This window comes from Streptomyces sp. NPDC101194 (assembly GCF_044767885.1).
In the GTDB taxonomy this organism is placed as follows: domain Bacteria; phylum Actinomycetota; class Actinomycetes; order Streptomycetales; family Streptomycetaceae; genus Streptomyces.
The window spans coordinates 1-57,671 of the sequence record NZ_JBIWOS010000013.1 but is presented as its reverse complement, the minus strand read 5'-3'; the positions used below and the strand labels follow the sequence as shown (position 1 = coordinate 57,671).

The following is a 57,671-nucleotide window of genomic DNA, read 5'->3' as shown; positions in this document are numbered from 1 at the left end:
GGCCCGGGACTGCCTCTCCCGGGCGCGGCCCGACGACAGGAACGACGAACATGGGCATCATCGGCTGGATCATCCTCGGGCTCGTAGCCGGAGTCATCGCCAAGATCCTGCTCCCCGGGCGCGATCCCGGAGGTCTGATCGGGACCACCCTCATCGGTATCGCGGGCGCCTTCGTCGGTGGCTGGCTCTCGGCACGCTTTCTCGACCGGCCCGTGGAGAACCACTTCTTCGACCTGACCACGTGGGGTGCGGCGATCGGCGGTTCCCTCGTCCTGCTCGTCGGCTACCGCATCCTCTTCGGCAACTCGCGGGACTGACGAGGATCCGCGGCCGTCGGAACTTCCTCGCCCCCTGCCGCTCTCCGCATCTCCGCGGAATGCCGGAGCGGCCCCGAGGGGGCGCGGGGACGGGTCGCCCATGGCGCGCGGAGGCTGCCGCGTCCGGGCCCTGCGGGCATGACGGAAACCCGGTTGTCCGACACGAACGCCGCTGACAGGCTCCCGCCATGCCTACCTTCTCCGCCCATGACGGAACGACACTCGCCCACCACGTGTACGGGCACGGTGTTCCTGCGATCTGCCTGCCCGGCGGGCCCATGCAGGCGTCCCAGTACCTCGGGGAACTCGGCGGCCTCTCCGCGCACCGGCAATTGGTCGTGCCGGACCTCCGGGGCACCGGCGAGTCGGCGATCCCGCAGGACGCCGCCTCCTATCGTTGCGACCGACTCGTCGATGACGTGGACGCCCTGCGGGAGCACCTCGGGCTCGAAACGATGGATCTGATCGGGCACTCCGCGGGTGCGAATCTGGCGGCGTTGTACGTCGGCCGCCACCCGGAGCGCGTCAGCAGGCTCGCATTGATCACGCCGAGTACCCGGGCCGTCGGCATCGCGATCACCGCAGACGCCCGCCGCGAGACCGCGCGGCTCAGACAGGACCAGCCGTGGTTCGGGCCGGCGTTCGAAGCCCTGGAGGCGATCATCGCCGGTCGGGCGACGGAGGACCGCTGGCAGGCCGTCGCACCCTTCTTCTACGGACGGTGGGACGAGACGTCCCGCGCCCATCAGGCCGCCGAGGCGGAACAGACGAACGCGGAAGCCGCGGGCGTCTTCGGCGCCGAAGGAGCTTTCGACCCGGAGGCCACGCGCGCCGCTCTCGCACGGTACGCGGCGCCGGTGCTGCTGCTCGCCGGTGAAGTGGACCTGGGCGCTCCTGTGCGTGCGATGGCCGAATTCGCCGGGCTCTTCCCGAACGCGGAGTTCGTCGTCCAGCCCGGAGCCGGCCATTTTCCGTGGCTCGACGATCCCGACCGGTTCGTGGCCACCACCGCGGCGTTCCTGGGGTAGACGACCACTGGTCTCCGGTGTGCGGGCCGTGGGCGTGCCGCTTCGCGCCACTTCCGGACCGGGGCGGGTGCCCGGACGTGTCCGTGTCGTCGGCCCCGTTCGCAGCGGACAGTCCGTCGGCCGGTCCGCGACGCACGGGCGGTGGGCCCGAATGTCCTGCGGGACCGAGTCGTCAAGGGGACGACGGGTGCGGTGGCGGAGTGTCGATGCCGGGCGGCGCTCCGGGCCAGACCAGCAGGACGGGGCAGGAGGCGTGGTCGACGACGAAGCGTGTCGCGGGTCCCAGACTGCGAGGCCCCGGGCGTCGGTCGCCGTCGCGGGCGCAGATCAGCAAATCGGCGTCCTCGGCGGCGCGGACGACTTCCCTTTCGACACGGCCGTGGGCCCGGAGCCGCTCCGCGGGCCGGCCGAGACGCTCGGCGGCCGCGTCCAGGAGTGCCGCGGCGGCGCTCGCCGAAAGGGCCGCCACCCGGTCGCCGGGGTCGCGCTCGGCGTGGCCCCGGCCGAGCAGACCGACGAATGCGCCGTGCGCCGCTTCGGCGACGTCATCGCCGGTGACGTGCAGCAGGGTGATCGCGTCTCCGGCTCGGACGTGGGCGCGGGCGGCGTCCACCGAGGCCCGCCACGTGCCCTCGTCGATCCAGACGAGCACGGTCACGTCGGCCTCCGATGGTCGGCAGCGTCATTCACAGTGCCACAGAGGTGGCCATCGGGACGGCAGGCGCGGTCGGCGGGCAACGGCATCGACCTGCTTGCTGCGGGGGCCCGGTCGGGCCGTACATGGACAGCAGCCACACATCTGTGCGCGCACCCAATGGTCGACGGACCGGCTCGGCGGCGCACGGGTGACCTTCTGGACCTTCGCGGCGATGGCGCTGGACGAGGGTGGTTCGAGCACCGCCTGCCGGGGGTGTGATCCGCCGGCCCTCGGGGCCCGTCGCGTCGCGCCCATCCGTACGGCGCACCGCCTCGCCGCCGCTGTGCGCAGGCACGACCGGACGTCCTGACCCGGGCCCGCCATGGAACGCCATGGCCGTGTTCCCTCTTCCCGGGCGGCACGGCCATCCCCTGTGCCGCCCGTCCGCTGGAACGGACGCCGGAAAAGCTGCCGTCGCGGCCCTGCCGGGATGAGTATCGGGGCGCTTGGTCCTAGGGTGCGAGCCATGGTGGAGAGCGCAGGTCACTGGGGTGCTGCGAGGTGGGACGACGATCCCGCCCAGGGCCCCCGCACCCCGGACCCGCGCCGCTGGCAGGCGCTCGCGGTGTGTCTGATCGCCGGCTTCATGACCCTGCTCGACGTATCCATCGTCAATGTCGCCCTGCCGTCGATCCGGGAAGGGCTCCACACACCGGAGTCCGACCTGCAATGGGTGCTCTCCGGCTACTCCCTCGCCTTCGGCCTGTTCCTCATCCCGGCGGGACGGCTCGGTGACGCGCGTGGACGACGCGAGGTGTTCATGATCGGGCTGGCCCTGTTCACCCTGGCGTCGGCGGCCTGCGGAGCCGCGCAGTCCAGCCAGTGGCTGGTGGTCGCCCGTCTCGTCCAAGGCCTCGCCGGGGGCATGATCTCGCCCCAGATCTCGGCATTGATCCAGCAGATGTTCTCCGGTGACGAGCGTGGCCGTGCCTTCGGCATGTTCGGCACGGTGGTCGGCATCTCCACCGCCGTCGGCCCGCTGTCGGGAGGGCTGCTGATCCAGGCGGCCGGTGCCGAGGAGGGATGGCGCTGGGTGTTCTACGTCAACCTGCCGCTCGGTGCCGCCTGCCTCCTGCTCGCCCGACGCCTGCTCCCGGACACTCCCTCGGCCGGGCGGGTGCGCCTGCGCGACCTCGACCCGCTCGGTGTGCTCCTGCTCGGCGCGGGAGTGCTCGCTCTGCTGCTGCCCTTCGTCCAGTCGCAGCAGTGGCCCGGAGACCGGAAGTGGCTCCTGCTCGTGGGCGCCGCTCTGCTGCTCGCCACCTTCGTGGGATGGGAGGCCTGGTGCGGCAGGCGCGGCACCCAGCCCGTCGTGGACCTGTCGCTGTTCCGGGTCCGCTCCTACTGGCTGGGCTGTCTGCTGATCCTGCTGTACTTCGCCGGATTCACCTCGATCTTCTTCATCACCACGCTCTACCTGCAGAGCGGCCTGCACTACTCCGCCCTGCAGGCGGGACTCGCCATCACCCCCTTCGCCGTGGGCGCGGCCGTCGCGGCAAGCCCCGGCGGCCGGCTCGTCGGCCGGTTCGGGCGGCCGCTCGTCGTCGCGGGGCTGGCGACGGTGGCCTTCGGGCTGGCGGTCACCGCGCTCGCCGTGCATCTCGTGCCGGGCCGGGGCGTGGGGTGGGCGATGGCGGCGCCGTTGCTGCTGGCCGGGCTCGGCAGCGGCCTGGTCATCGCTCCGAACCAGACACTGACCCTGTCCGAAGTTCCGGTGGCGGGTGCGGGGAGCGCGGGCGGGACCCTCCAGACCGGCCAGCGCGTCGGTTCGGCGATCGGGATCGCCGCGGTCGGCTCGATGTTCTTCGCGCAACTGGGCGAGGACGGGTGGGCCGTCGCGTACTACCACGGACTCGTCGTCGCGGTCGCCTTCGTCGTCGTCGCCCTGATCATCGGGCTGGCGGATGTGCGCGGGGAGCACCGCAGCCGGATGCGCGGCCATCGGTCCGCCCGCAGGCCGTCCGCTGGGAGAACGCCACCATAGGGAGAACGCCATGAAGCAGAGCGAGACCGGCACGACCCCCGGTCCGGGCACCGACGGCAACGCGGCTTACGGCCACAAGGCATTCAAACGGTCCAGGAGCCACTTCGCCGACCGCATCACCGCCGACGGCCGGGACGGCTGGCCCGTCGAGGCCGGCCGCTACCGGCTGGTCGTCAGCCGCGCCTGCCCGTGGGCGAGCCGTTCCCTCGTCTCCCGGCGGCTCCTCGGACTGGAGCATGCCCTGTCGCTGGCCGTCGCCGATCCGATCCAGGACGACCGCAGCTGGCGCTTCACCCTGGACGAGGGCGGCCGCGATCCGGTGCTCGGCATCACCTACCTGAGCGAGGCGTACGACGCCCGGGAGCCGGACCATCCCGGCGGGGTCAGCGTTCCCGCGATCGTCGACGTACCGAGCGGCAGGCTCGTGACCAACGACTACCAGCAGATCACGCTGGACTTCGCGACCGAATGGACCGCGCTGCACCGGGAGGGCGCGCCCGACCTGTATCCCGAACGCCTGCGGGACGAGATCGACGAGGTGATGGAGGGCGTCTACCGCGATGTGAACAACGGCGTGTACCGCGCGGGATTCGCGGCGGAGCAGTCCGAGTACGAGGCCGCCTACCAGGATGTGTTCCGCCGCCTGGACCAGGTGTCCGAACGCCTCGCGGACCGGCGCTACCTCGTGGGCGCATCAGTCACCGAAGCGGACATCAGGCTGTTCACCACTCTGGTGCGGTTCGACGCCGTCTATCATGGACATTTCAAGTGCAATCGTTCGAAGCTGGCGGAGGACCGCGTTCTGTGGGCTTACGCCAGGGACCTGTACCAGACGCCCGGTTTCGGAGACACGGTCGACTTCCACCACATCAAGCAGCACTACTACCGGGTCCACACCGGCATCAACCCCACCGGCATCGTGCCCGTCGGCCCCGACCTGTCGGGCTGGCTCACGCCGCACCATCGGGAGGAGCTGGGCGGACGCCCGTTCGGCGACGGCACCGCGCCGGGTCCGGTGCCGCCCGGGGAGCAGGTCCCGTCGTCGGGGCGTGCCTGAACCCGGAGCCCGTGACGGTGGCCGCCGGACAAGGGGGCAGGGCCCTGTCGAGTCGCCGGCGATCACGAGATATCTTGATGTCAAGCAATGTTGCAGACGTGGAGCGGAGCACAGGGTGACTGACTCGACCATCATCTACACACACACCGACGAGGCTCCGGCCCTGGCGACCTATTCGTTCTTGCCCGTGGTCCAGGCGTACGCCTCGACGGCCGGGGTCAATGTCGAGAGCCGCGACATCTCGCTGGCCGGGCGCATCATCGCCGTCTTCCCCGAGTACCTCCAGGAGAGCCAGCGCATCGACGACGCGCTCGCCGAGCTCGGTGCCCTGGCCAAGACGCCCGAGGCCAACATCATCAAGCTGCCGAACATCTCGGCCTCCATCCCGCAGCTGAAGGCCGCCGTCGCCGAGTTGCAGGCACAGGGCTACGCGCTGCCGGACTATCCGGACGACCCGCGGACCGATGAGGACAAGGACGTCCGCGCGCGCTACGACAAGGTCAAGGGCAGTGCCGTGAACCCGGTGCTGCGCGAGGGCAACTCCGACCGCCGCGCCCCCGCCTCGGTCAAGAACTACGCCAAGACGCACCCGCACCGCATGGGTGCCTGGACGGCCGATTCGAAGACGAACGTCGCCACCATGGGCGTCGACGACTTCCGCTCCACCGAGAAGTCCGCGGTCATCGCCGAGGCCGGTTCGCTGCGGATCGAGCTCGCGGGCGACGACGGCAGCACCACCGTTCTGCGCGAGTCGGTCCCGGTGCTCGCGGGCGAGGTCGTCGACGCGGCGGTCATGCGCGTCGCGGCCCTGCGTGAGTTCTTCACCGCACAGGTCGCCCGCGCCAAGGCCGAGGGCGTGCTGTTCTCCGTCCACCTCAAGGCCACCATGATGAAGGTCTCCGACCCGATCATCTTCGGCCACGTGGTCCGCGCCTTCTTCCCGAACACCTTCGCCAAGTACGGCGAGGTGCTCGCCGCGGCCGGCCTCTCCCCGAACGACGGCCTCGGCGCCATCCTCAAGGGGCTGGACTCCGTGCCGCACCTGGGCGCCGAGGTCAAGGCGTCCTTCGAGGCCGAGCTCGCCGACGGCCCCGCGCTGGCCATGGTCGACTCCGACAAGGGCATCACCAACCTGCACGTGCCGAGCGATGTCATCGTCGACGCCTCCATGCCGGCCATGATCCGCACCTCCGGTCACATGTGGGGCCCGGACGGCAACGAGGCCGACACCCTCGCCGTGCTCCCCGACAGCAGCTACGCGGGTGTCTACCAGGTCGTCATCGACGACTGCCGCGCCAACGGCGCCTTCGACCCGTCGACCATGGGCTCGGTGCCGAACGTCGGCCTGATGGCGCAGAAGGCCGAGGAGTACGGCAGCCACGACAAGACCTTCGAGATCCCCACCACCGGTACGGTGCGGGTCCTCGACGCCCACGGCGACGTCGTGCTGGAGCAGGTCGTGGGCGCGGGCGACATCTTCCGCATGTGCCAGACCAAGGACCTGCCGATCCAGGACTGGGTCAAGCTCGCCGTCACCCGCGCCCGCGCCACCGGCGCCCCGGCCGTGTTCTGGCTCGACGAGGACCGGGCCCACGACGCGCAGCTGATCGCCAAGGTCAAGGCGTACCTCGCCGACCACGACACCGCCGGCCTGCAGATCGAGATCATGTCGCCGGTGAAGGCGACCGCGTTCTCGCTGGAGCGCATCCGCCGGGGCGAGGACACCATCTCGGTGACCGGCAACGTGCTGCGTGACTACCTGACCGACCTGTTCCCGATCCTCGAACTCGGCACGAGCGCGAAGATGCTCTCCGTCGTCCCGCTCATGAACGGCGGCGGACTGTTCGAGACCGGTGCCGGCGGCTCCGCGCCCAAGCACGTCCAGCAGCTCGTCAAGGAGAACTACCTCCGCTGGGACAGCCTGGGCGAGTTCTTCGCGCTCGCGGCCAGCTTCGAGCACCTGGCCGCGACCACGGGCAACGCGCGTGCCCAGGTCCTCGCGGACACCCTCGACCGCGCGACCGGCACCTTCCTCAACGAGGACAAGTCGCCGAGCCGCAAGCTGGGTGGCATCGACAACCGCGGCAGCCACTTCTACCTGTCCCTCTACTGGGCGCAGGAACTGGCGCAGCAGACCGACGACGCGCAGCTCGCGCAGGCGTTCGCCGGGCTCGCGAAGACGCTGGAGGAGCAGGAGCAGACCATCGTCGACGAGCTGATCGCGGTCCAGGGCTCGCCGGCCGAGATCGGCGGCTACTACCAGCCCGACCCGGCCAAGGCCGCGGCCGTCATGCGTCCGTCGGCGACGTTCACGCAGGCCATCGCCGCCATCGGCTGACGCGACCGCTGCGGAGGGGGCGCGTCCAGGCGCGTCCCCTCGGCCCTCCCGCCCCGGCCGGCATCCTGCCCGGCCGGGGCGGTTCCGCGAGGCCGTCGGCCGGCGCCGCGCGCGCTCGGCGGTGCCGGACATTCTCCGCGCACTCCCGTACAAGCAGCCGTTCCGCCGGTAGGTTCGATTGACCCGGATCGACTGTCATCGAGGGAGACGGACTGTGCTGACAGGCAGGAACGCCGTGGTCACCGGAGGATCGCGGGGCATCGGCCGTGCGATCGTCGAGCGCCTGTGCCGCGACGGGGCGCACGTGGTCTTCAACTACGCCACCGACGAAGACGCGGCCGCGGAGGTGGTCCGCGCGGTGCGGGACAAGGGCGGCGAAGCATCGGCAGCCCGTATCGATCTCGCCGATCCCGACGGGCCGGGACAGCTGATGGAGACCGCCGAGGCGAGGCTGGGCGGCTTGGACATCCTGGTGAACAACGCCGCGCTGTGCCTCCCCCCGTCCCTCATCGCGGACACCGATCCGGACGTGTTCGACAGGGTGATGGCGGTGAACACCCGAGCGGTCTTCATGACGGTCCGCCACGCGGCCCGGCGGATGCGCGAAGGCGGCCGCATCGTGAACATCTCCACGGCCAACACCGTGCGACAGGGCCCCGGCATCTGCGCGTATGCCGCCAGCAAGGGGGCGGTCGAGCAGATCACCGCCGTCGCGGCCCGCGAACTCGGAGCCCGGGGGATCACCGTCAACACCGTCTCGCCCGGTGCGACCGACACCGGGATGCTGCGCGGCGTCAACGAGCCGGCGGCGCTCGAAGCAGTCGCCGGAATGACGCCTCTCGGCCGACTGGGCGAACCCGAGGACGTGGCCGACGTGGTCGCCTTCCTGGTCGGACACGACGGCCGGTGGATGACAGGCCAGAACGTACGCGCCACAGGCGGGCTGGCCTGAGCGGCACAGCAGCGATCTCCGGAGCCGTTCTCCGATCCGGGCGTTCGCCGTCCCCCGCGACAACCATGCAGCCCCGTGGGGGAGTTGAAGGCCTCCTGCCGGAATCCGGCGACTCGGTGACATGGAACCGCTTTGCGGACATTGCCGGTTGAGCGGATGAGGGCGCCGCGCCCCGTGCGCCGAGCCACGGCGTCGCCCGTCGCCCGCACGGAAGTCCGCAGCGGCGCCGAGGGTGTGCGGGCGGGCCGGGTCGTCGGCCGAGGACGCCCTGACGAGTGAAAGTCGTGCGACGGCGGGCGCCGGGCCGCGCATAGTGGCCCCGCGGCTGATTTGCTGCACCTGGAATCTGGCGTGACGCGCGCGGGACCGGCCTGCCGGCCGTCCCGCTGGAGTCGGCGCCCCTGCCGGGTGGCCGGTCCACCCGCGAATGAGATCGAAGGAGCGTCCCAGTGACGACGACGGGCACATCAGGGGCAGCCGAGGAAGACGAGGCGTACGCGAACGAGCTCCCGGTACACGCCAAGGAACCGGGCAACGTCGTCGTCAAGTGGCTGACCACCACCGATCACAAGACGATCGGCACGCTCTACCTGGTGACGTCGTTCGCCTTCTTCATCGTCGGTGGTGTGCTGGCCCTGGTCATGCGCGCCGAGCTGGCCCGTCCCGGGATCCAGATCGTTTCGCCGGAGCAGTTCAACCAGGCGTTCACGATTCACGGCACGATCATGCTGCTGATGTTCGCGACGCCGCTGTTCGCAGGCTTCACGAACTGGATCATGCCGCTGCAGATCGGCGCGCCCGACGTGGCGTTCCCACGGCTGAACATGTTCGCGTACTGGCTGTACCTCTTCGGCTCGCTCATCGTGGTGGCCGGCTTCCTCACCCCGCAGGGTGCGGCCGACTTCGGCTGGTTCGCCTACTCCCCACTGACCGACGCAGTCCGCTCACCGGGCATCGGCAGCGACATGTGGATCATGGGTCTGGCCTTCTCCGGCTTCGGCACGATCCTCGGTTCGGTCAACTTCATCACCACGATCATCGGCATGCGTGCCCCGGGCATGACGATGTTCCGCATGCCGATCTTCGTCTGGAACGTCCTGCTGACCGCCGTACTCGTCCTGCTGGCCTTCCCCGTCCTCGCGGCCGCCCTGCTGGTGCTGGAGGCTGATCGGAAGTTCGGCGCGCACGTCTTCGACGCGGCCAACGGCGGCGCGCTGCTCTGGCAGCACCTCTTCTGGTTCTTCGGCCATCCGGAGGTGTACATCATCGCTCTGCCGTTCTTCGGGATCGTCAGTGAGATCATCCCGGTCTTCAGTCGCAAACCGATCTTCGGCTACATCGGTCTGATCAGTGCGACGATCGCCATCACGGGCCTCTCCGTGACCGTGTGGGCGCACCACATGTTCGTCACCGGCGGTGTGCTGTTGCCGTTCTTCTCGTTCATGTCATTCCTCATCGCGGTACCGACCGGTGTGAAGTTCTTCAACTGGATCGGCACGATGTGGAAGGGATCGTTGTCCTTCGAGACACCGATGCTCTGGTCGATCGGCTTCCTGGTCACCTTCCTCTTCGGTGGTCTGACCGGTGTGATCCTGGCGTCGCCGCCGATGGACTTCCACGTCTCGGACTCGTACTTCGTCGTCGCGCACTTCCACTACGTCGTCTTCGGCACCGTGGTCTTCGCGATGTTCGCCGGATTCCACTTCTGGTGGCCGAAGTTCACCGGCAAGATGCTGGACGAGCGGCTCGGCAAGATCACGTTCTGGACGCTGTTCGTGGGCTTCCACGGCACGTTCCTGGTGCAGCACTGGCTGGGTGCCGAGGGCATGCCGCGTCGTTACGCGGACTACCTCGCCGCGGACGGTTTCACCGCGCTGAACACGATCTCGACGATCTCCTCGTTCCTGCTCGGTCTGTCGATGCTGCCGTTCTTCTACAACGTGTGGAAGACCGCCAAGTACGGCAAGAACGTCGGGGTCGACGATCCGTGGGGCTACGGCCGTTCGCTGGAGTGGGTGACCTCCTGCCCGCCGCCGCGGCACAACTTCCTCGCGCTGCCGCGGATCCGCTCCGAATCCCCGGCGTTCGACCTGCACCACCCCTCGGTCCGTGCCCTCGACCAAGCGATCAACCGTCCCGGCACCGGCACGACCGCGGCCCCGGGGGACAGCGAGGCATGAGCAGAACGGTCCCGGGAGAGGAGGAGCGAGTGGACCCGGACAAGGACAGCGCGCGCGGTCTGGCACAGCTGGAGGGCTATCTGCTGTGGAACGCCGAGGTCGAGGAGGCCCGACGGCAGGCGGACCGCTTCGCCGACGAGCTGCCCTGGCTGACCACGGCACAGCGCGAGGAGGTGGAACGGGTCTACATCGCGGACCGTGTCACCACCTCGCGGGCCGTGCTCTGCCGGATCTCCGCGCGTGCCGTCCAGTTGCGCGGCGAATACGACGCGCGCTACCGCGAGCTCAGGGCCCGCTGCGTCGCGGCCGGTGTCGTGCTCGTCGGCGCGGTCGGCGGCACCTGCACGGCGGTCACCCTGCTGGCCCGCTGACCCGGTGGTGTCGTCCGTCCGCCGTCCCCAGCAGGCGAAGTCGGCCGCGGCTCGTGAAGATGAGAGATGACGGGCGCGTGCGACGGGGCAGGCGAACGGACGACCGTGCAGGCCCGAGAAGGGACGAACACCGTGGCACGACCCAGGATCCTCGTTGTCGGCGCCGGATTCGCCGGGGTGGAGTGCGTGCGCCGTCTGGAGCGCGGGCTCGTCCCGGGCGAGGCGGTCATCACGCTCGTCGCCCCGTTCTCGTACCAGCTCTATCTGCCTCTCCTGCCCCAGGTGGCGGCAGGGGTGCTCACCCCGCAGTCGGTAGCGGTGTCGCTGCGACGAAGCCGCAAGCACCGCACCCGGATCATCCCGGGCGGTGCCATCGGGGTGGACCCCAAGGCGAAGGTCTGCGTCATCCGCAAGATCACCGACGAGGTCGTCTACGAGCCCTACGACTACATCGTGCTCAGCCCCGGCAGTGTCACCCGTACCTTCGACATCCCCGGTCTGCTCGACAACGCCCGGGGCATGAAGACACTCGCCGAGGCCGCGTACGTACGGGACCACGTGATCGCTCAGCTCGATCTCGCGGATGCCAGTCACGACGAGCACGAGCGGGCTTCGCGGCTCCAGTTCGTGGTGGTCGGCGGCGGATACGCGGGCACCGAGACGGCCGCCTGCCTGCAGCGCCTCACCACCAACGCGGTCAGGCACTACCCGAGGCTCGACCCCAGGCTGATCAAGTGGCACCTCATCGACATCGCCCCGAAACTCATGCCCGAACTGGGCGACAAACTCGGCCGGAGCGCTCTGGAGGTGCTGCGCGCACGCGGCATCGAGGTGTCGCTCGGGGTCTCCGTCGCCGAGGCCGGGCCGGAACAGGTGACCTTCACCGACGGCCGGGTGCTGCCCTGCCGCACGTTGATCTGGACGGCGGGCGTCACCGCGAGTCCACTGGTCTCCACCTTCGACGCGGAAACGGTACGCGGACGGCTCGCGGTGACGCCCGAGATGAGCCTGCCGGGCTTCGACGGCATGTTCGCGCTCGGTGACGTCGCGGCCGTACCGGATCTGAGCAAGGACGCCGGGGCGGTCTGCCCGCCCACGGCGCAGCACGCCACGCGCCAGGGCCGTACGCTCGCCGACAACCTCATCGCCACGCTCCGCCACCGGCCGCTGAAGCCGTACGTGCACCGGGACCTCGGACTGGTCGTGGACCTCGGTGGTAAGGACGCGGTGTCCAAGCCGGTCGGCCTCGAAATGCACGGAATCCTGGCACAGGCCGTCGCCCGTGGTTACCACTGGACGGCGCTGCGGACCAATGTGGCCAAGGCGCGGGTCATGACCAACTGGATGCTCAACGCCATCGCGGGTGACGACTTCGTACGCACCGGATTCCAGGCCCGCAAGCCGGCCAAGCTGCGTGACTTCGAGTACACGGACTCCTATCTCACACCGGCACAGGTCCGCGAGCACACCGCATCGCTGCACACCGGTGTCTGACCCCGGTCGCGGCCCGGACCGGATGATCCGCGTACGGCTCGGAAGGAGTGCGGTCGAGGGGCAGGGCCCGCCGTCCGGTGGGCCCTGCCCCTCGACCGCGGACGGTCGGCTCAGCTGTTGCTCTCGTGACCGGCCGTCAGACCGGAGTCCAGTTCCGCCACGGGGGACAGGATGTCGTCCATGCTCTTCAGCAACTCCGCGTCGAGTGTCACACCCGCCGCCCCGGCGTTCTCCGTGACCTGCTCGGGCCGGGAGGCGCCGATGATCGCTGCGGAGACATTGGGGTTCTGGAGCACCCAGGCGACCGCGAGCTGGGCGAGGCTCAGACCGGCCTGGTCGGCGAGCGGCCGCAGCTGCTGGACGCGCTCCAGCACCTCGTCGCGCAGCCAGCCGGCGACCATGTTCGCGCCGCCCTTCTCGTCCGTCGCCCGGGAGCCGGCCGGAAGCGGCGCGCCGGGTTTGTACTTGCCGGTGAGGGCGCCCTGAGCGATCGGTGACCAGACGATCTGCCCGATGCCCAGTTCCTCCGACGCGGGTACCACCTCGCTCTCGATGACCCGCCACAGCGCCGAGTACTGCGGCTGGTTGGAGATCAGCGGTACCTGCAGTTCGCGGGCGAGACCGTGTCCGGCACGGAGCTGGTCGGCCGTCCATTCGGAGACGCCGATGTAGAGGGCCTTGCCGGAGCGGACGACGTCGGCGAACGCCTCCATGGTCTCCTCCAGCGGGGTCGAGTGGTCGTAGCGGTGTGCCTGGTAGAGGTCCACGTAATCCGTCTGCAGGCGGCGCAGCGAGTTGTCGATGGACTCCATGATGTGCTTGCGTCCGAGCCCCCGGTCGTTGTGACCGGGGCCGGTCGGGAAGTACACCTTGGTGAACACCTCAAGTCCCGCGCGGCGTTCGTTCTTGAGCGCTCGGCCCAGCACGGCCTCGGCCCGGGTCTCGGCGTAGACGTCCGCGGTGTCGAAGGTGGTGATCCCGGCGTCGAGGGCCGCGCGGATACAGGCGACCGCCGCGTCCTCCTCCACCTGGGAGCCATGGGTGAGCCAATTTCCGTAGGCGATCTCACTGATGGTCAGACCACTGCGGCCGAGTCGGCGGAATTCCATGTGCCTGCTCTCCCTGTGCTCGTTGGTGGCGGATCGTGCAGGAGCGGTCCATGCTATGGCGCCGTCCGGCCCCGAGCGGACAGGCTCAGGCATCGGGAACGGTGAGGTGGACCGTACGGAGGAAGGCCGCGTTGTCCGGGGTGCGGCGGATCCGGTCCAGCAGCGTTTCGAGCGCTGTCTGCGGATCCCTGGAGTGCAGTGCGCGCCGCAGTCCGCGTACCGTACGCAACTCGGCCTCCGGGACCAGGAGTTCGTCACGCCGAGTGCCGGACGCCGGGATGTCGACGGCCGGGTGGATCCGTCTGTCCGCCAGCGCGCGGTCGAGCCGGAGTTCCATGTTGCCGGTGCTCTTCAGCTCTTCGAAGAAGTAGTCGTCGGCGCGGGATCCGGTCTCCACCAGAGCGGTGGCCAGGATGGTGAGGGAGCCGCCCTCCTCGGCGAGGCGAGCGGCCCCGAAGAGCCGCTTCGGACCGAGCAGCGCGGCAGCGTCGACACCGCCGCTGAGGGTGCGTCCACCCGCGCCGGACGCGTTGTTGTGGGCGCGGCACAGCCGGGTGAGGGAGTCCAGCAGGACGACGACGTCCCGGCCCTGTTCGACCAGACGCTTGGCGCGTTCGACTGCGAGTTCGGCAAGCGCGATGTGTTCCTTCGCCGGCCGGTCGAACGTCGAGGCGAGCACCTCGCCCCGCACGGATCGCCGCATGTCCGTGACCTCCTCGGGACGTTCGTCGAGCAGCACCACCATCAGGTGGCACTCGGGGTGGTTGGCGGCGAGGGCTGCCGCGATCTGTTGCAGCAGCACCGTCTTGCCGGTCCTGGGTGGTGCGACCACGAGCCCGCGCTGCCCCTTGCCGATCGGGGACACCAGATCGACGAGGCGCGTCGCCCGACCGCCGGAGGGCGTTTCCAGGCGCAGCCGCTGTCGGGGGTGGAGCGGGGTGAGATCGCGGAAGTGGGGCCGACCGCGCAGCGCCTGCGGGGAGAGGCCGTTGATCCGTACGACGTCGGACAGGGTGCGGGACCTGTCGCAGAGGCCTTCGACGACATCGCCCTTGCGCAGGTCGTGGCGGCGGATCAGGGCGGTGGGGACCTGCACGTCGCCGGGGGAGGGGCGGTCGCCCTGGGTGCGCAGTGTGCCGTGCCCCTGACGGGAGAGGTCGAGGAGGCCGAGCGCCCTGGTGGGCAACTCCTTTTGTTCGATGGGTAGTTCGAGGGTGCTGGTCATGCGGGTGGTCCTTTCGCGGACATGGCGAATGAAAGGGCCCGGACAGTACGGGGGCGGAAGGTGGCACGCCCCGGACGACGGGCGGGAAAGCCCGGACGGGGAAGGCCCGTACCGGACTGGAAGAAGGTGGAGCGGAAAGCCGGATCGCCGGTCGGAGAAGGACGGGCGCAGCAGCTCTGCGAGAAGAAATCGGCACCGGTGTCAAGAGCTGAGACATACATATGTGCCAAAAGCACTGTACCACGGTGAGCGCACCGGGTCGGCGGCGACGGCTGCGATATCCGGTTGCCGTGGCGTGTGCGGGGTGATGTGGTTCTCCGGGCCGCACGCCCGCCCACCCGTCCTGACCGGCGCCCTCGGCGCGAAGGAGTCATCTTGTCGATACGCATCACCGCACTGACCGACCCCGAACGTTCCGATGCGAGCCATCGGTTGGCGTGGCTGGCCTCCGACTCCGCGGGCAGCCCGGTCGGCTCGGCGTTCCTGCGCGTCTTCACCCGCGAGGGCCAGGACCATCTCGCCGAACTGGAAATCCATGTCCACCCGGCGCAGCGCCGCAACGGCATCGGGTCACAGCTGCTGGACACGGCCGTCGCCGCTGCCCGTGAGGAGAGTCGACGCAGCGTCATCACACAGGTCGAGGCAGGCTCCCCCGGTGATCATTTCCTGCGGTCCAAGGGGCTGCGCAAGGTCCTTGCCCTGACCTACGCCCGCCTTGCGCTGGCGAAGGCCGACACCGCGGCGCTCCGCGGCATCGTCGACCAGTCGCATCCGGGCTACCGCCTGGTGTCCTGGGACGGCACCGTCCCGGACCACCTCGCGTCGACGTTCGCCGCATCGCGCCGTGCCATGGACGACATGCCCATGGACGACACCGACTACGGCACGGTCGTCTGGGACGTGGCACGAGTCCGGGCCGCGGCGGCTGCCGTCGCGGCACGTGGCGAGCTGCTCCACACCGTTGCCGCCGTGGACGAGCCCGGCTCCACGATCGCGGGCTTCACCGAACTGGTCGTACCGGCCGACGGAGAGGGCGACGGTCAGCACTACGGCACCGGAGTCCTCCCCGAACACCGGGGGCACGGCCTCGCACGATGGATGAAGGCGCAGTCCATCCTCCAGGCCCGCGAACGTCACCCGGCCCTCGACGGGCTGCTGGCGGACACCGCGGACAGCAACACGTACATGCGGAGCGTCAACGACGCGCTCGGCTACGAGCCGACGCACAAATCGGTCGAGTACCAGTTCGATCTCTAAGGGCTGTCCCGGCGATGCGCCGCACCGGACACCGCGAGCTTCCCGGGAGACCTTCCCTGCCGCGGCATTGGAGTCTCTCGTTCGGATCGGGCCCGGGGTCCGAGAGCCCCCGGGCCCGATCCGCAGGGCGCGACCGGGGCGTCAGGACACCGAGAACTTGGCGACGTACTCGTCGAAGGGCTCGATGCCGACCTCCGCGCGGAGTTCGTCCATGCGATCGGGCTCTTCGCAGGGCCATGGAACCGGTGACCCGTCCTTCACGCCGGCGATCTGTGTGCCGTAGATCTGCTCGCGACCCTCGTTGACCAGCGTGCGGTCACGCAGGAAGGCCAGCTCGCGCGGGCCGGCCGAGCCCGCCGAAACGGCCTGCTGCATCAACTGGAGTGCGCGTCGCTGAACGTCGAGCTGCCGGTCGGCGTGCTGGGCGATCAACCACGCCGCGCGAGCGGCCTCCTCGCCGATCAGTTCTGCCGTCGGCCAGCCGTACTCGTCCATGATCTCACCGAGGCGGTCACCGTGCCGTGCGGTCAGCCGGCGCCACGCCAGCTGTTCGGCGAAGTCCTCGCTGTGCGCGTGGACCGAGGACCGGTGATCGGCCGCAGCCATGGCCGTGAGTTCGTCCACCAGTGCGGCAATGTCGTGCGCCACTCTCAACTCCTGTGCCGGATCGGTGCTTTGTGCTCTTCCCCCGCAACCCTAGGGGCGCATGCCGGACGCAGAGATCGTTCCGGAGAACGGTGACAGGCACCTTCACGGACCGCCATAGTGGACTTACCCCCAATGCCGGATCGTCGCGACGATCGCGGTGCCCGCGCACGCGAGCCCGGCCTAACCCGCCGAGCCACCGGCCTCCGCCGCCGGGAGCGCGCCGCGGAACGCGGCCAGGATCTGCTCGGCCGCCAGCGTGGCCGTCAATTCGCCGTCCCGTACCCGCTGTTCCAGGCCCGGAGCGAGAGAACGCACCCCCGGGTGGCCGCGCAGGCTCTCCAGCAACTCGTCCCGCACCATCGTCCAGGTCCAGTCGACCTGCTGGTCCCGCCGTTTGACGGCGAGCCGACCGGTCGAATCGAGCAGCCCACGATGCTGCTCCAGCCGCTCCCACAGCGTGTCGAGACCGGTCGACTCGCGGGCGCTGCAGGTGAGCACCGGAGGCGTCCAGGCCGCGTCCGCCGGGTGCATCAGCCGCAGCGCGCCGGCCAGTTCGCGCGCGGCCGCGCGCGCGTCGCGCTCGTGCGGGCCGTCCGCCTTGTTGACCGCGATGGCGTCCGCCAGCTCCAGGACCCCCTTCTTGATGCCCTGGAGCTGATCGCCGGTACGGGCCAGCGTCAGCAGCAGGAACGAGTCGACCATATGGGCCACCGCCGTCTCCGACTGGCCGACGCCGACGGTCTCGACCAGCACCACGTCGTATCCCGCCGCCTCCATCACCACGATGGACTCCCGGGTCGCCCTGGCCACCCCGCCGAGCGTTCCGGCGGTGGGGGAGGGGCGGACGAATGCGGCAGGGTCCACCGCGAGGCGCTCCATCCTGGTCTTGTCGCCCAGGATGGAGCCGCCGGTACGGCTGGAGGAGGGATCGACGGCCAGCACCGCCACCCGGTGGCCGAGTCCGGTGAGCATCGTCCCGAGAGCGTCGATGAACGTGGACTTGCCGACTCCCGGCACGCCGCTGATGCCGATGCGCCGGGCGTTGCCGGAGTGCGGGAGCAGGTCACGCAGCAACCGCTGGGCCAGCGCCCGGTGATCGGGGCGGGTGGACTCGACGAGCGTGATGGCGCGGGCGATGTACGCGCGCCTCCCGTCGAGGACCCCCTTCGTATAGCCGTCGATGTCGATCTTCACTGGCATCGGATCAGCTGCTCACAACTCATGGCCGAGCACGGCACCGAGCCGCGTCACCAGGTCGTGCGCGGCATCCGGGATCACCGTGCCGGGCGGGAACACGGCCGTTGCCCCGGCCTCGTGCAGCGCCTCGACGTCCTGCGGCGGAATCACCCCGCCCACCACGATCATGATGTCGTCCCGGCCCTCGGCGGCCAGTTCCTCACGGAGTGCCGGTACGAGCGTGAGGTGTCCGGCGGCCAGCGAGGAGACACCCACGACGTGCACGTCCGCCTCCACCGCCTGCCGGGCCACTTCGGCCGGCGTCTGGAACAACGGGCCGACGTCGACGTCGAAGCCCAGGTCGGCGAAGGCCGTCGAGATGACCTTCTGGCCGCGGTCGTGGCCGTCCTGTCCCATCTTGGCGACGAGAATGCGCGGACGGCGCCCCTCGGCCTCCTCGAACCGGTCCACCAGCTTGCGGGTGCGGTCCACGGAAGGAGACTCACCTGCCTCGTTGCGATACACACCGGAGATCGTACGGATCTGGCCCGCATGTCTCCCGTACACCTTCTCCAGGGCGTCCGAGATCTCGCCCACGGTCGCCATCGCACGTGCCGCGTCGACGGCGAGTGCCAGCAGATTGCCTTCGAGGCCGGGGCCGGGGGCCCGCTCCGCCGCCGCCGTCAGCGCCCGCAGCGCCGCCCGGCAGGCCTGTTCGTCGCGTTCCTGGCGCAGTCGGCGCAGCTTCTCGATCTGCTGGGTGCGCACCGAGGAGTTGTCGACCTTGAGCACATCGATCTGCTCGTCGGTCTCCACCCGGTACTTGTTGACCCCGATCACCGGCTGGCGGCCGGAGTCGATCCGCGCCTGGGTGCGGGCCGCGGCCTCCTCCACGCGGAGCTTCGGGATGCCGGCGTCGATGGCCTGCGCCATGCCGCCCGCCGCCTCGACCTCCTGGATGTGCTGCCAGGCCCGGCGCGCCAGGTCGTACGTCAGCCGCTCCACATAGGCGCTGCCGCCCCACGGGTCGATCACCCGGCCGGTCCCCGATTCCTGCTGGAGCAGCAGTTGGGTGTTCCGGGCGATCCGGGCCGAGAAGTCCGTCGGCAGGGCGAGGGCCTCGTCGAGCGCGTTGGTGTGCAGCGACTGGGTGTGCCCCTGGGTGGCGGCCATCGCCTCCACGCAGGTCCGGGTGACGTTGTTGAACACGTCCTGCGCGGTCAGCGACCATCCCGACGTCTGCGAATGCGTGCGCAGGGAGAGCGACTTGGCGTTCTTCGGCTCGAACTCCCCGACCAATTTGGCCCACAGCAGCCGGGCCGCCCGCAACTTCGCGATCTCCATGAAGAAGTTCATGCCGATCGCCCAGAAGAACGACAGGCGCGGCGCGAAGGCGTCCACGTCCAGCCCGGCGTCCCGCCCGGCCCGCAGATACTCCACCCCGTCCGCGAGGGTGTACGCCAGCTCCAAGTCGGCGGTCGCGCCCGCCTCCTGGATGTGATAACCGGAGATGGAGATCGAGTTGTAGCGCGGCATCTTCTGCGAGGTGTAGGCGAAGATGTCGGAGATGATCCGCATCGAGGGCTTCGGCGGATAGATGTAGGTGTTGCGGACCATGAACTCCTTCAGAATGTCGTTCTGAATGGTTCCGGCCAGTTTCTCGGGCCCGACGCCCTGCTCCTCGGCGGCCACGATGTACAGCGCGAGGACGGGGAGCACCGCGCCGTTCATCGTCATCGACACCGACATCCTGTCCAGCGGGATGCCGTCGAAGAGCTGACGCATGTCGTAGATGGAGTCGATGGCCACCCCCGCCATGCCGACGTCGCCGGTCACCCGCGGGTGGTCGCTGTCGTAGCCGCGGTGGGTCGGCAGGTCGAAGGCGACCGAGAGGCCCTTCTGTCCGGCGGCGAGGTTGCGGCGGTAGAAGGCGTTGGACTCCTCGGCCGTGGAGAAGCCCGCGTACTGCCGGATCGTCCAGGGCTGGTTGACGTACATCGTCGGATACGGGCCCCGCAGATACGGGGCGATACCCGGATACGTGCCGAGGAAGTCCAGCCCCTCCAGGTCGCGCCTGGTGTACAGCGGCTTGACGGTGATGCCTTCCGGGGTCTCCCACAGCAGGTCGTCGTCGGAACGGCCGGAGGACTCCTTCACCGCGGCGCGCCACTGGTCCTCGGACACCTCGACGGCGTCGCCCGGTCCGAGTTCGATGTCGGAGAAGTCAGGGATACGCATTACGCCACACCCATACGGTCGAGGACGGAAGAGAGCACGGCCACCACGTCGGAGCCCGCGAAGACGTACTCGTCGACGCCGGTGTACTCGCCGGGCCGGCCGGCGAGGAACACTCGCTGGGCACCGGCCGAGCGCAGTGCCTCGGCGACCGCCCCGGCCTGCTCGGCGTAGAGCGCGTCGTCGGAGCACAGGCACGCCACGGCGGCCCCGCAGTCCCGGAACGCGGCGGCGGCCGTGGTCGCGTCGACGGAGACCGGGTCGTGGACCGGTTCGATCCCGCCGGCCTGGAACAGGTTGGACGCGAACGACACCCGCGCGGTGTGGACCGCGGCCGGGCCGAGCGCGGCCAGGAACACCCGGGGGCGCTGCCCGGTCGACGCGAGATGCGCGTCCGACCGGGCGCGCAGCACCTCGAACGCCTCGTCGCGACGGACCCTGGGCAGGCCGCCCGGTGCCGCCGCGGACGCCTCGGCCGGGGCGGGCTCGCGCTCCACCGGGCGCTCCGCCAGCTGCGGGAACTCACTGACCCCGGTGATCGGCTCCTTGCGCCGTGCCAGATCCCTTCCGCGTGCCGCCCAGGTCGCCGCGAGGCGCTCGCCGATCATTCCCGAACGCAGAGCGGCCGCGTGGCCACCCGACCGCTCGATCTCCTGGAAGAACGCCCAGGCGGTGTCGGCGAGTTCGGCCGTGAGTCGTTCCACGTACCAGGAACCGCCCGCCGGGTCGATCACCCGGGCCAGATGAGACTCCTCCAGCAGGATGGTCGATGTGTTGCGGGCGATGCGCCGGGCGAACGCGTCCGGCAGACCCAGGGCGTGATCGAACGGCAGCACCGTGACGGAGTCGGCCCCGCCCACCCCCGCTCCCAGACATGCCAGCGTCGTCCGCAGCATGTTCACCCAGGGGTCGCGCCGCGTCATCATCACCGAGGACGTCACCGCGTGCTGGCGCTGCGCCCCCGCTGCGGCGGCCCCGCACACCTCGGCCACCCGGGCCCACAACCGCCGCGCGGCCCGCAGCTTGGCGACGGTCAGGAACTGATCGGCCGTCGCCGCGTACCGGAACTCCAGCTGTGCACAGGCCTCTTCGACCGTGAGGCCGGCCTCCGTGAGCGCGCGCAGATAGGCGACACCGGTCGCCAGCGAAGCGCCCAGTTCCTCGGCGGCCGAACCGCCGGCCTCGTGGTACGGCAGCGCGTCGACGGTCATGGCCCGCATTCCGGGACACTCCCGCGCGCACCGCCCCGCCCAGTGGACGGCGGCCGTCAGGTCCGCCTCGGCACCGTTGCGGGCGGCCAGCCCGAGCGGGTCGGCGCCGAGGTTGCCGCGGGCGTTCCGCACATCGAGGCCCCGCTCGGTGTGGAGCCGCAGCAACTCCGTCGCCGCTGCGTCGAGGTGACCGCCGGCGTCGAGCACCACGGGAGCCAGATCGAGGAGGACACCGTCCAGCGCCCCCGCCAGAGTGGACACCGGTACACCACCGCTACCGCCCACGGTCAGCCACAGCGAGGTGACGCCGTTCTCCAGGTCCGCGAGCACGGCCTCATTGAGGCGTGCGGGATCCGTCAGGGCGTGGCGCTGTCGTACGTCCCAGCCGCCCGCCGCGTTGCCCCCGGCCGTGGCGCCGCGGGTGAAGGGGGCGAAGCCCGGATGTCCGGCATCGGGAGCGCTTTCGCGCGAGGTGTAGAGAGGGCGGGTGATGAGCCCGTCCTCCACCGTGGTGGACAGCGCTTCCTCGGCGGCCGAACCCGCAACGTCCTTGCCCGACTTGCGCAGCACGCCTTCGACGAGGCTCTGCCACTGCTCATGGGCGGGGTGGGGGAATTCGGCGGCCAACGAAAGCCCGTCGGCAGGCAGGACCGTCATGCCCAGATGCTAGGTCAGGTCACAGACGAGCAGCAGAGGCTCCGTCTGTGACCTTTCCCTCTCCGAGAGCGCTCGACCCTTCACGCTCGGTCGCGCAGCCGGCGTGGATCGGCGGCTTGGCGCTTCCTCCAACCGGACTGGCATTTGCTCCACATATCAGCAGGATGGATTGCAGCTGCGAGAACAATCCGAATATCTTGTCGCACATGCAGTCCTACACAATCGGGCAGGCGGCGCGCCTCCTGGGGGTCAGCCCCGACACGGCCCGCCGCTGGGCGGACGCCGGAAGGGTCGCGACCCATCGCGACGAAGGCGGCCGCAGGCTCATCGACGGCCGCGATCTGGCCGCGTTCTCCATCGAGATCGGCCAGGGCGGCGGAGGCGAGGACGAAGCCTCGTACACCTCGGCCCGCAACGCCTTCCCGGGCATCGTCACCGGACTGAAGCTCGGCGACGTCGCGGCCCAGGTCGAGATCCAGGCAGGCCCGCACCGGCTGGTGTCGCTGCTCACCCGCGAGGCCGTCGAAGAGCTCGGACTGGAGGTCGGCATGCGGGCCACCGCCCGTGTGAAGTCCACCAGCGTGTACATCGACCGCGCCTGATCGCGCATCACCTACGACGCGCATCACCCTCAAGGAGCCTTCGGCAACATGACGACCACTTTCACCAGACGCCGTGCCGCCGCCGCGATCGTGACCGCGGCGCTGCTCGTCCCGCTCGCCGCCTGCGGCGGCGGTGACGACAACAAGAAGGACTCCGGCGGCAAGTCCGCCTCGTCCTCCGGCGCGCCCGGGGCCCGGCTCACGGTGCTCGCCGCGGCCTCGCTCACCGATGTGTTCAAGACCGCGGGTGCCGCGTACGAGAAGGAGCACCCGGGTACGAAGGTGACGTTCTCCTTCGCCGGGTCCCAGGAACTCGCCGCGCAGGTGAAGCAGGGCGCCCCCGCCGATGCCCTGGTCACCGCCGACACCAAGACGATGGACGGGCTGAAGTCCGACACCGGCACCCCCACCGTCATCGCCAGGAACCGTCTGGTCATCGCCACCGGGGAGGGCAACCCGGAGAAGATCGCGAACCTGAAGGACCTGACGAACCCCGAGCTGAAGGTCGTCCTGGCCGCGCCCGAGGTCCCGGTCGGCCGCTACAGCCAGCAGGTCCTCGACGCCCAGAAGCTCACCGTCAAGCCGGTCTCCCAGGAACCCAACGTCCGCGCCGTCCTCAGCAAGGTCGAGCTGGGCGAGGCCGATGCGGGCATCGTCTACAAGACGGACGCGGCCACGGCCACCGACAAGGTCGACGCCGTCGACATCCCCGACGCGCAGAATGCGGTGGCCTCCTACCCGGCGGCCACGCTGCGGCAGTCCAAGAACTCCGAGGCCGCCGCGGCGTTCGTGAAGTGGCTCAGTTCCCCCGAGGCGCAGAAGATCCTGCAGGCCGCGGGCTTCCAGCAGCCGTAGGGTCTTTCGTTCGGATCGCGCCCCCGGCGTGATCCGAACGAGAAGCCCCGGCCGACGCGCCGAACGCACCGCACGAGGGCTGCCCGGGACGGGGGGACCGGGCAGCCCTCGTGCGGTCGAACCAGTCCCGCACCCACCGACCGATCCCGGGAACCTCCGATGAGAGCCCTCCGCAGCCGTGTGCCCGGCGCGCGTACCCCTGTCGCCCTGGCGCTTCCGGCGCTGCTCGCCGTCGCGTTCCTGCTGATGCCGTTGATCGGCATCCTCGCACGCACCTCGTGGACCGACCTGGGCGCCCATCTCACCAGCCCGGGTGTCGCACAGGCGTTCAGGCTGTCCCTGCTCGTCTCGTTCTGGGCCCTGGGCCTCTCGCTCCTGCTGGGGGTGCCCCTGGCCTGGTTGCTGGCCCGGGTCGACTTCCCCGGCAAGGCGATCGTGCGTTCGCTGGTCCTCCTGCCGATGGTGCTGCCGCCCACCGTCGGAGGCGTGGCACTCCTGCTCGGCTTCGGCCGCCGGGGCCTGCTCGGCCCCTGGCTGGAGGACACCTTCGGGATCACGCTGCCGTTCCACACCTCGGGCGCGGTGGTCGCGGCGACCTTCGTCGCGATGCCGTTCCTCGTGATCAGTCTCGAAGGGGCGCTGGCCGGGCTGCGCCCCGCGTACGAGGAGACCGCGGCCTCCCTCGGGGCCTCGCCGGCCCGGGTTTTCTTCACCGTGACCCTTCCGATGGTCGCCCCCGGCCTCGCCGCCGGGGCCGCACTCACCTGGGCGCGGGCGCTCGGCGAGTTCGGCGCGACCATCACCTTCGCGGGCAATCTGCCCGGCACCACCCAGACACTGCCCCTCCAGGTCTACCTGCTGCTCCAGGACTCCCCGGAGGCCGCCACCTCCGTCTCGCTCCTGCTGCTCGCCATCGCGATGGCCGTACTCGTCGGGCTGCGCGGACGCTGGACAGGGACCCCGCGCGACCGCCCGCGCGACGTCGGCCCCGCGGCGGACGACCCGGACGGAGCACGCACGCCGACCGCCCGCACGGGCCACGCGACGCCCCCGGTCCCGCAGGAACGCCGCTCGCTGCACGCCGAGGTCACCGGCTTCAACCGGCTGACCCTCGACGCGGCACCCGGCACCACGATCGCCGTCGTCGGACCCAATGGCGCGGGCAAGACGACCCTGCTGCGCGCACTCCTCGGCCTCACCCCTCGCGCCCGCGCCCGGCTGCGCCTCGGCGACACCGATGTCACCGCGTTGCCCCCGCACCGTCGGCAGGTCGCCTGGGTGCCGCAGGACGGCGCGCTCTTTCCGCATCTGAGCGCACTGACGAACACGGCGTACGGTCTGCGGGCGCACGGTGTCCCCCGGGCCGAGGCCCGCCGCGAGGCGCGGCAGTGGCTGGACCGGCTGGGTGTCGGTCATCTCGCCCACCGCAGGCCGGCCCAGCTCTCCGGCGGCCAGGCCCAGCGCGTGGCCCTGGCCCGAGCGCTCGCCGCCCGCCCCTGGCTGCTGCTGCTCGACGAGCCGCTCGCCGCGCTCGACCAGACCACCCGGGCCCATGTCCGGCACACCCTGCGCACCCATCTCGCCGGGTTCGGCGGCGTCTGTCTGATCGTCACCCACGACCCCGTCGAAGCGGTGTCCCTGGCCGACCGGGTCCTCGTGCTCGACGAAGGGCGCACCCTTCAGGACGCCGCACCGGCCGAGGTGACCCGGCATCCGCGCTCGCCCTGGGTCGCCCGGATGCTCGGCCGCAACGCCTGGCCCGGCACCGCCGCCCCCGACGGCACCCTCGCCCTCGCCGACGGCGGCCGGCTGGTCGTCGCGGACTCCCTCGCCGAAGGGACGGCAGCCCTCGCGATCATCGCGCCGGAAGCGGTCTCCGTGCACCACGACAGGCCCGGCGGGAGCCCCCGCAACGTGTGGCCGGGCACGGTCCGTGAGCTCACCGCCGTGGGCAGCCGTCTCCGAGTGGTGATCGTCTCGGACGAGGTCCCGGACCTGGTCGCCGAGATCACCCCCGATGCGGCGACCGAGCTGGGGCTCGGTGAGGGGACGGCCGTCTGGACCAGCGTCAAGGCGACCGAGGTCACCGCCGTCGCCCTGTGAGCCGACCGTCCGTGCGTCCGTCGGTGCTCACCGCGGGGCGGCGCCGAGCAGCCGACGTCATGCCTCCGGCGGTCCGTCCGTCGGGGAAGGGCGCACCCGTGGGAAGGCATCACCCCCTCCGGGCAGCCGGTCCACCGGTCCCCTCGCGCGGGCGTGCGCCGACCGCTCGTCCCGAGTGCGGATCCTTGCGAAGGATTTTGCGGACCGTCCCGTTCGGACGGCGGTGAGGAATCGGGCGGCCGGAAATCCCCTGGCTGTCTGGGCCGTTGCGCACCCACCACCGGTCCGCGCCGAGCGCGATGTCCGCGAACGCGGCGCGTCGTATGCGTCATGTTCCCGGCCTGGTGTTCCTCTGCCCCCGTGGTTCCGGCCGAGAGGGGAGTGGTGGCGATTTCGTATTCTTCCCCGTCCGCCGCGGAGCCCCCGATCGGCGAGCGTGCGGCGTTTTACTTTGTCGAATTCCTGACCGCGTGCGACGTTTGATCGGGTCAGATCGGAACAATTCGCCCATGTGTCGGGAAAAGGGGAAGTTCATCGTGCAGACCGCCAGGGCAGTCCCGGCATCCACCGTCGTCAATCTGCGGGACCTGGGCGGCATCACCCTGGGGGCCGGACGCCGGGTCCGGCCGGGTGCGGTACTGCGCTCCGGTCAGCTCAGCGGGCTGGACGCGGCGCAGGACAGGGCGGTGGCCGCGCTCGGCATCCGCACCGTCGTCGATCTGCGGACCGCCGACGAGCGTGCGGCGGCACCGGACCGACTGCCTCCCGGTGCCCGGCTCTTCGTCGCCGATGTCCTCGGCGACAACCCGGGTGTGGCCCCTGCGAGGCTGCGCGCGCTGCTCGCCGACCCGGTGGCGGCGGAGCAGTTGCTGGGGAGTGGGAAGGCGGAGGAACTGTTCGCCGGGACCTATCGGCAGATGGTGCTCTCACCGGCGGCTGCCGCCGCGTACCGGGCCTTCGTCGAGACCGTCGCCGACGACCGCGCCCGCCCGGTGCTCTTCCACTGCACGACCGGCAAGGACCGCACCGGCTGGGCCACCGCGCTGCTCCTGATGCTGCTCGGTGCGTCACGGGACGTGGTGCGGTCCGAGTTCCTCGCCGTCAATCCGGTCGTGCGGGTCGCCTACGCGCCGTACGTACAGGACTTTCTCGACGCGGGCGGCGACCCGGAGATCGCGTCCGCGATCATCGAGGTCCGTCCCCGCTATCTCGACATGGCGCTCGACGCCATGGACGAGAGGTGGGGCGGCCTCGACGGGTACGTGAGCGACGGCCTGAGGGTTCCGCAGGCCGCGGTGGAGCGCCTGCGCAGCGGGCTCGTGGTGTCGGTCTGAGCCGAGCGCCGGGACTCCGCTCCCCGGCCGATGTCCTCGGCGGTTCTTCGCAAGATCGGTGAGTGGCGGTTTGGCGTGCCACCAGGTTGACTTGATACCCCCAGGGGGTATGTTGGAGTCCATCGGGGGGCGCTGCCTCCCGTGGACCGATGGAGGACACCGTCATGAACAACGCACTGAGGATCACCGCCTTCGCCGCCGCGCTCGCCGCGACCTTCGGGACCGCGTACGGCGTGGGCCGGGGCCTCGACCCGCTGGTGGCGGAGGACCGCCCCGCGCAGCAGCACGCCGGGCACGGTGCGGGGGAGGAGGGCGAGGGGAAGGGGGGCTCGGGTCACGCGGCCGGCGGGCTGCAGATCTCCGACGGCGGCTACACGCTGGCCCTCGAAACGCCCACGATACGAGCCGGGGCCCGCACCGAGATCCGGTTCGCGATCACCGACGACAGTGGCCGCAAGGTCACCGACTACCGGCGCGAGCACGGCAAGGAACTGCACTTCATCCTTGCTTCGAGCGACCTCGCGGAATTCCGTCACCTGCACCCGGTCCGCGCGGCCGACGGAACCTGGACGACCCCCGTCGACCTGCCCGAGGCCGGCGGGTACCGGGCGTTCGCCGACTTCACCCCCGCCGCCGACGGGGCCGAGAACCTCACACTCGGAGCGGACTTGGCCGTCTCCGGCACCTATCGTCCCGCGGCGCTGCCGGCCCCGCGCGCCACTGCCGAGGTGGACGGCTACCGTGTCGCACTCGACGGCGAACTCCGCGCCGGCCGGGACGGTGAACTGAAGCTGACCGTCAGCCGGAACGGCCGGCCCGTCACCGATCTGCAGCCCTATCTCGGGGCGTACGGGCACCTGGTCGCCCTGCGCTCGGGTGACCTGGCCTATCTTCACGTCCATCCGAACGAGGGTGGCCCCGGCCCCGTGGTGTCCTTCGCGGCGACGGCGCCCAGCGCGGGTACGTACCGGCTCTTCCTCGACTTCCGGCACGAAGGGAAGGTCCGCACCGCGGCGTTCACCGTGCGAGTGGCGCCGGAGAAGGCTGCGGTTGACCCCCAGGAGAGCGGAAGCGGAGAGTCCGGAGCGCACGCGCACTGAAACGGTTGGGGGAGTGCACCCGATCTGCGAAGCGACGCCCCGCCGGTGCCCGTTGTGGAGCGACGGCCGCAGTGCGGCGGGTGCTCCCGCGGCCCTGGGTATGGTGAAGGTGCCGGATTGCGCATCTCCGAGAGGAGCGTACGTTGACCGAACGCAAGCCTGCGGGCGTCAGCTTCGAATCATGGGTGGACAAGCAGATCCGCGAATCCGAGCAGCGCGGCGAATTCTCGCAGTTGCCCGGATTCGGCAAGCCGCTCGACGGTCTCGACGCCCCCTATGACGAGACCTGGTGGATCAAGCGGAAGATGCAGCGGGAGGGGGTGTCGGTGCTCCCGCCGACCCTGGCGCTGCGCAAGGAGGCGGAGGACGTGGCCGAAGCCGTGTCCGGGGCGCGGACGGAGGCGGAGGTGCGGCGCATGCTGACCGAGGTCAACGAGAAGATCCGGGCTGCCGTCAGGCGGCCGCCGCCGGGGCCGCTGTTGAATCTCCGGCCGTTCGACGTCGACGCGGTCGTCGAGGAGTGGCGAGCCACCCACCGTCCGTCGTAGCCCGGGGTCGCGGATCGGGAGAAGCGCCCCGAAGCCGGATGCGTAATACTCCCTGCATGACATCGAGCATTACGCATGGCGGGGCGCGCCGCGAGGCCGTAACGATCAGACGGGCGACCGCGCGGGACGCCAAGCGGCTCACCCGGCTGGTCAGGACCTCCCGTGCCTATGAGGGGCCCTACGCCGCCATGGTCGCCGGATATCGGGTGGGACCCGATTACATCGAGACCCATCGGGTCTTCGCGGCCGTCGAGGACGGCACGGACCGACTCCTCGGGTTCTACTCGTTGGTCCTCGCCCCGCCGGAGCTCGACCTCATGTTCGTCGCCGACGCCGCGCAGGGACTCGGCATCGGACGGCGGCTGATCGGGCACCTGCGCGACGAGGCGCGGCGCGCCGGCCTCACCGGCGTCCGGATCGTGTCGCATCCGCCCGCCGAGGGCTTCTACCGGAGCGTCGGTGCCCGGCGCACCGGCACTCTTGCTGCCAGCCCCCCGGCCGTGATGTGGGACCGGCCCGAACTGGTGCTGCCGATCGCCTGATCCGACCGCGAGGGGCCAGGGCGGGACCGCGTCCGGATCCCGCCCCGGCCCCCTTCTCCCGAACGTCGTACTACGGGGTCAGCCCCCGTACGGACGCGTGATGATCTCCATGGCGTGACCGACGGGATCGAGGAAGTACATGCCTCGGCCGCCGTCGTTGTGGTTGATCTCGCCCGGATGCTTCTGATGGGGATCCGCGTAGTACGTGATCCCGAGCTCCTTGATGCGGGCGTACGCCGTGTCGAACTCCGGCTCCGAGACGAGGAAGGCGTAGTGCTGCATGACGATCGACGCTTCGGGAATGGTCGCGAAGTCCAGGGTGACCCCGTTCGCGGTGGCGACCGGTATGAACGGGCCCCATTCCGCGCCGACTTCCAGACCCAGTATGTCCGCCAGGAACTCGGCGGACTCCCGGTTGTCCCGGGCGTGGATGATGGTGTGATTCAACTCGACTGACACTGTGGAATGCCTCCAACGGGCATCTCACGGGCACCTCCACGCCTCACCCGGCCGGTGACCGGCGCGCGATGCCGTACTCAAGATCCTAGGCGGGGCCGTGCCGGTCGTCGAGACCCCGGCGGGTGCCCGTCGTGAGGTCTACGGTGGGGTCAGGGGGAAGGTGGGATGCCCCGCGTATCGGGACGGAGGCATACGGTGACCTCGACGGCTCGTCTCCCCGGTGGGCGCAGCGACCCGGGCCGGCACGAGACGGCCGAGGAGCGGGCGGACCGGCAGTGGACCGAACTGCTCCAGGAGCTGCGAGTCGCCCAGACGGGCGTCCAGATCCTGTTCGGCTTCCTGCTCGCGGTCGTCTTCCAGCCGCGTTTCGCCGAGCTGTCGGCCGCCGACCGGACCATCTATGTGGTCACCGTGATGCTGGGATCCGCCACCGCCGCCGCTCTGATCGGGCCCGTGTCCTACCACCGTCTGCTCACCGGGCGACGGCTCAAGCCGCAGACGGTCGCCTGGGCCTCACGGCTGACCCTGCTCGGACTGGTCCTGCTGTTCTGCACCATGTGTTCCGCGCTGCTGCTCATCCTGCGGGTGGCCCTGCACAACTCCCTCGCCCTGTGGCTGGTCGGCGCCATGGCGCTGTGGTTCCTGGTCTGCTGGTTGGTGTTCCCGGCCTGGGCGATGGCCCGCTCCTCCCGCGAACGCCGGAAATGACCGCCGCACGGGGCGGTCCGTTCAGCCGGACCCGCTCGCGACGGGGCCCCGGACGTCCGTGACCGTGAACAGCCCGCCGTCCGGGTCCAGCAGGGTCGCCTCGCCCCCCGGCCCCAGGGTTCCCTGCTCGACCAGGCAGCCGCCGTTGCGCCGTGCCGCCTCGACGGTGGCCGCCAGGTCCGTGACGGGGAAATAGACCTGCCAGTGCGGGCGGACCAGCGGATCCGGTGCGGCCTCCACCGCGCCGGAGCTGATCCGGGCGAGCTGCCGCCCGCCGCAGTCGACGATGACCTCGTCCGTCTCGTACGACACCTCGCAGGAACCGGGGCGCCCGCTCGCCCAGTCGAGCACCCCGCCGTAGAAGATCGCGGCATCGAAGGCATTCCTGGTGTGCAGTCGCAGCCAGGCGTGCGAGTGGCCGTCCGGTGCGGGCGGCGAGGTCGCCGGCTCGGTCCGCTCCCAGATGCCGAACACCGCACCGTCGAGGTCCGCCGCCAGCGCGCCGCGCCCCTTGCCGAGCGCCAGCGGCCCCACCGCGACCGTCCCGCTGCGCTCACGGATACGGGAGGCGGCCGCGTCCGCGTCGGCGACCGCGAAGTAGGGGGTCCAGGCAACGGCCACCCGGTACGCCGTCGCCACCGCCCCGATGCCGGCGACCGGCACGTCGCCGCGGCGGGCGACGGAGAACTCCTGCCCCAGCTTGCCCGGCCGGAAGGACCAGCCCAGTACGGCGGCGTAGAACGCCTGCGCCGATTCCAGGTCGCGGGTCATGAGATTGACCCAGCAGGGCGCTGCTGATCCGGTCAGCGGGGCCGGCATCGACACCGCTCCAGGATGGCTTCCGGTCATGGTCCCACTGCCTTCATCCGTTCTGCGGCCCGCGTGTGCCGACGGCCGTCGGCACTCACCAGCCTCACCGCGGGGGGCCGCTCCCGCAACACGCGGCAGACGTCCGGGCCTCCGGCAGATCAGTCGCGCTGCTCGTCGCTGTCGCGATGGATGGGCTCGTTCCCGTGGTCGCCGAGCTCGTAGGGGGACAGGCCGCGTCCGTCGGGCGGGAAGCTGTCGTCGCCGTGGACGTCGCGCTGCTCGATGTGGCTGCGGTGGTCCGGCCGTGGCGGCTGCTCCTCGGGCCGGGGCGGCGGCAGTTCCTGGGCGCGACGCCGCCTGCCCAGCCACACGGCACCGATCAGCATGGCCACCAGTGCCACTCCGACGACGCCCATCACCGCCCCGGTCGCGCCCCGACCGTCGGCGAGGTCGAGGGCCAGTGAACCGAGGTCTCCGTTCGATACGTCCATGCCTCCCGGATACCCCGAGGCGGAGGCAGCACTCGGTATTGACCATGAATTCATATTTTAAGTGGATATAAAGCTAAAAGTGTTTTGGTTGCGCGAGGGCAGCTGACGTCGGCCATCCGGTCCGGCCTCCCGGCCGTCAGCCGACGGACGTCCTCGTGTCGCCGTCGACCGGTCGTGGGGCGAGCCTGGAGATGATCCTCTGAATCGCCGGAGGGAGGCCATGGGAGTGCCGAATCCGCGCGGTCGACGGCCGGTCCACCCGGCATTCGGCCCGTGATGTCCGGCTGAACGCGGGGCGTGCCGCGACATTTGCCCCCAGTGGGCGGTGGGACCGGTCCGCACCTGCGGTCCGCGGCGCGGGGATCGTCACACCATGCCGAGCGGAAGGAGCCGCGGTGAACAGCACCGAGGAGAGGCAGTCGGAGCAGGCCCTGCACGGTCAGGAGGTCACGGTCGTCATCAGCGGGTGCGACACGGGCGACGCGCGGATGGTCTTCGACGCGTTGAGGGCCGCATTCACCACCGATCGGGCATCGGTCGACGTACCGAGGAAACTCGCGGAGAGGCGCCCCACCGCATGGGTGGCGGCCGTCGATGTCAGCGAGGAGCGAGTGGTCTCGGGGCCGGTCTTGCTCGGCGCGCCCGTATCGGTCGACGTGCTGGGCGGCTACTGGGCGGTCGAACGACTCCGCAGGAGCCTGGCCCACGCCTTCGACGTCCGGGTCGTCGGGACGGTCTCCGGCGACCAGGAGGAGGAGGTGCGGCTGCGCCTGCGGAGCCGGTCGGCGGACCACGGCCCGACGACGGAGCAATGAAGCGGGAAGCCGTGATCCGTCTGGTAGAAAACGGATAAAAGGTCACCTCTGAAAGGTGCGAGTGAGTGGATCCCTCACACGGGCGGGACGGCGGTGCGCGACAGCCGGGAGCGACCGCAGACCGTTCCACCCTGACACTGCACATCAACGGAACCGAGCGGACCCTGACGCTCGATCACCGCACCACGGTCCTGGACGCCCTGCGCGAACACCTGGATCTCACCGGTGCGAAGAAGGGCTGCGACCACGGACAGTGCGGGGCGTGCACCGTCATCGTCGACGGGCGGCGCGCCAACAGCTGCCTGCTGCTCGCCGTCGCCCACGACGGCGCCCGCGTCACCACCGTCGAGGGCCTCGCCGACGGCGACCGCCTCCACCCCCTCCAGGAAGCCTTCGTGGACCGCGACGCCCTGCAGTGCGGATACTGCACACCCGGTCAGATCTGCTCGGCCGTCGGCATGCTCGGTGAGGCCGCGGACGGCTTCCCGTCCCACGTCACCGCGCGTACCGCCGCCGTATCCGCCCCCGCGTCGCTCGACGCCGCCGAGATCCGCGAGCGGATGAGCGGCAACCTCTGCCGCTGCGGTGCCTACCCCCGCATCGTCGAGGCGATCGAGGACGTGGCGCCGTGAAACCCTTCGCCTATCTCCGCGCCCGGTCCGCCGCCGAAGCGGTCCGTGAGAGCTCCGCCCAGCCCGGCACCGCGTTCCTCGCAGGCGGCACCAACCTCGTCGACCTGATGAAGCTCGGCGTCGAGACACCCGTGCTGCTCGTCGACATCAGCCGACTGCCCCTGGACCGGGTGACGGACGCCGACGACGGCGGCCTGCGCATCGGTGCCACCGTACGCAACAGCGACCTGGCCGCCCATCCCGCGGTTCGCACCCGCTACCCCGCCCTGTCGCAGGCACTGCTGTCGGGCGCCTCCGGGCAGCTCCGCAACACCGCCACGACCGGAGGCAATCTGCTGCAGCGCACCCGCTGCCCCTACTTCCAGGACACGGCGAAACCGTGCAACAAGCGGGAGCCCGGCAGCGGGTGCCCCGCCCGTGAAGGCGCCCACCGGGACCTCGCAGTGCTCGGTCACTCCGAGCACTGCGTCGCCACCCACCCGTCCGACATGGCCGTCGCCCTGTCCGCCCTCGACGCCACCTTCCAGTTGCGCGGACCGGACGGCGAACGGACCGTACCCGCCACCGGATTCCACCGGCTGCCGGGCGACACCCCCCAGCAGGACACAGAGATCCGGCCCGGTGAGCTCATCACCGAAGTGGTCCTGCCGCCGCGCCCGGACGGCGCCGGATCCCTCTACCGCAAGGCCCGCGACCGTGCCTCGTTCGCCTTCGCCCTCGCCTCCGTCGCCGCGGTGCTCAGCGTCCGCGACGGCCGGATCGAACACGCGGCGCTGGCCTTCGGCGGACTCGCCCACCGGCCCTGGCGCGCACATGCAGCGGAGGACGTGCTGCGGGGCGCGCCGGCCACCGACGAGACCTTCGCGCGGGCCGTGGACGCCGAACTCGCCGCGGCCCGGCCGCTGCGCGACAACGCCTTCAAGGTGGGCCTCGCCCGCAGTCTGGCCGTCGCCGCACTGGCCGAGCTCGCCGCCCACAGCTGAGCAACCGCAGACACGACCCGCAGACGTGAGGACCCCGTCATGAGCCAGGCCCCTCCACCACTGGGCACACCCGTCGTCCGCCGCGAGGGCCGGGACAAGGTCACGGGCACCGCCCGCTACGCCGCCGAACACACCCCCGAGGGCTGTCTGTACGGCTGGCCCGTCCCCGCCACGATCGCCCGCGGTCGCGTCGGCGCCGTCCACTCCGACGCGGCACTGGCCCTGCCAGGGGTGCGCGCCGTCCTCAGCCATGACAACGCGCCGGCGCTGAAACAGCCCGACGACCCGATCCTCGCCCTCTTCCAGGACGACCGGGTCCCGCACCGGGGCTGGCACATCGCACTCGTGGTGGCCGACACGCTCGAACACGCCCGCGCCGGAGCCGAGGCGCTGCGCATCGACTACGAGCCCACGGGGCACGATGTCGTGCTGACCGAGGACCACCCCGGCCTCTACACACCGGAGATCGTCAACGGGGACTACCCCGCCGTCCGTGAACGCGGCGATGCCGAACAGGCCTTCGTCACGGCGCCCGTGCAGGTCGATGCCACCTACACCGTCGGCGCCCTGCACAACCACCCCATGGAGCCGCACGCGGCGACCGCCCGGTGGACCGAGGACGGGCAACTGACCGTCCACGACTCGAGTCAGGGCTCCACCAGGGTCCGCGACAGTCTCGCCGCCGCGTTCGGACTCCGGCCGCAGCAGGTCACCGTGGTCTCCGAGCACGTCGGCGGCGGCTTCGGTTCCAAGGGCACCCCGCGCCCGCAGACCGTCCTCGCCGCTATGGCCGCGCGCCACACCGGACACCCCGTCAAGGTCGCCCTGCCCCGGCGCCAGCTGGCCGCCGTGGTCGGCCACCGTGCCCCCACCCTGCAGCGCGTCCGGCTGGGCGCCGAACTCGACGGCACCCTCACCTCGGTCGTCCACGAAGTCGTCACCCACACCTCCACCCTCAAGGAGTTCGTGGAGCAGGCAGCCGTGCCGACCCGCGTCATGTACGGATCGGGCCACAGCCGCACCGCCCACCGGGTGGCCGCCCTGGACGTGCCGAGTCCCTCCTGGATGCGCGCACCGGGCGAGGCCCCCGGCCTGTACGCGCTGGAATCCGCCATGGACGAACTCGCCGCGGCCCTCGGCATGGACCCCGTCGAACTGCGCCTGCGCAACGATCCGGTGCACGAGCCCGATTCCGGCCGCGCGTTCAGCAGCCGCGGCCTGGCGGCCTGCCTGGAGGAGGGAGCGGCTCGCTTCGGCTGGCACGACCGGGATCCGCGCCCCGCGGCCCGCGAGGAGGGGCCGCTGCTGCTCGGCACGGGGGTCGCCTCAGCCACCTACCCCGTGTACATCGGGGCCTCCAGCGCCTCGGCGCACGCGGCACCCGACGGCTCGTACCTCGTCCGGGTGAACGCCACCGACATCGGCACCGGCGCCCGCACCGTGCTCGCGCAGATCGCGGCCTCCGTGCTGGACACCCCGGTGGAGAACGTCCGGATCGACATCGGCAGCAGTGACCTGCCCGACGCGCCGCTGGCCGGAGGGTCCTCGGGCACGGCCTCCTGGGGTTGGTCCGTGCACAAGGCGGCCACCGCCCTCCTGCGGCAGCTGAGCGAGCGCACCGGCCCTCTTCCCGCCGAGGGGCTGACGGTCCTGGCGGACACCGAGGAGGAGACCTCCACGCAATCCCCTTACGCACGCCACGCGTTCGGAGCGCACTTCGCCGAAGTCGCCGTCGACTCCCGCACCGGAGAAGTGCGGGTGCGCCGGATGCTGGGTGTCTTCGCCGCCGGGCGCATCCTCAATTCCAGGACCGCGCGCTCCCAGTTCACCGGTGGAATGACGATGGGAATCGGCATGGCCCTGACCGAGGGCAGCACGATGGACCCCGTCTTCGGTGACTTCACCGAGAGCGATCTGGCCTCCTACCACGTGCCGGTCTGCGCCGACGTGCCGCAGATCGAGGTGCACTGGATCGATGAGGAGGATCCGCATCTCAACCCGATGGGCAGCAAGGGGATCGGTGAGATCGGCATCGTCGGCGCCGCGGCAGCCGTCGGCAACGCCGTCCGGCATGCCACCGGCGTCCGGCTGCGCAACCTTCCGCTCACCCCGGACACTCTGTTGCCGTATCTGCTCTGACCTGGATCGATTCGCCTGAATGGTCGGACCGTCCTGTCCTGTGTTGCGCAACCGGCTCTGCGGGGTCACTCTGTGGAGTGACCTATCAGTGACATTCGCTCACTCTTCGTGTTCGGGGGGCGTTGGTTCAATGAGGCGAAGTCAGTGGGCCTCGATGTGAGGAGCCTCGACGATGACCGTTCAACTCGACCGGCACTATCTGGTCGAACTCCAGGTTTCGGCAGAGCGTGTTTCCCAACTGCGGCGAATAATCGCCGCGCACCTCCGCCACTGGAGTCTCGAACTTCACATCCGGCCGGTGTGCCGGGGTGTGGAGGAGCTGCTGACCAATGTCCACCGGCATGTCGGTGACGACAACGATTGCGTCGTCGAACTCCGCTGGTCCGGCCGGCATCTCACGGTCTCCGTCGCCGACAACGGCTCCGGGATGCCGCGACTGCTCAGCACCGGCGGCGGTGGCCTCAGCCGTGTGATGGCGCTGAGCGACAGCTGGGGGACCTGCCGCACCGCCGAGGGCAAAGTGGTCTGGTTCACCCGGTACGCGAAGGAGCCGCGCACCGTCGACCTGGTGCCGTCGGCGCCGCTGCCCGGCGTGGGCGAGTTCCGTCGTCCGCCCGTCGCGGTTCCCGACGTCGTCCCGGAGACCACGGCGGCGTCCGGCGCCGCGCCCGCTCTCGTCTGAAGCGGGCCACCGGGACCGGTACCGCCGGCCTTCGCGCCCGCTGAACGCTCCCGGCGTGGACGGCGTGCCCAACGCACGCATGGTCCGCGCCGGTCGGGCATCCGCCCGGCAGGGCCCGCGTTGCGGCACGACGCAGGGCGCGGCACGGTCGAAGTACCGAGGCAAGGAGACCACTGTCATGCCCATCGCGACGGTCAACCCCGCGAACGGCGAGACCCTCAGAACGTTCGACGCGCTGGGAGCGGCGGAGATCGAGCAGAAGCTCGCCGCCGCAGACGCCGCGTTCCGGCAGTACCGCACCACCGGATTCGACGAACGGGCCCGGCTGCTGAACCTGGCCGCCGGACTGCTCGACGACGACCAGCAGGACATCGCGCGCACCATGACCACCGAAATGGGCAAACCCGTCAAGGCGGCCCGCGCGGAGGCCGCCAAGTGCGCGAAGGCGATGCGCTGGTACGCGGACCACGCCGAGGAACTCCTCGCGGACGAACATCCCTCCGATGCCGATGTGCGGGACTCCGGCGCCTCCCGGGCCTATGTCCACTACCGCCCACTGGGCGCCGTCCTCGCCGTGATGCCGTGGAACTTTCCGCTCTGGCAGGTCGTGCGGTTCGCCGCCCCGGCACTGATGGCCGGGAACGTCGGGCTGCTCAAGCACGCGTCCAACGTCCCACAGACGGCGATCTACCTGGAGTTCCTGTTCCGCCGTGCGGGGTTCCCGGAGGGATGCTTCCAGACCCTGCTGGTGGGATCCGGAGCGGTCGAGTCGATCCTGCGCGACCCCCGGGTCGCGGCCGCCACCCTCACCGGCAGCGAGCCGGCCGGCCGCTCGGTCGCGGCGATCGCGGGCGACGAGGTGAAACACACCGTCCTGGAACTGGGCGGCAGCGACCCGTATCTCGTCCTGCCGTCTGCGGACGTCGCCAGGGCCGCCCGCACGGCCGTGACCGCCCGGGTGCAGAACAACGGCCAGTCCTGCATCGCCGCCAAACGGTTCATCGTGCACACGGAGGTGTTCGACGAGTTCGCCGAACGATTCACCGTGGGCATGCGTGATCTGACCGTCGGCGATCCGCTGCGGGAATCCACCGACGTCGGCCCCCTCTCCAGCGAGCAGGGGCGCGCCGACCTGGAGGAACTGGTCGACGACGCGGTACGGCAGGGTGCGCACGTGCTGTGCGGGGGCGGCCGGCCCGGTGGCCTGGGCCCGGAGCTGGAGCGCGGCTGGTTCTACGCCCCCACCGTCCTGACCGGGATCACGCCCGCGATGCGCATCCACCGCGAGGAGACGTTCGGCCCCGTCGCCACGCTCTACCGGGCCGAAGGACTCGACGAAGCCGTGGCGCTCGCCAACGACAGTCCCTTCGGCCTCAGCTCCAACGTATGGACCCGCGACGCCGACGAGGCCCGCCGCTGCGTACGCGATCTGCAGGCGGGCGGAGTCTTCTTCAACGGCATGACCGCGTCCCATCCCGCACTGCCCTTCGGCGGCGTGAAGCGCTCCGGCTACGGACGTGAACTCGCCGGGCACGGCATCCGCGAATTCTGCAACGCGACCACCGTCTGGTACGGCCCCGAGCCTGCCGGCGCCTCGTCCTAGGAGACGTACATGAGCCACGCCGCCCATCCGCCGGCGACGCCCAGCCCCTCCGACGAAGAGATCGCCGCACTCGACGCCCACTGGCGGGCCGCGAACTACCTGACCGTCGGGCAGATCTACCTCATGGCCAACCCGCTCCTGAGCGCGCCGCTCGCCCGGGAGCACATCAAGCCCCGTCTGCTCGGCCACTGGGGCACCTCGCCCGGCCTCAATCTGGTCCACACCCATCTCAACCGCGTCATCAAGGCCCGCGGCATCGACGGGCTGTGCGTCTGGGGTCCCGGACACGGCGGCCCCGCGGTCCTCGCCAACTCCTGGCTGGAGGGGAGCTATTCGGAGACGTACCCCGATGTCGGCCGGGACGCCCACGGGATGGAGCTGCTGTTCAAGCAGTTCTCCTTCCCCGGCGGGGTGCCCAGTCACGTGGCGCCGGAGACCCCGGGCTCCATCCACGAGGGCGGCGAACTCGGCTACGCCCTCACCCATGCCTACGGTGCCGCTCTCGACCACCCGGACCTGCTCGTCACCTGTGTCATCGGCGACGGCGAGGCCGAGACCGGGCCGCTCGCCGCGTCCTGGCACTCCAACAAGTTCCTCGACCCGGTGCACGACGGAGCCGTCCTCCCGATCCTCCATCTCAACGGCTACAAGATCGCCAACCCGACGGTGCTCGCCCGCCTCCCGGAGCCGGAACTCGACGCCCTGCTGCGCGGTTACGGGCACGATCCCCTGTACGTCGGCGGCGACGACCCCCTCACCGTCCACCGGGCGATGGCCGCCGCGATGGACCGCGCCGTCGATCGCGTCCGGGAACTCCAGGCCGCGGCCCGGACCGGCGGTACCACCGAGCGCCCGCACTGGCCGATGATCGTGCTGCGCACTCCCAAGGGCTGGACCGGCCCGGCCGAGGTCGACGGCGTGCCCGTCGAAGGAACCTGGCGGGCCCACCAGGTCCCGTTGCCCGGTGTCCGGGACAGCCCCGGTCATCTGCGGCAGTTGGAGGCGTGGATGCGCTCCTACCGGCCGGACGAACTCTTCGACACGGCGGGTCGTCCCCGCCCGCAGGTGCTCGCCTGCGTGCCAGAGGGCCCGGCCCGGCTCGGCGCGAGCCCGTATGCCAACGGCGGTCTGCTCCTGCGGGAGCTGCCCATCCCTCCGCTGGAGGACCACGCGGTCGAGGTCGCCAAGCCGGGGACGGTGCTGCATGAGCCGACCCGGGTGCTGGGCGGCCTGCTGGAGGCCGTCATGGCGGCCACCGCCGAGCGCCGAGACTTCCGGGTCATGGGCCCCGACGAAACCGCCTCGAACCGGCTCGACGCCTTGTACGCGGCCACCGGCAAGGCGTGGCAGGAGCGGACCCTGCCCACCGACGAGCACCTCTCCCGCGACGGACGCGTCATGGAGGTCCTCTCCGAGCACCTGTGCCAGGGCTGGCTGGAGGGATATCTCCTCACCGGCCGGCACGGACTCTTCTCCTGCTACGAGGCGTTCGCCCATATCGTCGACTCGATGGTCAACCAGCACATCAAGTGGCTCAGGACCTCCCGCCGGCTTGCCTGGCGCCGCCCCATCGCGTCGCTCAACTACCTGCTCACCTCGCACGTCTGGCGCCAGGACCACAACGGGTTCTCCCATCAGGACCCCGGATTCGTCGACCACGTCCTCAACAAGAGCCCCGAGGTCGTCCGCGTCTATCTGCCGCCGGACGCCAACACCCTGCTCTCCGTCGCCGACCATGTGCTGCGCAGCCGCGACTACGTCAACGTGGTCGTGGCCGGCAAACAGCCGAGCTTCGACTGGCTGACCCTCGACGAGGCCCGCGCGCACTGCGCCCGCGGCGTCGGCGTCTGGGAGTGGGCGGGCACGGAGGACGGCAGCCGCGAACCCGACGTGGTGCTGGCCTGCGCCGGTGACGTGCCCACACTGGAGACGCTGGCGGCAGCCGATCTGCTCCGCCGGCATCTGCCGGAACTGGCGGTGCGGGTGGTCAACGTGGTCGACATGACACGGCTGCTGCCCCACGAGGCGCACCCGCACGGGATGGCGGACTCCGAGTACGACGCGGTGTTCACCAGGAACTCCCCGGTGATCTTCGCGTACCACGGCTACCCGTGGCTGATCCATCGCCTGGCCTACCGGCGGGCGGGTCATGCCCATCTGCATGTGCGGGGCTACAAGGAGGAGGGCACCACCACCACGCCCTTCGACATGGTGGTCCGCAACGATCTGGACCGCTACCGACTGGTCATGGATGTCATCGACCGGGTGCCCGGCCTGGGTGTCCGTGCCGCGGCCGTGCGCCAGGCCATGGCGGATGTCCGCACCCGCCACCATGCCTGGATCCGTGAACACGGCACGGACCTGCCCGAGGTGGCCGGCTGGACCTGGAGCGGCTGACGCCGCCCCGGTCCTGACGCTGTGGGCTCAGCCGCGGCCGACCGCGCGCGCGAGTTGGGCCTTCGTCATGTTCGAGCGTCCGTGGACGTTCTTCCTTTTCGCCTCTTCGTAGAGCTGGTCGCGGGTCGGTCCACCGGATCCGCCGTGGGAGCGCAGACCGCCGCGCCGTGCTGACGACATGTCCTCGACGGAGGTACGGCTCGCGGTTCTCGATTCGCCTGCGCGGGCACGCTCCTTGTTGACCGTACGGGCCGCGATCTCCTCCGCCCGGTCCTCGCTGACCCCTCGCTCCTGCGCGCTCTCCTTGATGTGTTCGTACTGTCGTTCCCGTTTGGCATGGGTTCCACGTGGCATGGTGCGGTCACTCCTCTCGTCAGGACTTCTCCCGGGGCCCGGAGGCTCGTGCCGGGACGCGATCGGGGCCTTCTCCAGTCTCCCAGCGGCCCCTGGGGCCCGCACGCCTGTCGCGGTGGCGGACAGGGCGTGCGGCGTGCGGTCGCGGCCCGCTCAGTAACGCAGGGCCGCCGCGATCCCCCCGTGCTCCGCCAGCGACCCGTCCGCGAGGAAGACCACGTCGGCGCCGCTGTCCAGGGCCGTCTCGACGAGCTCGTCCACGATGTCCTCGCGGACCGAGCTGTCCGTGAGGTCCGCGGCTTCACCGCTCACGGGTTCGAGGTGCTCGTCGCTCACCCGCACGGTCCGCTGGAAGTGTTCCTCCACGGCGACCAGTCCTGCGCGGCCCTCCCGTGCCGCCGCCCACACCTCGTCGAGACCACCGGCGAAGGCGCGGCGACCGCGCGCCTCGTCCAGCAAGCCGTCGATCTCCGCCGAGAACCTCTGCTGATGATGATCGAGCGCGGGCCGCAGTTCCTTGAGCAGGCCGCTCGGCGTCGTGTCGGCCGGTACGCCCTTGGTGACGCGGCCCACGGCCGCCCCGGCGCTCTCCCCGACCTCGTCCAGGAGGGCGAGCGCGGGAGCGAGGCCGACCAGATACAACGGGCGGGGGTCGGCGGCCAGCACCGCGCGCAGTCTCTCGTCGACGGCGCGAAGGAAGGTGCGCGTCTCCTCGTCGCTGAAGGTGCTCGGAGTGTCTCCGATCCGCTCCTCGCGCTGCGGGTCGGGTGCCTCCCGCGGTGCCGTCAGCGGGAACCCTCCGGTCTCCTCCTCGTGCATGACGTCCGCCGTGCCGCTCCACAGCGCGGCGTGCTCGGCGGAGACGGTGAGCGCCCAGTACGGCTGGGCCTGGGCCTTCGCGGCAACGAGGTTCCGGGTCAGATAGGTGTCGCTGAGCACCACCCGATCGGGCGCGGTGCGGGGGAGCTGCCAGATGTGGTGCTCGTCGGCGGTCACGAGGAGCACCAGGGAGTCCAGGGCCCGGCGGGGGTCCACCTCCGCGACCGCCCGGTCGAGCTGCTCCTGGATGGCGCTTCGGGCCTCGCGGGTGACCGCCGGGTCCGCTGCCAGCCGGTTGCCGGCCTCGGCCACCAGGTTGCGCAGCCGAACGGCGTCCTGGGCGTTGTCCGGAGCGCGGCGGTGCGTCGGCATGGTCAGGGACAGGGCTGGATAGGGCTTGGTCGCCCGAAGCTCCTTCAACCGGCCGGCGGTCAGGGCATCCGCATCCATCGTTCTCTCCCAGGGGCTTGGCTCCGCTTGTCCGCTCCCGAGTGGAGCGGGTGCATTCAACGAGTCAATTCATACCTTTTCAACCTAATATGAGCGAGTTGTCTCCCATGGGTCAGAGGAGGTGCGCGATGTCCACACTCACCGTGTGGAAGTTCCCGTCGGCCGAGGGTGCCGAGCGCGTGGAGACGACACTCAAGTCCCTCCAGAACGAGGGGCTGATCAAGATCCTCGACGCGGCCGTGGTCACCTGGCCCGCCGATCGGTCGAAGTCCGGGACCAAGCAGTTGATCAACCTCGTCGGTGCCGGGGCACTGAGCGGCAAGCCGGCCGACATCGGCATCGACGACGACTTCATCGCGGAGGTCAAGGAGAAGGCGACGCCCGGGACTTCGGCCCTCTTTCTGCTGACCGTGAACGAGGCGCCCGACCGGATCGGTGCGGCGCTGCCCGATGGAGGCGCCGAACTGCTGCACAGCAACCTGGACACGCGGAGCGAGGCGCGGCTGCGCGAGATCTTCGGCGAGGACGCGACCCGACCGTCCGGCCCGGCGACCCGGGCCTCCGTATCGCGCCTGCCCTGACCCCATCTCCCCATGTCCTTACGAGCAGACGGAGCGTCCGTGATTGCGACCAGACCCCTGCGGCACGCCCCCGGCGGCCGCGCAGCCCGTAGCCTGGCCCTCGCCGCGCTGGCCGCGGTGATCATCTCCGGTACCACCGCCTGCGGTGGCTCCGGCACGACTTCGCCCGGCGTGGCCAGGAGCACCCGCACGATGTCCCCGGAACCCTCCCCGACCCCCTCCGCCAGCGCCAGTCAGCGCTCCCAGCAGGAGTTCGCCGCCTCGGTCTCCGCGGCTGCCGAGCGCAACCGGCAGAGGGCCGTCAAGCAGCTCGAAGGCGTCCGGGGGACGGGCAATGCGGTCCAGGACGTCTCCGTGACGGGGCTGGCGGTCGAGAAGTCCGAGCAGTTCCGCAGCGCCCTCGTCCGGGTCACCAACCGGACGGACAAGGCCGCCTTCTACGCCGTCAAGGTGGAGTTCGTCGATGCGTCCGGGAAGGTGCTCGACACGGTCGTGCTCGGCTTGGACGTTCCGCCCGGCCGGACCGTCAGCGAGCACGCGAACAGCCGCAAGGCGGCGGGTGTCAAGACGTTTCCCCGGATCGCCCAGGCCGAGCGCAGCTGACGGCCGGGCCCGCGACACGTCCTGCCCTCGGCCCATCCCGTCCCACTCCCCGGTGTCGGAGAGCGGGACGGGATGGGCGGCCTTCGGTGCCCCGCCTGCCATGAGGAGGCCGCGGCCCGGTGCGCGAGCGGCACGGCCGGCCGGAACAGCGAAGGGGTTGGTCGGGTCCGTCTACCAGATGGACGCGACCCACTCCGGGTGGTCGATGAACGGGTTCCGGTTGTGCTGGTACTGGTTGAATATGACGTCGTTGCGCCGCTTCTCGAAGCTGTCCGGCGGGTCCTGCAGGCTCCACGCCTTCAGTACCGAGAGGCGGCCGATGTTCGGTGCGGAACCGTTGGACACCTTGTCGTTGGGTTCGAGGTCGGGGAAGGCGTCGTCGCCCTCGTAGCGCACCGCCATGTAGAGGATCATGCGGGCCACGTCGCCCTTGACCGCGTCGCGCGGTTCGAAGGAGTCGCTGTCGGTGTAGTTGCCCGGTGCGCCGCTGACCGCGCTGCCGCCGTTGTCGAAGTCCTTGTTGCCGCGTATGGAGTTGACGGTGACGTCCTCCGCGCGCAGGTGGTGGATGTCCGTGCCGGGGCCGGTGGCGGTGCCGAAGTCGCCGTGGGACTTGGCCCAGACGTGCTCGCGGTTCCACTGGCCGACCGAGCCGCCGTTGTTGCTCTTGGGAGTGGAGCGCCCGGAGTAGAGGAGGACCACGTTCGAGGGGTTGGAGGGGTCCTCGTCCGTGTTCTTGAGGGCGTCCCAGACCTGGCTGTAGGAGATCTTGGTCTGGCTGCTGATGATCGTGTGCAGCGCACTCTTGAGCGCGGTTCCGGACTTGCCGACCGCGTTCTGGTAGTAGGTGTCGTCGAGGGTGCTGAGCGGTGTCGCTGCGACCGGTGCGGCCTGAGGTGTGGCGGCCGGCGCGGCGGCGGCGGTGCCGGCGAGTACCGCAATCGCGGCGAGGGTCGCCAGCAGAGGGCGCCGGTAGGGAACGAGACGACGGGACATGTGGGGTGTCCTCTCCGAAAATGCGGGCACCACGACGCCGCCGCGAGGTGGGAGGCGGCGCCGCGGTGGTCGTGTGGTACTGGGTCAGCGGGAGCCTTCCACACGCACCGTGACCATGGTGTGAACGCCGTGTACTTATCATGTGCAGGTCAAGTGAGGGCTCTCCCTGCGGCGCCGGGAGCGGGGTGGGGCCCTCGGATGCGGCGGGCCGGACGCGGGGCGAGAATGACCGAAAGGACGAGGAGGCGGCATGAGCGACGAGCCCGAATCCGTATCCGCAGCTCGGGGCGTGACCCCCGACAGCCTCTTGCACACCGGCGGGAGCGACAATCCGTCCGCAGAGGACCTGGTCCTCGCCTCCGGGCGGGACCTGACTCCGAAGAATCTTCAGTGGGCCGAGCGCAGGCTCGCCCGGGAGGGGCGGTCGGCGATCGACAAGGCGCTGCCCTGACGTGTGACCCGGTGGCCGGCGCGGGGAGCGTGTGGGCGCTCCCCGTGGCTCGGCTAGCCTGGGTGGACAATGAACCGTTTGACGACGTCAGGGGCCGGGTACGACCTCGCCCGCTTCCCCGAGGACCCGCGCGACCCCTTCCGTGCCTGGGACGCTGCCGATGAGTACCTGCTGCGGCGGCTGGAGGGGACCGAGGAGTGGGATCCGGTCGACCTGACCGGCTCCGTGGTCGTGGTGGGTGACCGCTGGGGGGCCCTGAGCACCGTTCTGGCCGGGCACCGTCCCGTGCAGATCACCGACTCCTACCTGGCGCAGCGCGCGACCCTGGCGAACCTGGACCGCAACGGTGCGGCCGCCGATTCGGTACGCCTCCTGTCGGCCAGGGACACGCCGCCGGACCGTGTCGACGTCCTGCTGGTACGTGTGCCGAAGAGCCTTGCGCTCCTGGAGGACCAGCTGCACCGGCTCGCGCCGGCCGTCCACGCGGGCACCGTGGTCATCGGCACCGGCATGGTCAAGGAGATCCACACCTCCACCCTCAGGCTCTTCGAGCGGATCATCGGCCCGACCCGCACCTCTCTGGCGGTCAGGAAGGCGCGTCTCGTCTTCTGTACTCCGGACCCGGATCTGTCCCGTACGCCCAGCCCCTGGCCGTACCGCTACGACCTGCCCGAAGACGTCGGCCCGGTCTCCGGCCGGACGGTCACCAACCACGCCGGGATCTTCTGCGCCGAGCGTCTGGACATCGGCACCCGTTTCTTCCTCGGCCATCTCCCCGAGCGCAGCGGCCCCGACCGGGTCGTCGACCTCGGCTGCGGGAACGGCGTCGTCGGGCTGTCCGCGGCGCTCGCCAACCCCGAAGCGACCGTGACCTTCATCGACGAGTCGTACCAGGCGGTCGCCTCCGCCGAGGAGACCTTCCGGGCCAACACCGGTCCGGACGCCAAGGCCGACTTCGTGGTCGGCGACGGGCTGACGCGATTGCCGCCCGACGGTGTCGACCTGGTGCTCAACAATCCACCGTTCCACTCACACCAGGCCACCACCGACGCCACGGCCCGCACCATGTTCCATGGGGCGCGCACCGCACTGCGGCCGGGCGGTGAGCTGTGGGTCGTCGGCAACCGGCACCTCGGCTACCACACCCAGCTGCGCCGCATCTTCGGCAACTGCACCACGGTCGCGGGTGACCCCAAGTTCGTCGTGCTGCGCGCCGTCAAGCGCTGACGTCCGCCCGGAGCGTTCCGGCCCTTCCGGATTCTTGCAACACGTTCTACTGTGTGCGCCGCCGCACACAGGCGACGCGAACGCGAGACTCCTGGAGGGGCCGTGCACCTCGAATACACGCCTGAACAGCAGCAGTTGCGCGCCGAGCTGCGTACGTACTTCGCCGGTCTGGTCCCCGACAACGCCTACGCGCGTTACGCCGACCCGGCCGCCCAGAAGAGCTTCTACCGGGAGACGATCCGGCGCCTGGGCACCGACGGCTGGCTCGGCGTGGGCTGGCCCGAGGAGTACGGCGGCCGGGGCCTGTCGCCGATGGAGCAGTTCATCTTCTTCGACGAGGCCGCCCAGGCGGGCGTACCGCTGCCGCTGATGGCCCTCAACACCGTCGGTCCCACGATCATGCAGTTCGGCACCGACGAGCAGAAGGCGTACTTCCTGCCGAAGATCCTCTCGGGCGAGATCGACTTCGCGATCGGCTACAGCGAACCCGACGCCGGCACCGACCTCGCCGCGCTCAAGACCCGCGCCGTGCGCGACGGCGACGACTACGTGGTGAACGGGCAGAAGATCTGGACGACCAACGGAGACACCGCCGACTGGGTCTGGCTCGCCGTCCGCACCGACGTCGACGCCCCGCCGCACAAGGGCATCACCATGCTGCTCGTCCCGACCACGGACCCCGGCTACTCCTGCACCCTGATCAACACCCTCGCCTCGCACGACACCACCGCCAGCTACTACGAGAACGTCCGCGTCCCGGTCTCCCACCGCGTCGGCGCCCAGAACAAGGGCTGGCGCCTCATCACCAACCAGCTCAACCACGAACGCGTCACCCTCGCCGCCCACGGCACCATGGCCATCCGCGCCCTCCACGACGTCCAGCGCTGGGCGGCGGACACGAAGCTGGCCGACGGCCGCCGCGTCATCGACCTCGGCTGGGTCCGCGCGCTCCTCGCCCGTACCCACACCAGGCTCGACGCCATGAAACTCCTCAACTGGCAGATGGTGTCGGCGGTCCAGAACGGAACCCTCACCCCGCAGGACGCCTCCGCCGTCAAGGTCTACGGCTCGGAGGCACGTCGCGACGCCTATGCCTGGCTGATGCAGGTCGTCGGCTCGGCGGGACCGCTGAAGGAGGGGTCGGCGGGCACCGTGCTCCACGGCGAACTCGAACGCGGCTACCGGTCGGCCGTCATCTTCACCTTCGGTGGCGGAAACAACGAGATCCAGCGGGAGATCATCTCGTGGATCGGGCTGGGGATGCCGCGCGTACGGCGGTGAGGGGCGTGCGACCGCAGATTTTAGTTGTCACTTACCGGGGCTAAGGGCTGTCCCGTGATCCCTGGCCGGCGCGCGACGACGGCTACGGCACCTCGCCGCGTTGTCGGAACATCCGCATACATCCAGTATGCGGACGTCCCTCCGCCTTGCGATGCACCGCATCCGACGCTGCGCGCTGATCGTTTGGCACCTCTGCGGTTTGCCGGAGTGCGCAGCTGATTGATCGATGCGACCTGGGACTGGGTGCTGTGGCCGCTCTCTCGGAGCGAACCGAGGAGGGGGCTGTGGAGGTGGCCCCCTTGGGTGACTTCGGCCCAGATGAGGACGGCCGCTGCGTCGTTGCTGGGAGATGTCGCTCGCTGGTGAAAGCGGCCCATCCCGTCGGAGAGTTCACGCCAGTGAGCATCCGGCAGTCGCCAGTGTTGGAGTTTCTTCCGGCGGTGTTGGTAGTCGATGCGTGGAGTGCCGTAATCCAGCTGGCGTGCCAGGTCCTTCAGGGAGTTTTCCAGGAGGGGCCAGAGGTGATGCGGTGTGAGTTTCGCGTTGAGTGTTCTGAGGGAGTGTTGGGCGGTGCTCCAGGGGATGCCGAGTCTCCGCGCGCACTCCGACGCGCGGACGATGGCGAGGACCGGCTCGTGTCCCGCATCGCGCCCGTGGGACAGCAGATCGAGAGCCCCGAGTAGAGAAGCGCAGGGCGGCGGGCGGGCGCGTGGACGGGGCCGATGCGGTTCGGCCAAGGGGGGCCCATTCGTTCAGGCGGTTCGTGAAGCCGGACCGGTCGGCGTACCTGGTCCGTCCGGTGCCTTCTTGCCTGGGGCCCCTTCCACCGTCCTACGGGGGTTGAAGCGGATGGGGGCCTGGAAGCGGGCCTTACGGGCTGCGCGGCGGAAGACCGTGAGGACGGCCGGGCCGGCCAGGCAGATGCAGATGAAGTTGGTGACGGCGCGGCCGGTGTCCCAGCCGAGGGAAGTGGCCAGGTCGAAGGCCAGGTAGCGCTGGAACTGCTCGGTGAAGGGCAGGCCGGGCAGGTAGGCGATCGAGCTGTTCGGGTCGAGGGAGAAGGGCCAGAAGGAGAGGTTCAGGAGGAAGCCGAAGAGGTAGCCGGAGAGCGAACCGTAGACGGCGAGGAGAGCGACCTCCTTGCGCCCGATGGCCTTGGGGAGGAAGCCGGCGAGCATGCCGACGAAGGCGCACCCGAACATCTGGTACGGCATCCAGGGCCCGACCCCGCCGGTGATGAGCGCGGAGGCGAAGAGGGAAGTGCAGCCGAGGGTGAAGCCGAAGCCCGGGCCGTAGACCCGGCCGGCCAGGACGAGGATGAAGAACACCGTCTCGATGCCCGCCGTGCCCGCGCCGAGGGGGCGGATGGCGGCGTTGACGGCCGACAGGACACCCAGCATGGCCAGGGCCTTGGAGTTGATGCCGCCTTCGGCGATCTCGGAGATCACCACGCACAGGACGACCACGAGAAGGACGCCGAAGATGAGGGGTGGGGCGTAGTTCGAGCCGAACGTGCCCGGGGCGACGAGGAAGGGCCAGAAGAAGGCGACGACACCGAGGAAGCCCGCCATGGCGATGACGATCCCAGCGCGGGCGTTGATCCGGATGGCGACGGCGCGTGCGGTGGCGGCGGTGGTCATGAGTGCGGGTCCGTCCCGTCGTCGGGGAGGGCGCCGGTCACCTGGGCGACCGTGAGATAGGGGAGCGGAGCGAGGATCTTCGCGGTCTGCGGGGCGAAGACGGGTGAGGCGACGATGACTTCGGTGGTGGGACCGTCGGCGACGATGTCGCCCTCGGCCATGACGACGACCCGGTCGGCGGCGCGGGCGACGAACTCCACGTCGTGGGTGGAGATCACGACGGCGCGGCCTTCCGCGGCGAGGTGGTCGACGATGCGGACGAGTTCGCTCTTGGCGCGGTAGTCCAGGCCGCGGGTGGGTTCGTCAAGGAGCAGGACGCGTGGGGCGGCCGCGAGCTGGATGGCCAGGACCAGGGCGAGCTTCTGGCCTTCGGAGAGGTCGCGGGGGTGGGTGGTGTCGGGGATGCCTGGGGCGAGCCGGTCGAGGATGGCGCGCGCCCTGTCGCCGGTGGCCCCCGACTCGGTGTCGGCCTGGTCGAGTTCCTGCTTGACCGATTCGAGGTAGAGGAGGTCGGTGGGGGTCTGAGGGACCAGGCCGACCAGCCGCCGGGCCTCGGCGGCCGAGAGCTTCTTCGGGTCCTTGGGATTCGTGCCGCCGTCGGCGGGCGTGACGGCCACTGTGCCGGCCTTGCGCGGTCCGGAGCCCTGGAGCGCCCAGAGGAGCGAGGACTTGCCGGAGCCGTTACGGCCCATGAGCGCGGTGATCTCCCCACCCCGCAGGTCGAGGTCGACCTCCCGTACGGCCGGCACGCCGTGGTAGGTCACCGTGACGCCGCGGGCGGTGAGCAGCTGCGGGAGGTCGGTCTCCGGAGCGGGTCGTACGGGCGGGGGAGTGCGGTCGGCCAGCCGGGTACGCAGGGGCACGGCGGTGCGGCGGGCGTCGCGGATGGAGAGCGGGAGCGGGGCCCAGCCGGCGGCGCGGCCCAACTCCACGATGGGCGGTGCGATCGAAGACGTACGGAAGATCTCCGCAGGCGGGCCGGACACCACGCGGCCGTCCCCGGGGAGGTGGATGACCCGGTCGGCGTACTGGACGACGCGCTCCAGGCGGTGTTCGGCGAGGAGGACGGTGACGCCGAGGTCGTGGACGAGGCGGGTGACCGCGGCCAGGACCTCTTCGGCGGCGGTGGGGTCGAGGGCGGAGGTGGGCTCGTCCAGGACGAGGATGCGGGGGTGGGCGGTGAGGACGGAGCCGATGGCCACGCGTTGCTGTTGGCCGCCGGAGAGTTCGTGCAGGGAGCGGTGGCGCAGGTCGGCGAGGCCGAGGAGGTCGAGGGTCTCCTCGACGCGCTTGCGCATCGTGGCGGGCGGGACAGCCAGTTGCTCCATGGCGTAGGCGAGTTCCTCCTCGACGGTGTCGGTGACGAAGCCGTCGAGCGGGTCCTGTCCCACCACGCCCACCACGTCGGCGAGTTCGCGGGGCGGGTGGTCGGCGGTGTCGCGGCCGTCGACGGTGACCCGGCCGTAGAGGGTGCCGCCGGTGAAGTGCGGGACGAGTCCGTTGACGGCGCCGAGGAGGGTGGACTTGCCGACGCCGGTGTGGCCGACGACCAGACAGAGCTCGCCTTCGTCCACGGTGAGGTCCATATCGCGCAGGACCGGCTCGGCCGTGTCCTCGTACTGGACGGTGACCTGGTCGAAGGTGATCACTTGGGTTCCTCGGTGCGCTGGGCGGGGACGGTGGGCCGGGCAGCCGGAGCCGGCGGTGGTGCCAGGAACCCGGCGGTCCCTGCCAGGAGGATGGCCGCGGCCGGAACCAGGGGCAGGGTCGGCCAGCTGAGCGGATAGATGGAGGGGTTGAGCTCGGCGGCGTTGAAGCCGACGTTGGCGAAGAGGAGGACGGCGGAGAGGACCCCGCAGCCGGCAACGGCCCATTCGGCGAAGTGCCAGGGGTCGGGCCGGTAGGTGGTCCGGGTGATGCGGCGGCCGCCGAGGCGGAGCCCGGCGAAGCACAGCAGCGCGCCCGCGCCCATGGCGGGGAGGCCGAGCAGCTTGGGGGCGGTGGCGTCGAGGAGTCCGTAGGCCCCGGTGCACAGGCCGCACATGCCGAGCAGCATGAGGGCGCCGGTGGCCCGGCGGGAGCGGCGGGTGGCGGTACCGGCCCGGCCGTAGCCGCGCGAGTCCATGGCCGCGGCCAGGCGCAGGGAGCGTTCCAGGGCGTCTTCGAGGACGGGGACGATGATGCCGCGCAGGGCGCGCAGGCCCGTGGAGCGGCCGGCCCGCAGCCGTTTGGCCCGGTGTACGCGTTGCACGCTCTGTACGAGTTGGGGTGCGACGCTGAGGGAGACGGTGACGGCGACGCCCAGTTCGTAGAGGGCTCCGGGCAGGACGCGCAGGGCCCGTTTGGGGTTGGCGAGGGTGTTGGCGGCGCCGATGCAGCAGAGCATGCAGGCCAGGCGCAGCCCGTCCGTCGCTGCGGAGAGCAGCGCCTCCAGGGAGACGGGGCCGCCGAGTTGGATACCGGCGTACCAGTCGGGCGTGGGGATGTGAGGGAGGGAGAACAGGAAGTGGTCGCGGGGGGTGATGCCGGTGGCGAAGACCGCGCGGAACAGAACGCGGATGGTGACCACGGTGAGGGCCAGGTACAGGTAGTACTTGAAGCCGCGGGCCCAGGGGGCCTCGGTGCGGCGCATGGTGATGACGTAGCCGAGGACCGCAAGGACGAGGAAGAGCAGCAGCGGGTTGTTGGTGCGGCTGACGGCGGTGGCCAGGGCCAGAGCCCAGATCCACCAGGCGACCGGATGCAGGGTGCGGGGCAGACGGCGGCCGCCCGCGTCCGGCGCCGGGCCGGACGCGGGCGGCTTCACCGGTGCCGCGGGGAGGGCAGGTGCCACGCGGCTACTCCGTACGGCGGCGGCGCTTGGCGGCGAACACGGCGGCGGCGCCGATCAGCAGCACCAGCGCTCCGGTGGCGACGGCGGGCAGGTACGAGCCCACGTCGTGCTTCGCGTCCGCGGCGGGGGCCGCCTCGACGACCTGGGGGCTGGGGGCCGGCGCCGCTGCCGCGGGGGCACTGGCCGACGGGGTCGGGGTGATGCTCTCGGAGGGGCTCGCCGAGGGAGAGGGGCTCTCCGGGGCCGTGGCGCTCGGCGGCGGTGTCGTCGCCGGAGCGGCCGGGGGCGGGTTCTCGGGCTTGGGCCCGGTGTTGACGTTCGGAGGGAGCGGCTTGGCGGTGCGGGTGTCCTGGGGTGTGGGTCCGCCGGTGGGCTTGGTGTTCTTGGCGCGCAGCTGGTCGGGGGTGACGGTGGGCCTGCCCTCGGTGCCCTCGATGTTCGTTCCACCGAAGATCCACAGGTCGACGCTGCCGGGCTTGGGCTTGTAGAGCATGGCGCCGAGCTGGCTGTACTGCCAGGTGTTCTGCCCGGGGTCGGCGTGCCAGTACGACCAGTAGGCGGAGGCGGGCGGGGTCAGGACGCAGTCGTCCTGCTGCGGCGTCGGGAACTGCTTGCCGCCCTGGTGGCCGCTGTAGCCGATCCGGCAGATGAAGGCGGGGCCGTCGTGGCCCGTACCCGTAGTGGCCCAGCCGCCCTGGTTGAGGAGCTCGTAGCCGGTGGTCGGGGTGGTACCACAGGAGCGGTAGACGGGACCGCCCCAGTGGCTGAAGTCCACCGCGAGCACGACCCCCGAGGAGGTGGTGCACTGGCCCATCGGCTGCGGCGCGGCCCCGGCCGGGGCCGCGGTGGCGGCGAGCGCCGCCGCCGCCAGCCCCATCGCGGCGGCCGTTCGCGCCAGCGCCCGCATAAAGCGGTTGTGGCTCATGCCTCGCTCCCCGGCGTCACGCGGCGGCGCTTCGCGGCGCGGGTGAGGCTCCAGCCGCCGAGGGTCAGGACCAGAGCCGCGGCGGCGAGGGCGCCGACCTGGGCTCCGGTGGAGGCGAGCGGACCACCGGCCGACCCGGAGCGAGAGCCGCCCGCAGAGCCGGTGCCGCCGCCGTTCTCGCCCGGCGTCACGATGACGGGCGAGCCGTTGCCGCCGGACGTGCCGCCCGAGGTGCCTCCGGACGTGCTGGGGATCGGCTCAGGGGTGGTGCCGGTCAGGTCGCGGGTCAGGACGCCGAAGGAGATGCCGGTGGTGCCGCCGACGGCCTGGGCGGAGGCGCGCAGGTCGGAGCCGGTCTGGCCGCCCTTGGCGACGTTGAAGCCGCCGTCCTCCTTCTGCTGGGTCGCGAGCCAGGCCAGTGCCTTGTCGACCGCCGCCTGGGAGTCTGCGTCGGGGAGGAGGTCCACGGTCATGGCGGCCATGGCGGTGGAGTCCACTTCGGGGCCGCTGGGCTCGCCGATGAGGCTGACCCAGGCGCCCGAGGGGGTCTGCAGGCTCTTGAGGTAGGCGGCAGGCTCGGCCGCGGCGGTCTTCTCGCCGGCGCGGAGCTGGGCCATGACGCCGAGGGACTGCTTGAAGACGGAGGTGGCGTAGGCGTAGTTGCCCTTGGCCGCGCATTCCTGCAGGGTCGAGGTCTTCGCCTGGCAGGTGATCTCGGAGAGGGCGGCGATCAAGTCCTGGCCGCCGAAGTTCCGGGGGTCGCGGCCCACGGCCTCGGCGAGCACGGCCGCCTTGCCGATGGAGCCGCCGTTCGCGTACTTCGTGCCGACGAGGGTCCACTCGTGGATCCCGCGCTTCTGCCCGTCCTTGCCGCCCTTGTCCATGAAGTCGACGATGCGGCGCAGGGCGGCGTTGCCCTCGCCGGTGGCGGCGAGGGCGTACGCGCCGTCGATGGTCAGGCCGTAGTCGGCGAAGCCGGTGCCGGGCTGGCTCTCGTAGAACCGCCCCTGGACCAGCCGGGACGGGGCCGTCAGGTACGCGACACCCTTCTTCGCGTCGGGCCCCTCACCGGCCGGCGGTGTGGTCGGGGGGTCGGTCGGGGTCGGCGGTTCGACCGGCTTGGCGGTCAGGGCGGCGAGATCGCCGCCGGCGCCCGCGAGCGCGGCCGTCGCCGTGGGGTACAGGCGGGAATCCGTGTCGTCCTCGGCGAAGCCGAACCCGCCTGACGGGAGCTGGCGCTGGGAGAGCCAGGAGACTCCCGCGTCCGCGAACGCCTCGTCACCGAGGGCGCGCAGCGCCTGGGCGGCCCAGGCGGTGGCTGCCGGGTTGCCGGTCGTCTCGTAGTAGACGGCGGGCCAGGCGCCGGTCGCCAGCTGGGACCTCTTGAGGTAGCCACGGGCCTTCTGGAGCACCGCCTCGTGGCCTCCGGCCCGTTCAAGGGCCAGGGCGATCAGGCCGGTGGCGCCCGCCTCGCTCTCACATCCCGGGCTGCCGGGCCGGATGAGGACACTGGTGAACCCGCCGTCCTCGCACTGGAGGACGGTCAGCCGGGCCACGGAACCTGCCGGGGGCGTCATACCGGCGTTGACGAGGGCGATGACGGCCATGGCCTGGGCGTCGGCCTGGCCGGTAGTACGGAAGTCGCCCTTGGTGAAGCAGCCCTTGATCGTCTCGCCGTCGCCGATGTCGCGGGGGCAGGCATACTTCACGAGGTCGCCGAGCAGGTCGTGCCCGCCGAACGCGCGGGGATCCTTGCCGGTGGCCTCGGCGACGAGGGCGAGGCGGGCCGCGGCGGTGGCGTCGGGGATCCCGTCCTTGCCGGCCGGGTAGGCGTACGCGTCGGTCTGCACGGGCGTGGCGAGGAAGTCGGCGATCTTCTTCGCCACCGGGCTCTTGCGGTCGGCCGCCGCGAGGGCGAACACCGCTTCTGTGGTGAGGAAGTGGTTCGGGGTGGTGGAGCCCTCGTCGACGACGCGCTCGCCGTCCGTCAGCGTGCCGGTGACCCAGCGGGTGGTCGCGGGCACGTCGACCCGACCGGCCGGAACCTTGGGCGGAGACGTCGGAACGGTGGGGTCGGGGGTGGTGAAACCGCGAACGTCGTCCGGAGTGAAGGACGGCTTGCCCTTCGTGCCGGCGATGTCGGTGCCGCCGTAGACCCAGGCCTCCACGTCGCCGGGCTTCGGGTGCCGGGCCATGGCCCCCTGCTGGCTGTAGGACCACTTCCGCTGCCCGGGCGAGGCGGTCCAGTACGACCAGTAGGCCGTCGCCTGCGGCGTGAGGACGCAGCTCTCCTTGTCGGGCGTGGGGTACTGCGTACCGGTGCCCTTGCCGATGCGGCAGATGAAGGCGGGGCCGTCGTGGACGGTGCCCTCCATGGTGAACCCGGCTGTCTGCAGCAGTTCGTAGCCAGTGGTGGGGGTGGTGTCGCAGCCCTTCTCCACCTTGCCGCCGAAGGGGCCGAAGTCCACGGCGACGAGGGCGCCGCTGGTGGCTGTGCACTGCTCGATCGGATCGGCCGATGCGGGCGCCGTCCCGCCCGCGAAGGTCACGCCCGCGGCGAAGGTCAGCAGCGCCGCAGATGTGAGCGACAACAGTCCCTTGTGCCCCATGCGTTGCTTTGATTGCTGTGCGGTCCCCACCACGGCCCCTCGTGTCGGCCGGGCGGACCAGCGCGTGGCAAAAGAGCTCCCGCAGCGGGAAGGGCCGCGGGGAAGCCGTTTCGAACCACGCCGTAGTCCGCGACGGCGTTTCTCGCTGCAAAAACCTGGCCCCAGGCATTCCGACTCGCCCGGGACGGTGCCGGGCCTACGGTTGCGGGTCAGCGCCGGATTCCGACCGGCTTCCCCTGGAGCTGAGTGCTTATCAGTCGGAGTGGACCACGCGGAGAAAGACACCGTCAAGGTGGTCTGTGTCTCAGATGACAGGCTCAGGTCCCGCTCGATCGAGACCGCTCTCGACAGCTGGCGGACCCTTGAACACTCGGGTAGCGTCCTGGGCTGCCACATGGGGGAACCTGGTGCGAATCCGGGGCTGACGCGCAGCGGTGTGGGACGGCAGGGGGCCGTCACCGAGCCCGAATGCCCATCTGGTGATGCAAATCCCAAGCCGTACCACGCGTTCGGACGGCCGCCACTGTGCTCCGGGCCGCCCGCCCGCACGAGCCTCGGTCAGGTCGGCGTCCCTCATTCCAGGAGCAGGCCATGTCCCGTCCCCGCACCTCCCGCCGCCTCACGCTCGCGGTGCCCGCCGCGCTCGGAGCCCTCGCCCTCACCGCGCTGCCGGCCTTCGCGACCTCGTCGCCCGCGCAGATCGCCACGTCCAAGACCAATGGTGTGACCTATCTCAAGTCCCTTCAGGCCGCGGACGGTTCGTACGCGGGCAGCGGACTGTCCAACGAGTGGGCGTTCACCACCTTCGCGGCCGCCGGAACCGCCGTGGTGGACGTCTACCCCGGCGGCGACACCACGAAGAACGCGCGCGCCGTCTACCGCAACCTGCTCTCGACGGCGGGCTGGCCGCAGGCCTCCCCGGTGGCCACCGACTACGAGCGCGGCACCCTCAACGCCTACGCCGCCGGTATCGACCCGGCCCGCGTCTCCGCCTCGCGCAACCTCATCGCGCACGTCTACTCCTACTGGCAGACGGCCGAGGCGGGCTACTTCGGCCCGTCCGGAAACTTCAACGGCACCGTCTTCGCCGCCCTCGCGCTGGGCGGCGCCAAGACCCAGGGCGGCACGAACCGCGTTCCGCAGGCGCTGACCGACTCCATGGTCACCCGCATCCGCGCCAACCAGCACGTCGACGGAGGCTGGACCTACCAGAAGGGCGAGGGCAACCCCACCGTTCTGAATTCCACGAGCGACGTCGACATGACCGGCGCCGCCATGGCCGCGCTCTGCGTCTCCGGCGTCTCGAACACCGACGCCGACGTCGTCCAGGCGAAGAACTTCCTCAAGAGCACCCTCGTCTCCCCCAGCGGCGCGTTCAACTCCCTCTACGGGGTCAACACCAGTTCCAACGGCTGGGGCGTCGCGGGCCTCAACGCCTGTGGTTTCAACCCCCAGACCGGCGACTTCCTCACCGGCAGCGGCAAGACGCCGATCGACTTCCTGATAGCCAACCAGTACAACCCGGCGGGGGGCTTCAAGTACAAGCCCTCCGACACCGCGCCGACCGCCTACGCCTCCATCGACGCCCTGCGCGCCGTCGCAGGCGGCGGATTCACCGCTGCCCCGCCCGTCCCGGTCACCCCCGGAGCCCCGCAGTGGGTGGCCCAGTCCACCTTCACCGCCGGGACGGCCACGAAGCTCGCGCTGACCGTCGACGACGGCGCGGGCAACCTCAAGGTCTGCTCGGTGTCCTTCACGCCGACCGGGACGACCACCACCCTCGGTGACGTCCTCAACGCCGCGGTGACCTCCGCGGCCCCGTCCGGATGCGTCAGCAGCGTCGCGCCGTCCTCCGGCACCGGCACGATCACGGCGGTCAACGGCAAGGCCAACAGCGGCTCCAACACCTGGAAGGTCAGCGTCGACGGCTCCTCCTTCGCGGGTGCGGCCCGCGACAAGGTCATCAATGTGGGCGACACGATCGCCCTGCGGTGGGGTGCCTGATCATCAGATACCGGTGCGGGGTGGGGGGGGGGGGGGCGCCCCCCCCCCCCCCCCCCCCCCCGCGGGGGGGGGGGGGGGGGGCGGCCCGCGGGGGGGGGGGGGCGGCCCCCCCCCCCCCCCCCCCCCCGGCGGCAGGGGGGGGCGCGCCGGGCGCCGGGC

At 70.8% G+C, this 57,671-nt stretch carries 49 protein-coding genes and 2 riboswitches; of the genes, 31 read left to right on the top strand and 18 right to left on the bottom strand.

Translation table 11 applies throughout. The annotated features are described in order from the left end of the window. Positions 1-50 precede the first annotated feature (50 nt). Both ACIRP2_RS34530 and ACIRP2_RS34525 read left to right on the top strand, forming a co-directional pair. Complete coding sequence (locus ACIRP2_RS34530) at positions 51-317, top strand: GlsB/YeaQ/YmgE family stress response membrane protein (protein WP_351074014.1); 267 nt, start codon at positions 51-53, stop codon at positions 315-317. 188 nt (positions 318-505) lie between these two features. Next, positions 506-1,345: an alpha/beta fold hydrolase gene (locus ACIRP2_RS34525; RefSeq protein ID WP_404257335.1), complete on the top strand. Its 840-nt coding sequence runs from the start codon at positions 506-508 to the stop codon at positions 1,343-1,345. 172 nt (positions 1,346-1,517) lie between these two features. Here the strand turns inward: ACIRP2_RS34525 and ACIRP2_RS34520 are convergent, their stop codons facing one another. Beyond that, positions 1,518-2,003, bottom strand: a complete 486-nt coding sequence (locus ACIRP2_RS34520; RefSeq protein WP_404257333.1) for a universal stress protein — start codon at positions 2,001-2,003, stop codon at positions 1,518-1,520. A 505-nt stretch (positions 2,004-2,508) separates the two neighbouring features. Here ACIRP2_RS34520 and ACIRP2_RS34515 point away from each other — a divergent pair. From ACIRP2_RS34515 to ACIRP2_RS34485, 7 genes are all read left to right on the top strand, one after another. Beyond that, positions 2,509-4,026 (top strand): MFS transporter, encoded by a 1,518-nt coding sequence (locus ACIRP2_RS34515; protein ID WP_404257330.1) that lies wholly within the window; start codon positions 2,509-2,511, stop codon positions 4,024-4,026. A 10-nt stretch (positions 4,027-4,036) separates the two neighbouring features. Continuing rightward, entirely contained in the window at positions 4,037-5,083 is a 1,047-nt protein-coding gene (locus tag ACIRP2_RS34510; protein ID WP_404257328.1) for a glutathione S-transferase family protein, read from the top strand. Between the two features lie 115 nt (positions 5,084-5,198). Beyond that, complete coding sequence (locus tag ACIRP2_RS34505) at positions 5,199-7,421, top strand: NADP-dependent isocitrate dehydrogenase (protein WP_404257326.1); 2,223 nt, start codon at positions 5,199-5,201, stop codon at positions 7,419-7,421. 214 nt (positions 7,422-7,635) lie between these two features. Next, positions 7,636-8,373: an SDR family oxidoreductase gene (locus ACIRP2_RS34500; protein ID WP_404257324.1), complete on the top strand. Its 738-nt coding sequence runs from the start codon at positions 7,636-7,638 to the stop codon at positions 8,371-8,373. Positions 8,374-8,822: 449 nt separating this feature from the next. Further along, complete coding sequence (gene ctaD / locus ACIRP2_RS34495; protein WP_404257322.1) at positions 8,823-10,553, top strand: cytochrome c oxidase subunit I; 1,731 nt, start codon at positions 8,823-8,825, stop codon at positions 10,551-10,553. Between the two features lie 29 nt (positions 10,554-10,582). Further along, entirely contained in the window at positions 10,583-10,924 is a 342-nt protein-coding gene (locus ACIRP2_RS34490; RefSeq protein WP_404257675.1) for a hypothetical protein, read from the top strand. Positions 10,925-11,056: 132 nt separating this feature from the next. Beyond that, positions 11,057-12,418 (top strand): NAD(P)/FAD-dependent oxidoreductase, encoded by a 1,362-nt coding sequence (locus tag ACIRP2_RS34485; RefSeq protein WP_404257320.1) that lies wholly within the window; start codon positions 11,057-11,059, stop codon positions 12,416-12,418. Between the two features lie 110 nt (positions 12,419-12,528). Here ACIRP2_RS34485 and ACIRP2_RS34480 read toward each other — a convergent pair whose 3' ends face one another. Both ACIRP2_RS34480 and rho read right to left on the bottom strand, forming a co-directional pair. After that, positions 12,529-13,527, bottom strand: coding sequence for an aldo/keto reductase family protein (locus ACIRP2_RS34480; protein WP_376272611.1), 999 nt, complete (start codon positions 13,525-13,527; stop codon positions 12,529-12,531). Between the two features lie 85 nt (positions 13,528-13,612). After that, positions 13,613-14,752 (bottom strand): transcription termination factor Rho, encoded by a 1,140-nt coding sequence (gene rho / locus ACIRP2_RS34475; protein WP_404257318.1) that lies wholly within the window; start codon positions 14,750-14,752, stop codon positions 13,613-13,615. A 375-nt stretch (positions 14,753-15,127) separates the two neighbouring features. Here rho and ACIRP2_RS34470 point away from each other — a divergent pair, with 375 nt between their 5' ends. After that, positions 15,128-16,009 carry a GNAT family N-acetyltransferase gene (locus ACIRP2_RS34470; protein ID WP_404257316.1) on the top strand — a complete coding sequence of 294 codons (882 nt, stop codon included), beginning with the start codon at positions 15,128-15,130 and terminating at the stop codon, positions 16,007-16,009. Positions 16,010-16,150: 141 nt separating this feature from the next. On the opposite strand, the gene ACIRP2_RS34465 is transcribed toward ACIRP2_RS34470, so the two are convergent. The 4 genes from ACIRP2_RS34465 to ACIRP2_RS34450 form a co-directional block, all read right to left on the bottom strand. After that, positions 16,151-16,657, bottom strand: coding sequence for a DUF6624 domain-containing protein (locus ACIRP2_RS34465; RefSeq protein WP_404257314.1), 507 nt, complete (start codon positions 16,655-16,657; stop codon positions 16,151-16,153). 180 nt (positions 16,658-16,837) lie between these two features. Continuing rightward, the gene (gene meaB / locus ACIRP2_RS34460; RefSeq protein WP_404257312.1) at positions 16,838-17,857 is read right to left on the bottom strand and encodes a methylmalonyl Co-A mutase-associated GTPase MeaB; all 1,020 of its coding nucleotides are present in this window, start codon (positions 17,855-17,857) and stop codon (positions 16,838-16,840) included. Between the two features lie 12 nt (positions 17,858-17,869). Then, the gene (scpA, locus tag ACIRP2_RS34455) at positions 17,870-20,071 is read right to left on the bottom strand and encodes a methylmalonyl-CoA mutase (protein ID WP_404257310.1); all 2,202 of its coding nucleotides are present in this window, start codon (positions 20,069-20,071) and stop codon (positions 17,870-17,872) included. Further along, on the bottom strand, positions 20,071-21,936 hold the full coding sequence (locus tag ACIRP2_RS34450; RefSeq protein ID WP_404257308.1) for a methylmalonyl-CoA mutase family protein: 1,866 nt from the start codon (positions 21,934-21,936) through the stop codon (positions 20,071-20,073). The genes scpA and ACIRP2_RS34450 overlap by 1 nt, the downstream gene beginning before the upstream one ends. A 206-nt stretch (positions 21,937-22,142) precedes the next feature. On the opposite strand from ACIRP2_RS34450, the gene ACIRP2_RS34445 reads away from it, so the two are divergent. The 7 genes from ACIRP2_RS34445 (at position 22,143) to ACIRP2_RS34415 (ending at position 29,020) form a co-directional block, all read left to right on the top strand. Further along, a complete protein-coding gene (locus tag ACIRP2_RS34445; protein WP_404257306.1) occupies positions 22,143-22,538 on the top strand; it encodes a molybdopterin-binding protein in 396 nt (131 codons plus the stop codon). Positions 22,539-22,586: 48 nt separating this feature from the next. Beyond that, entirely contained in the window at positions 22,587-23,393 is an 807-nt protein-coding gene (gene modA / locus ACIRP2_RS34440) for a molybdate ABC transporter substrate-binding protein (protein WP_404257304.1), read from the top strand. A 159-nt stretch (positions 23,394-23,552) separates the two neighbouring features. Further along, entirely contained in the window at positions 23,553-25,496 is a 1,944-nt protein-coding gene (locus ACIRP2_RS34435; RefSeq protein ID WP_404257302.1) for an ABC transporter permease, read from the top strand. Between the two features lie 536 nt (positions 25,497-26,032). Beyond that, positions 26,033-26,830, top strand: coding sequence for a tyrosine-protein phosphatase (locus ACIRP2_RS34430; RefSeq protein WP_404257673.1), 798 nt, complete (start codon positions 26,033-26,035; stop codon positions 26,828-26,830). 164 nt (positions 26,831-26,994) lie between these two features. Next, positions 26,995-27,930 (top strand): hypothetical protein, encoded by a 936-nt coding sequence (locus tag ACIRP2_RS34425; RefSeq protein ID WP_404257300.1) that lies wholly within the window; start codon positions 26,995-26,997, stop codon positions 27,928-27,930. Positions 27,931-28,073: 143 nt separating this feature from the next. Beyond that, the gene (locus ACIRP2_RS34420; RefSeq protein WP_404257298.1) at positions 28,074-28,478 is read left to right on the top strand and encodes a DUF1992 domain-containing protein; all 405 of its coding nucleotides are present in this window, start codon (positions 28,074-28,076) and stop codon (positions 28,476-28,478) included. Positions 28,479-28,534: 56 nt separating this feature from the next. Next, positions 28,535-29,020: a GNAT family N-acetyltransferase gene (locus tag ACIRP2_RS34415; RefSeq protein WP_404257296.1), complete on the top strand. Its 486-nt coding sequence runs from the start codon at positions 28,535-28,537 to the stop codon at positions 29,018-29,020. A 78-nt stretch (positions 29,021-29,098) separates the two neighbouring features. On the opposite strand, the gene ACIRP2_RS34410 is transcribed toward ACIRP2_RS34415, so the two are convergent. Further along, on the bottom strand, positions 29,099-29,479 hold the full coding sequence (locus ACIRP2_RS34410) for a VOC family protein (RefSeq protein ID WP_376272631.1): 381 nt from the start codon (positions 29,477-29,479) through the stop codon (positions 29,099-29,101). Positions 29,480-29,644: 165 nt separating this feature from the next. Between ACIRP2_RS34410 and ACIRP2_RS34405 the strand changes: the two genes are divergently transcribed. Then, positions 29,645-30,187 (top strand): DUF6328 family protein, encoded by a 543-nt coding sequence (locus tag ACIRP2_RS34405; protein ID WP_404257293.1) that lies wholly within the window; start codon positions 29,645-29,647, stop codon positions 30,185-30,187. Between the two features lie 21 nt (positions 30,188-30,208). Here ACIRP2_RS34405 and ACIRP2_RS34400 read toward each other — a convergent pair whose 3' ends face one another. Both ACIRP2_RS34400 and ACIRP2_RS34395 read right to left on the bottom strand, forming a co-directional pair. Beyond that, positions 30,209-31,036, bottom strand: a complete 828-nt coding sequence (locus tag ACIRP2_RS34400) for a VOC family protein (RefSeq protein WP_404257291.1) — start codon at positions 31,034-31,036, stop codon at positions 30,209-30,211. A 119-nt stretch (positions 31,037-31,155) separates the two neighbouring features. After that, entirely contained in the window at positions 31,156-31,488 is a 333-nt protein-coding gene (locus ACIRP2_RS34395) for a DUF6479 family protein (protein WP_404257289.1), read from the bottom strand. 395 nt (positions 31,489-31,883) lie between these two features. Here ACIRP2_RS34395 and ACIRP2_RS34390 point away from each other — a divergent pair, with 395 nt between their 5' ends. The 7 genes from ACIRP2_RS34390 (at position 31,884) to ACIRP2_RS34360 (ending at position 40,739) form a co-directional block, all read left to right on the top strand. After that, entirely contained in the window at positions 31,884-32,303 is a 420-nt protein-coding gene (locus tag ACIRP2_RS34390; protein WP_404257287.1) for a hypothetical protein, read from the top strand. A 65-nt stretch (positions 32,304-32,368) separates the two neighbouring features. Continuing rightward, positions 32,369-32,935 (top strand): 2Fe-2S iron-sulfur cluster-binding protein, encoded by a 567-nt coding sequence (locus ACIRP2_RS34385; protein WP_404257285.1) that lies wholly within the window; start codon positions 32,369-32,371, stop codon positions 32,933-32,935. Next, the gene (locus tag ACIRP2_RS34380; RefSeq protein ID WP_404257283.1) at positions 32,932-33,918 is read left to right on the top strand and encodes an FAD binding domain-containing protein; all 987 of its coding nucleotides are present in this window, start codon (positions 32,932-32,934) and stop codon (positions 33,916-33,918) included. Before ACIRP2_RS34385 ends, ACIRP2_RS34380 begins: the two co-directional genes overlap by 4 nt. Positions 33,919-33,957: 39 nt before the next feature. Continuing rightward, complete coding sequence (locus ACIRP2_RS34375; RefSeq protein WP_404257281.1) at positions 33,958-36,057, top strand: xanthine dehydrogenase family protein molybdopterin-binding subunit; 2,100 nt, start codon at positions 33,958-33,960, stop codon at positions 36,055-36,057. 172 nt (positions 36,058-36,229) lie between these two features. Then, the gene (locus ACIRP2_RS34370) at positions 36,230-36,739 is read left to right on the top strand and encodes an ATP-binding protein (RefSeq protein ID WP_404257279.1); all 510 of its coding nucleotides are present in this window, start codon (positions 36,230-36,232) and stop codon (positions 36,737-36,739) included. Between the two features lie 178 nt (positions 36,740-36,917). Next, positions 36,918-38,342 (top strand): NADP-dependent succinic semialdehyde dehydrogenase, encoded by a 1,425-nt coding sequence (locus ACIRP2_RS34365; RefSeq protein WP_404257277.1) that lies wholly within the window; start codon positions 36,918-36,920, stop codon positions 38,340-38,342. Positions 38,343-38,351: 9 nt separating this feature from the next. Next, positions 38,352-40,739: a phosphoketolase gene (locus tag ACIRP2_RS34360; protein ID WP_404257275.1), complete on the top strand. Its 2,388-nt coding sequence runs from the start codon at positions 38,352-38,354 to the stop codon at positions 40,737-40,739. A gap of 27 nt (positions 40,740-40,766) precedes the next feature. On the opposite strand, the gene ACIRP2_RS34355 is transcribed toward ACIRP2_RS34360, so the two are convergent. Both ACIRP2_RS34355 and ACIRP2_RS34350 read right to left on the bottom strand, forming a co-directional pair. Further along, complete coding sequence (locus ACIRP2_RS34355) at positions 40,767-41,093, bottom strand: plasmid stabilization protein (protein WP_404257273.1); 327 nt, start codon at positions 41,091-41,093, stop codon at positions 40,767-40,769. Between the two features lie 153 nt (positions 41,094-41,246). Beyond that, complete coding sequence (locus tag ACIRP2_RS34350) at positions 41,247-42,362, bottom strand: chemotaxis protein (protein ID WP_404257271.1); 1,116 nt, start codon at positions 42,360-42,362, stop codon at positions 41,247-41,249. A 128-nt stretch (positions 42,363-42,490) separates the two neighbouring features. Between ACIRP2_RS34350 and ACIRP2_RS34345 the strand changes: the two genes are divergently transcribed. Both ACIRP2_RS34345 and ACIRP2_RS34340 read left to right on the top strand, forming a co-directional pair. Beyond that, a complete protein-coding gene (locus tag ACIRP2_RS34345) occupies positions 42,491-42,943 on the top strand; it encodes a DUF1269 domain-containing protein (protein ID WP_404257269.1) in 453 nt (150 codons plus the stop codon). A gap of 39 nt (positions 42,944-42,982) precedes the next feature. Then, the gene (locus ACIRP2_RS34340) at positions 42,983-43,546 is read left to right on the top strand and encodes a hypothetical protein (RefSeq protein WP_404257267.1); all 564 of its coding nucleotides are present in this window, start codon (positions 42,983-42,985) and stop codon (positions 43,544-43,546) included. 171 nt (positions 43,547-43,717) lie between these two features. Here the strand turns inward: ACIRP2_RS34340 and ACIRP2_RS34335 are convergent, their stop codons facing one another. Then, positions 43,718-44,542: an endonuclease I family protein gene (locus ACIRP2_RS34335; protein ID WP_404257265.1), complete on the bottom strand. Its 825-nt coding sequence runs from the start codon at positions 44,540-44,542 to the stop codon at positions 43,718-43,720. Between the two features lie 250 nt (positions 44,543-44,792). On the opposite strand from ACIRP2_RS34335, the gene ACIRP2_RS34330 reads away from it, so the two are divergent. The 3 genes from ACIRP2_RS34330 to ACIRP2_RS34320 all read left to right on the top strand — a co-directional run bounded on the left by ACIRP2_RS34330 (position 44,793) and on the right by ACIRP2_RS34320 (position 47,501). After that, positions 44,793-44,993 carry a hypothetical protein gene (locus ACIRP2_RS34330; RefSeq protein WP_114242806.1) on the top strand — a complete coding sequence of 67 codons (201 nt, stop codon included), beginning with the start codon at positions 44,793-44,795 and terminating at the stop codon, positions 44,991-44,993. 69 nt (positions 44,994-45,062) lie between these two features. Further along, entirely contained in the window at positions 45,063-46,220 is a 1,158-nt protein-coding gene (locus tag ACIRP2_RS34325; protein WP_404257263.1) for a methyltransferase, read from the top strand. 102 nt (positions 46,221-46,322) lie between these two features. Continuing rightward, a complete protein-coding gene (locus ACIRP2_RS34320) occupies positions 46,323-47,501 on the top strand; it encodes an acyl-CoA dehydrogenase family protein (RefSeq protein WP_404257261.1) in 1,179 nt (392 codons plus the stop codon). Between the two features lie 752 nt (positions 47,502-48,253). On the opposite strand, the gene ACIRP2_RS34315 is transcribed toward ACIRP2_RS34320, so the two are convergent. The 5 genes from ACIRP2_RS34315 to ACIRP2_RS34295 are packed head-to-tail and all read right to left on the bottom strand — an operon-like array spanning position 48,254 to position 55,508. After that, the gene (locus tag ACIRP2_RS34315; protein ID WP_404257259.1) at positions 48,254-49,141 is read right to left on the bottom strand and encodes an ECF transporter S component; all 888 of its coding nucleotides are present in this window, start codon (positions 49,139-49,141) and stop codon (positions 48,254-48,256) included. Continuing rightward, positions 49,138-50,790: an ABC transporter ATP-binding protein gene (locus tag ACIRP2_RS34310; protein WP_404257257.1), complete on the bottom strand. Its 1,653-nt coding sequence runs from the start codon at positions 50,788-50,790 to the stop codon at positions 49,138-49,140. Before ACIRP2_RS34310 ends, ACIRP2_RS34315 begins: the two co-directional genes overlap by 4 nt. Further along, a complete protein-coding gene (locus ACIRP2_RS34305) occupies positions 50,787-51,974 on the bottom strand; it encodes an energy-coupling factor transporter transmembrane component T (protein WP_404257255.1) in 1,188 nt (395 codons plus the stop codon). The genes ACIRP2_RS34310 and ACIRP2_RS34305 overlap by 4 nt, the downstream gene beginning before the upstream one ends. Positions 51,975-51,978: 4 nt before the next feature. After that, entirely contained in the window at positions 51,979-52,899 is a 921-nt protein-coding gene (locus tag ACIRP2_RS34300) for a hypothetical protein (RefSeq protein WP_404257253.1), read from the bottom strand. Further along, complete coding sequence (locus ACIRP2_RS34295; RefSeq protein ID WP_404257251.1) at positions 52,896-55,508, bottom strand: prenyltransferase/squalene oxidase repeat-containing protein; 2,613 nt, start codon at positions 55,506-55,508, stop codon at positions 52,896-52,898. Before ACIRP2_RS34295 ends, ACIRP2_RS34300 begins: the two co-directional genes overlap by 4 nt. A 142-nt stretch (positions 55,509-55,650) precedes the next feature. Beyond that, positions 55,651-55,791: riboswitch (cobalamin riboswitch) on the bottom strand. A gap of 72 nt (positions 55,792-55,863) precedes the next feature. Then, positions 55,864-56,003, top strand: a riboswitch (cobalamin riboswitch). Positions 56,004-56,099: 96 nt separating this feature from the next. On the opposite strand from ACIRP2_RS34295, the gene ACIRP2_RS34290 reads away from it, so the two are divergent. Beyond that, positions 56,100-57,512 (top strand): hypothetical protein, encoded by a 1,413-nt coding sequence (locus ACIRP2_RS34290; protein WP_404257249.1) that lies wholly within the window; start codon positions 56,100-56,102, stop codon positions 57,510-57,512. Positions 57,513-57,671: the final 159 nt, after the last annotated feature.

What these genes read in the sequence shown, in the direction of transcription:
- ACIRP2_RS34435 (WP_404257302.1), top strand. Translation starts at nt 23,553, where the DNA reads ATGAGAGCCCTCCGCAGCCGTGTGCCCGGCGCGCGTACCCCTGTCGCC.
- scpA (WP_404257310.1), bottom strand. Translation starts at nt 20,071, where the DNA reads ATGCGTATCCCTGACTTCTCCGACATCGAACTCGGACCGGGCGACGCC.
- ACIRP2_RS34290 (WP_404257249.1), top strand. Translation starts at nt 56,100, where the DNA reads ATGTCCCGTCCCCGCACCTCCCGCCGCCTCACGCTCGCGGTGCCCGCC.
- modA (WP_404257304.1), top strand. Translation starts at nt 22,587, where the DNA reads ATGACGACCACTTTCACCAGACGCCGTGCCGCCGCCGCGATCGTGACC.
- ACIRP2_RS34480 (WP_376272611.1), bottom strand. Translation starts at nt 13,527, where the DNA reads ATGGAATTCCGCCGACTCGGCCGCAGTGGTCTGACCATCAGTGAGATC.
- ACIRP2_RS34350 (WP_404257271.1), bottom strand. Translation starts at nt 42,362, where the DNA reads ATGGATGCGGATGCCCTGACCGCCGGCCGGTTGAAGGAGCTTCGGGCG.
- ACIRP2_RS34445 (WP_404257306.1), top strand. Translation starts at nt 22,143, where the DNA reads ATGCAGTCCTACACAATCGGGCAGGCGGCGCGCCTCCTGGGGGTCAGC.
- ACIRP2_RS34395 (WP_404257289.1), bottom strand. Translation starts at nt 31,488, where the DNA reads ATGGACGTATCGAACGGAGACCTCGGTTCACTGGCCCTCGACCTCGCC.
- ACIRP2_RS34365 (WP_404257277.1), top strand. Translation starts at nt 36,918, where the DNA reads ATGCCCATCGCGACGGTCAACCCCGCGAACGGCGAGACCCTCAGAACG.
- ACIRP2_RS34400 (WP_404257291.1), bottom strand. Translation starts at nt 31,036, where the DNA reads ATGACCGGAAGCCATCCTGGAGCGGTGTCGATGCCGGCCCCGCTGACC.
- ACIRP2_RS34325 (WP_404257263.1), top strand. Translation starts at nt 45,063, where the DNA reads ATGAACCGTTTGACGACGTCAGGGGCCGGGTACGACCTCGCCCGCTTC.
- ACIRP2_RS34510 (WP_404257328.1), top strand. Translation starts at nt 4,037, where the DNA reads ATGAAGCAGAGCGAGACCGGCACGACCCCCGGTCCGGGCACCGACGGC.
- ACIRP2_RS34405 (WP_404257293.1), top strand. Translation starts at nt 29,645, where the DNA reads ATGCCCCGCGTATCGGGACGGAGGCATACGGTGACCTCGACGGCTCGT.
- ACIRP2_RS34530 (WP_351074014.1), top strand. Translation starts at nt 51, where the DNA reads ATGGGCATCATCGGCTGGATCATCCTCGGGCTCGTAGCCGGAGTCATC.
- ACIRP2_RS34355 (WP_404257273.1), bottom strand. Translation starts at nt 41,093, where the DNA reads ATGCCACGTGGAACCCATGCCAAACGGGAACGACAGTACGAACACATC.
- ACIRP2_RS34360 (WP_404257275.1), top strand. Translation starts at nt 38,352, where the DNA reads ATGAGCCACGCCGCCCATCCGCCGGCGACGCCCAGCCCCTCCGACGAA.
- ACIRP2_RS34330 (WP_114242806.1), top strand. Translation starts at nt 44,793, where the DNA reads ATGAGCGACGAGCCCGAATCCGTATCCGCAGCTCGGGGCGTGACCCCC.
- ACIRP2_RS34515 (WP_404257330.1), top strand. Translation starts at nt 2,509, where the DNA reads ATGGTGGAGAGCGCAGGTCACTGGGGTGCTGCGAGGTGGGACGACGAT.
- ACIRP2_RS34525 (WP_404257335.1), top strand. Translation starts at nt 506, where the DNA reads ATGCCTACCTTCTCCGCCCATGACGGAACGACACTCGCCCACCACGTG.
- ACIRP2_RS34375 (WP_404257281.1), top strand. Translation starts at nt 33,958, where the DNA reads ATGAGCCAGGCCCCTCCACCACTGGGCACACCCGTCGTCCGCCGCGAG.
- ACIRP2_RS34345 (WP_404257269.1), top strand. Translation starts at nt 42,491, where the DNA reads ATGTCCACACTCACCGTGTGGAAGTTCCCGTCGGCCGAGGGTGCCGAG.
- ACIRP2_RS34300 (WP_404257253.1), bottom strand. Translation starts at nt 52,899, where the DNA reads ATGAGCCACAACCGCTTTATGCGGGCGCTGGCGCGAACGGCCGCCGCG.
- ACIRP2_RS34415 (WP_404257296.1), top strand. Translation starts at nt 28,535, where the DNA reads ATGACATCGAGCATTACGCATGGCGGGGCGCGCCGCGAGGCCGTAACG.
- ACIRP2_RS34450 (WP_404257308.1), bottom strand. Translation starts at nt 21,936, where the DNA reads ATGACGGTCCTGCCTGCCGACGGGCTTTCGTTGGCCGCCGAATTCCCC.
- ACIRP2_RS34425 (WP_404257300.1), top strand. Translation starts at nt 26,995, where the DNA reads ATGAACAACGCACTGAGGATCACCGCCTTCGCCGCCGCGCTCGCCGCG.
- meaB (WP_404257312.1), bottom strand. Translation starts at nt 17,857, where the DNA reads ATGCCAGTGAAGATCGACATCGACGGCTATACGAAGGGGGTCCTCGAC.
- rho (WP_404257318.1), bottom strand. Translation starts at nt 14,752, where the DNA reads ATGACCAGCACCCTCGAACTACCCATCGAACAAAAGGAGTTGCCCACC.
- ACIRP2_RS34315 (WP_404257259.1), bottom strand. Translation starts at nt 49,141, where the DNA reads ATGACCACCGCCGCCACCGCACGCGCCGTCGCCATCCGGATCAACGCC.
- ACIRP2_RS34370 (WP_404257279.1), top strand. Translation starts at nt 36,230, where the DNA reads ATGACCGTTCAACTCGACCGGCACTATCTGGTCGAACTCCAGGTTTCG.
- ACIRP2_RS34295 (WP_404257251.1), bottom strand. Translation starts at nt 55,508, where the DNA reads ATGGGGCACAAGGGACTGTTGTCGCTCACATCTGCGGCGCTGCTGACC.
- ACIRP2_RS34335 (WP_404257265.1), bottom strand. Translation starts at nt 44,542, where the DNA reads ATGTCCCGTCGTCTCGTTCCCTACCGGCGCCCTCTGCTGGCGACCCTC.